We start from the raw sequence: 54,656 nt of genomic DNA, 5'->3' as shown, positions 1-54,656 counted from the left end.
GGTGCTCGCCACCGCGGCCACCGACTCCCTGGAGGAGACGCTGGCGCTGGAGGGACGGCTGCAGAACCAGGTGGGCCAGTCCGCCGACCACCGCGAGGCGGTCGAGGCGTTCCTCGCCAAGCGCGCGCCGCGGTTCACCGGCCGCTGAGGCGGCCGGCCCGCGGGAGTGTGCACCTGCCGCCGGGGGTCGGGTCCGGGCCGGCGGCAGGGCGTCAGGGGGTCGCCGTCACCGGCGACGGGTTCACCGCGCGAGGGCGGCGCAGGCCGGGCAGACGTCGGAGGCCTGCAGCGGCCACGGCTGCTCGGTCGTGACCCGGGCCAGGGAGCCGCAGACGGTGAGCTCGCAGGCGCTGTCCACCTCGGCCGGCGGCCGGTGCAGCTCCACGGCGTGCCACAGCGCGGCGGTCGGGCCGTGGGCGCGGCTGCGGGCGGCGGCGAACGCGGTGGTCTGCAGCATCATGCGGAGGACGTCGGCAGAGCGGCGGCCCCAGGTGACAGCGTGCGGGCGGCTGCTCACCCCGAGGGGTGAGCCCCGGGAGCGGGGTGCAGGATCGGGGCATGGAGCTCACCAAGCACGGGCACGCCTGCGTGGTCCTCTCCGAGGGCGAGCGCCGGCTGGTCATCGACCCCGGCGCGTTCACCGATCCGGTGGCGCTCGACGGCGCGACGGCGGTGCTGGTCACCCACGAGCATGCCGACCACTTCGTCGCCGACCGGCTGCGGGCGGCGCTGGAGGCCACCCCTTCGCTGGAGGTGTGGACCAACCGCTCGGTGGCGGCGGCGCTCGAGGGGGCCGGGAGCCGGGTGCGCGTGGTCGGGGCCGGCGACGCGGTGACGATCACCGGGTTCGAGGTGCAGGTGCACGGCGAGCTGCACGCGGAGATCCACCCCGAGCTGCCCCGGGTGGCCAACATCGGCTTCCTCGTCGACGAGCAGGTGTTCCACCCCGGCGACGCCTTCACCGTGCCCGGCACGCCCGTCCCGACGCTGCTGCTGCCGCTGCACGCGCCGTGGTCGCGCGCGGCCGACGTCATCGACTACGTGCGGGAGGTGCACGCCGACCAGGCGTTCGCCGTGCACGACGGGCTGCTCAACGACACCGGGCTCGGGGTGCTGAGCGGGTTGCTCGGGGAGCGCGGCCCGGGGACACCGACGCCGTACGCGCGGCTGGCACCCGGGGAGTCCGTCGAGCTCTGAGCCCGACGGCGCCCCGGGGCGCGGTCAGCGGACGGCGCCGCGCTTCGACCGGCCGGAGATCCCTTCCGCGACGCCCACCAGCAGGACGGCCGCCACGACGGCGACGACGAAGCCGATCACGTTCAGCTCGAAGATGGTCCCGCTGCCGATCAGGCTGGCGATGATCCCGCCGATCAGCGCGCCGACGACACCCAGGGCGATCGTGCCCAGGAAGCCGAGGTGCTGCTTGCCCGGCGTGATCAGCCGAGCCAGCACACCGATGACGAGCCCGATGACGATCAGTCCGAGAAGGTCCCAGATCACAGTTGCTCTCCTTCGTCCGTCCGGTGCCGCAGCGACCCCGGTCCGGGCCGGGTGCGCACACCGGCGCTCGGCGTGACCACTACCCCTGCACTTTGCAGTGATGCGTCATTTCCCGGATCGAGGTGGCGATCACGGCCCGCCAGGAGGTAGCGGCGCCGGGCGTGGCCGGGCCCCGTCACCGGCTGCGCGCCCACGGCCCGCTGGACCGGGCGCGGCACCGCCGGTCAGCCGCGCCCGGCCGCCTGCGCCACGTGGTCGGGCACCTTGGCGAGCTCCGCGTCGACGGTGCGCTGCACCAACCGGCGCACGGCGTTCCGCGTCAGCCGGCGGACCACCCGGCTCCCACCGGTGGGCTCGTGCCCGATGGTGATCGACACGCGCGTGCCGCCGTCGGCGGTGTCGGTGAGCTCGATCTCCGTCGTCCACGTCTCGGGCGTGAGCTCCAGGCGGGTGCCGACCCGCGACCGCGGCTCCCAGGTCACGATCTCGCCGCGGGGTGCGCCGGCCCGGGGAGCGGTACCCGCGAGCTCCCCGGGGGCGCAGACGAAGGTGGTGCCGACGCCGGGGCTGCCATCGCGGTCCAGCACGTAGGAGACGTCGCACACCGCGCAGTAGGGCTCGAGCACCGCCAGCGCGCGCCAGACCTCCGCACGGCGCTGCGGCACCTCGCGGGCACCGGTCGCGGTGGTGCGCACGTCAGCGCCCACCCACGGAGACCTCGAACTCCACCTGGCTGACGTCCGGCCGCAGCCGGGAGAAGCTGTGCACCTGCGGCCGGCCGCCGCTGTCGCGCACCGTCGTCCGGACGACGAGCAGCGGCGAGCCGGCCACCACGCCGAGCGCGTCGGCCTCGTCGGGGGCGGCGGTGCCGACGTCCACCACGATGCGGGCGTGGGCGAGATCCGCGGAGTACTCCCGGCGCAGGTAGTCGTAGAGCGAGCCCTGGCTGAAGTCCGCGTCCACGGCCCCGGGATAGGCGTCGGCCGGCAGGAAGCTGTGCGCGACGTGGTTGGGGGTGCCGTCGACGCTGCGCAGCCGCACCAGCTCCACGACGTCGGACGCCGGCTCCAGCTGCAGCTCGGTGGCCACGGGCGCCGGCACCGGCACGACGCGCTGGGTGAGCACCGCCGTGCCGACCTGGGCTCCCTGCTCGGTCATCACCGAGTTGAAGCCCGCGATGCGGTGCACGAAGCTCTCGCGGTACTCGTGCCGGATGGCGGGGCGGGTCACGTAGGTCCCCCGGCCCTGCTCGCGCACGAGGTGCCCGTCGGCGACCAGCCCGTCCACGGCCCGGCGCAGGGTGATGCGGCTGACCCCGTACTCGGCGCAGAGGACCGGTTCGGGCGGGAGCAGCGTGAGCTCGGGCAGTGCGGCGACCCGACGGCGCAGGTGCTCGCGGACCGACAGGTACTTCGGTCCCGCCCCGGCATTCACCACGGGGCCAAAGGTACTGCCCGAGGAGACGTCTGGTCGTCATGTCGTATGGGACGTCACATCCCGTGAGCGGCGGTGTGCATCATGCAACCAACGTGACGGCCCGCGGTGCGGCGGCTGGCAGGGACCCGGCCGGCGACCGATGATCACCCGGTGACCGACTCACCGGACTGGCGGAGGCGCAGGTGGGAGGCCACCCACGAGCGCATCTTCGAGGCCGCCGTGGGGCTCTTCGAGACCGAGGGCTTCGACCGGGTGAGCGTCAGCCGCCTCGCCACGGCGGCGGGGGTCTCGGTGCCCACCTTCTACGCGCACTACCCGAGCAAGGAGCACGTCGTGATGCGGCTCATGGCGCCGGCGCAGGTGGCCGCGCTCATCGCCGCGCAGCCGGCCCACCTGCCCCTCGCGCTGCGCATCCGCCGGGCGGCGGTCGAATCGCTCACCGGGATCGGGGCCGAGGTGCGTGACCAGCTGCACGCGCGCTGGCAGATCATCGCCGGGAGCAGCTCGCTGCGGCACCGTGCCGGAGAGTTCGACCGGATCACCGCGACGATGGTCGCCGAGGCGTGCGCGGACGGAGGGCGGCCGCGGCCGGCCGATCTCGTGGTGGCCAGCGCCTACCTGGCCGCCTACACGACGGGGCTGCTCACCTGGGCCGACGGCGACGGCGAGCGCACGCTCGAGGAGTGCATCGAGGCCGCCTTCGACGCACTCGCCCAGGCCTGAGCTGCGGAGCGGGCGCCCTCCGGGGTCCCCGCCCGCGACGGGGGTCGCCGTGCCGAGGCCTGCGGCGCCAACGGCACGGGGGTCCAGCCGCGTCACCGGATCTCCAGCCGCACCGTGACGCGGCTGGACGTCCGCTGGAGCGGCTGGACGTGCTGACGCCGGTCAGCGCCCGGGGGCCCGGAGCTCCACGACCGTGACCTCCGGGCGGGCCCCGACCCGCATCGGCGGGCCCCAGTACCCGGCCCCCGAGGTCACGTACAGCCGGGTGTCGCCGTGCCGCGACCAGCCCTCGACCGCGGGCTGGTCCAGCCGCACTGCGTAGTCGAAGGGCCACAGCTGCCCGCCGTGGGTGTGCCCCGAGAGCTGCAGGTCCACCCCGGCGGCCGCGGCCTGCTCCACCTGCACCGGCTGGTGGGCCAGCAGCACCACGGGCGTGTCGCCGTCCCGGCCGTCCAGCGCGGCATCCAGGTCCGCGCCGTGGCCGGGCAGCCCCGAGGCGGCCGCCGTCCGGTCGTCGATCCCGGCGAGGTCGAAGGACGCGCCGCCGCGGCGGATCGCCACCCGCTCGTTGCGGAGCACGTCCACGCCCAGGGTCGGCAGGTGCCGCATCCAGGCCCGGGTGTCGACGAAGTACTCGTGGTTGCCGGTGACGAAGTAGACGCCCTGCTCGCTGACCAGGTCCGCCAGCGGGGCGACGTCCTCCCGCAGCTCGTCGACCCCGCCGTCGACCAGGTCGCCGACGATGGCCACGACGTCGGGGCGCTGCTCGTTGACCAGCTCGACCACCCGCTCGAACCGCCGCCCGCCGTAGGTGGCCGACAGGTGGCCGTCGGAGAAGGTGACGATCCGCAGCCCGTCCAGCGCCGGGTCCAGCCCGCGCAGGGTCACCGGGACGCGCCGCACCACCGGCGCGGAGTTGGCGAAGTAGGCGCCCGTCCCGGCGGTGCCCAGCGCGACCGCGCCGGCGGTCACCGCCAGCCCCCGGGCCAGGAAGCGCCGCCGGTCGATGACATTGCCGTCCTCCCGGACGGCACCGCCACCAGGTGCCGTCCCCGACTCGAGCAGAGCCGCTGCGACGTCCCTGCGCGGAGGCCTCCGGCCCCCACTCGGGACGACCTCGGTCTGCACCTCGCCGTCCGCACCGCTCTGCACACCGCCGTCCTGCCGGACGGCACCGCGGCCAGGTGCCGTTCCCCCGTCGGGCGGAGCCGCTGCGTCCAGCCCTCGCGAAGGCCTCCGGCGCTCACTCGGCAGGACCGGAGTGCTCACCAGGCGCCCGATCAGGGCGTTCCCCAGCAGGCGGACCGGTTCCAGGACGACCAGCGCGAGCACGGCGTAGAGGGCGATCCCCAGCCAGCTGTAGCCGATCCAGCTCAGCGGGGCGGCGGCCTCGATCGGGAGCAGCCCGCGGGAGAGCAGCGCCGCCACCGGCAGCACGGCCAGGACCACGGTGAGCGCGGTCAGCCGGCGGCGCAGCGAGCCGGGCCCCGTGGTGCTCCGGACCAGCCGGAACCACAGGTAGGCGTGCAGCAGCGCCACGGCCAGCAGGACGACGGTCCCGAAGCCCAGCAGACCGATGAGGGACAGGGGGACCTCCGGCGGGGAAGGAGCGGCGGGGCGGGACCGATCGGTGCACGCCGGTGCAGAGGATGGACGACGGACGGCGGTGCGGCGTTCCCGGGCGGGATCAGCCGCTGCGCCCCAGCCGCGAGGACAGCGCGAACGCGAGCTTGGACGCCCGCGGCGACGGGCGGGCGCCGGCGGCCACCAGCACCTCCCCGACGGCGGCGAGCACCGCCTCGGGCCCGTCGACGAGCTCGACCTCCAGCTCCCGCCAGCTGCGCACCTCGGGTGCTCCTCCGGCGGTGCCGGCGGCCACCGTCGCCGTGACCGTGTCGTCGGCCAGCTCGGCCAGCACCCGGCCCGGCGCGTCACGCAGCGCCGTCACCACCCGCCGGGTGCGCATCGTCACGACCGGCGCGGGCACCTCCCCGGCCAGGAGACCGCCGATCACGTCGAGGAGCTCGGCCGGGGCGACGTCGGTGCCGTCGGTCAACGGCGCGTGCAGCTCGCGGCGGGCTGCGCCGGCGGGCAGCTTGAGGTGCCAGCCCTCGTCCGGTCCGCCGGTGCGGCGGCGCAGCGTGACCCGGGTGCGCACCAGCCGGAGGTCCGCGGTGTCGTGGTAGACCGCCGCCAGCTCGTGCACCACCGGCCCGGCGACGGCCGCGACGCCGGGGACCCCGTCGAGGGCGGGCACGGCGAACCCCTCGTCGACGTCGAACTTGCGCTCGATCTCGAGCTGCTCGGCGACCACGCGCCCGACCGTAGGGCACCCCGCCGGGCGGCAGCTCCCCGGTGCCCTGGTTAGCGTGGCGGGCATGGCACCGCCCTGCGACCACCGCCGGTGGGCCGTCGCGGCGGCCGTCCCGTGGGCGGTCTGGGCGGTGCTGCGCCGCACGGGGACCGAGCGGGGTTTCCCCCTGGTACCCGCGCTCGCCTTCACCCCGTACGCCGCCGGCACCGCCGTGCTGCCGCTGGCGGTGGCCGTGCGGGCCCGGTCGCGCTCCGCCACCCTGCTCGCCGCCGCATCGACTGCGGTGCTCGCCGCGGCGGTGCGCTCGCACCGGGGCCGGCCCGCGGTCGCACCCCCACCGGAGGGCCGGCGGCTGCGGATCGCCACGGTGAGCCTGCGGCGGGGGCTGGTCCCCGCCGAGGCGGTCGTCGAGCTGGCCCGCCGGCACGAGGTCGACGTCCTGTCGGTGCAGGAGCTCACCCCCGAGGCCGAGCAGCGGCTGCTCGCCGCCGGGCTGGCCGAGCTGCTGCCGCACGCCCACGTCGTCCCGGCGCGGCCGGGCAGCGAGCCGGCGGCCTCCGGAGCGGTCTGGAGCCGCATGCCCCTCGGCGCCCGGAGCGCGGTGCCGGGCGGGTTCGAGCAGCCTGCGGTGCGGCTCCCGGGTGGGCCCGGGCCGGAGGTGGAGGTGACCGCGGTGCACACCCGTCCCCCGGCGACGTCCCCGGCCGCCGTCCGAGGGTGGGCCGAGGACCTGGCCGCGCTCCCCGGCCCCGGGCCGGCCGTCCTGCGGGTCCTGGCGGGTGACTTCAACGCCACGCTCGACCACGCGGCGCTGCGCGCGGTCCTGCGCCGGGGGTACCTGGACGCCGCGCGCGCCGTCGGCCGCGGGCACGTGCGGACCTGGAGCCCGCTGCGCTCCCCGGTGCCGCGGCTGGGTCTGGACCACGTGCTCGTGGACCCGCGGCTCGCCGTCGCCGGCTGCCGGTTCGTCCCCGTGGCGGGCAGCGACCACCGGTCGGTCGTGGTGGACCTGGTGCTGCCCGGCGGCTGAGCGCCCGGCCGCCGATGTTCACCGAGCCCGCCCGCTGGGCAGCCCCGACGTGGTGGCGCGCGACGAGGCGCGCCCCACGGAGGGAGCCGGGCCATGTTGAGCGAGCACGAGGTCACCGCCGCGATCGGCAGCACCGCGTACGGCGACGGCGGCGACAAGCTGGGCACCGTCGAGCACTTCTTCGTCGACGACCGGACCGGGGAGCCGACCTGGGTGGCGGTGACCACCGGGCTGTTCGGCACCCGCCACTCGATCGTCCCGGCCCGGGAAGCGTCCTGGGAGGACGGCCGGTTGCGCCTGCCGGTGACCGCGGACGCGGTGACGAGCGCCCCGGCCGTGGAGGGCGCCCACCTCGACCCGGGTGACGAGGCCGAGCTGCGCCGCCACTACGGCCTGGGCGGGGAGCAGGCGGCGACGGCGCCGGCCGGCCGCCACCGCGAACGCGAGGACGCCGGGACGCGCGACGCCGGGACCGCGCAGCACACCCCCGGCGCCATGACCCGGAGCGAGGAGCGGCTGCGGGTCGGCACCGAGCAGGTCACCGCCCGGCGGGTCCGCCTGGTCAAGTACGTCGTCACCGAGGAGGTGCAGGTGACGGTGCCGGTCCGGCGCGAGGAGATCCGGCTGGAGGAGGTGCCGCTGGAGGGCACCGGGACGGCGGGTACCGGGACGGCGGGCGATGCCGGAGTCGAGGAGTCGCTGGTGCCCGAGGGCACGCCCACCACCGGGCTGCCGGACGAGATCGTGCTGCACGCCGAGCGGCCGGTGTTCAGCGTCGAGGTGGTGCCCGTCGAGCGGGTGCGGCTGCGCACCGAGGTGGTCGAGGGCCGGGAGACGGTGACCGAGCAGGTGCTGCGGGAGCAGATCACCGTCGACCGGGACGACGCACCCCGCTCCTGACCGGCCGGGCGGTTCAGCCGCGCCGGTCGGCGAGGAACCGCAGCCGGTCGCGGGTGGCCGCCACCTCCGCGGCGTCGACGTCGGCGAGCACGAGCGTCTCGGTGCCGGCGGCGGTCGCCAGGAGCTCGCCCATCGGGCTGACGATGCGACTGTCCCCGGTGTGCTCGGTGCCGTCCCCGGCGGTGCCGACGCGGTTCACCCCGACCACGTAGGCCTGGTTCTCGATGGCCCGGGCCTGCAGCAGGGTCTGCCAGTGGTGCCGCCGGGCGGCCGGCCAGTTGGCCACCACGACGTAGAGGTCGGTCTCCAGGGCGGCGTGCCAGAAGACGTCGGCGAAGCGCAGGTCGTAGCAGATGAACGGGGTGATCCGCAGGCCCCCGATGGTGACCGTGACCGGCCCGTCGCCGGCGCGGAACCGCTCGTGCTCGCCGCCGTGGGAGAACGGGTGCAGCTTGCGGTACCGGTGCGCCGTGCCGTCCGGACCGGCCAGGACGAAGGAGTTGTAGGGCAGCTCCTCCCCCGGCGCGATCTCCGGGCAGCTGCCGCCCAGCCACACGCCGTGCTCCGCCGCCTGCGCGGCGAGGAAGGCCGCCGAGGGTCCGTCCTCGGGCTCCCCGATGCCCGGCGTCATGGAGAAGCCGGTCGAGAACGTCTCGGTGAGCAGCACCAGTTCGGCGCCGGCCGCGGCGGCCCGGGCCACCTGGCGGGCCAGCCGCGCGAAGTTGGCCTCGCGGTCCTCCCAGACGATGTCGTGCTGCACCGCAGCCACCCTCATGCCAGCCTCCTCAGCCGCTCGACCGCCTCGGCGAGGACGGCGTCGCTCTTGCAGAACGCGAACCGGACCAGGTGCCGCCCCAGGTGAGCGTGCTCCGGGGTGTAGAAGACCACGGTCGGGATCGCGACGACGCCTGCCCGCTCCGGCAGCGCCCGGCAGAAGGCCAGCCCGTCGCCGTCCGGCTGCACCCCGCGCACGTCCACGGTGGCGAAGTAGGTCGCCTGCGGGCTGATCACCGGCAGCCCGGCGTCCCGGAGCCCGGCGACCAGGACGTCCCGCCGGTACTCCAGGTCGCGGGCGATGCCGGTGAAGTACGCCTCGGGCAGCCGCAGCCCGGCGGCCACCGCCGGCTGGAACGGCCCGGCGTTGACGTAGGTGAGGAACTGCTTGGCGGTGCGGACGGCGGCCACCAGCGCCGCCGGGCCGCACACCCAGCCCACCTTCCAGCCGGTGACGTTGAACGTCTTGCCCGCGGAGGAGACGACGAGCGTCCGCTCCCGCATGCCGGGCAGCGTGGCCAGGGAGACGTGCCGGGCGCCGTCGAAGACCAGGTGCTCGTAGACCTCGTCGGTGACGACCACGAGGTCGTGGGTCGTGGCCAGCTCGGCCAGCACGGCGAGCTCCTCGCCGGTGAGCACCGTGCCGGTGGGGTTGTGCGGGGAGTTGACCAGCAGCAGCCGGGTGCGCGGGGTGATCGCGGCGCGCAGCTCGGCCTCGTCGAAGGTCCACGGCCCCGGCCCGCCCTCCGGTGGGTGCAGCGGCACCGGGCGGATGACACCGCCGGCCATCGCGACGGACGCGCTGTAGCTGTCGTAGATCGGCTCGAAGAGCACGACCTCGTCACCGGGCTCCAGCAGCGCGAGCATCGCGGCGGCCAGCGCCTCGGTGGCGCCGGCGGTGACCAGCACCTCGGTGTCGGGGTCGTACCGGGTGCCGGTGGAGCGCTCCCGGTGCCCGGTGACGGCGGCCCGCAGCTCGGGGATGCCGGGGCCGGGCGGGTACTGGTCGGCGTCGGTACCGATGGCGGCCCGGGCGACGTCGAGCACCTCCGGCGGGCCCGGGTAGTCGGGAAAGCCCTGCCCGAGGTTGATCGACCCGGTCGTGACGGCGAGCGCGCTCATCTCGGCGAAGATCGTCGTCCCGAAGCCGCGCAGCCGGGACGCCAGCGGTGCGGTCATGCGGCTCCCTCCCCGGGCGGTTCCTCGCGGCCCCCTGCAGGGTCCCGCGGCGAGCCTGCGAGTCGCGGGGCAGGGGGTCCTTCTTCAGCGGATGCGGACGTCCTCGTGCCCCTCGATCGCGACGACGTCGCCGGAGCGCAGCTGCCGGCCGCGCCGGTCCTCGGGCTCGCCGTTGACCGTCACCGCGCCCGAGAGCAGCACGTCCTTCACCTGGGCCCCGGTGGGAACGGCGTCGACGAGCTTGAGCAGCTGGCCCAGCCGGATGCTCTCCTCGCCCGGGCGGAGGTCGACGGTCTGCACGGGCTCAGTCTGCCGCGCGGTGCAGCTCGTTCCCGACCCGGACCCGGCCGGGGGTGAGGACGGCGGCGCGCACGGCGAGCAGACCGTCCCGCTCGCGGTGCACCGTCTTGAGCACCGAGGTGTCGCGCGCGATCCCGCCCGGCTGCGGCCGGGTGGTCATCACGCAGCGGGGGATGCCGGTGCCGAAGCGCAGCCGCGCCCCGCCCAGGTCGGCCTCCGTGCCGCGCAGCGCGTCCTCGCCCGCGCCGTCGAGGACGACGTTGGCCCGGAAGCGACGGCGGTCCCACGTGCCGAGCGTGCCGGTGGAGACCAGCGAGAGCCGGATCCGCGGGCTGTCGTGGAACGGGCCCGGCGCACCCTCCCACTGCAGCCACTCCGCGGGGTCGGGCTCTTCGTCGTCCACCGCGGACTCGTAGGTGGGGACGTCGGCGTCGTCCTCCGGCGCCGCCCGCAGCTCCACCCGGCGGCCCAGCCAGCGCGACAGGATCGCCTCGTCGGCGGTGACGGTGCCGTCGGGGAGGACGACCTCCACCCCGCCGTCGGGGCGCAGCCGGGCCGCGCCGAAGAGCAGCTCGGGCACCCGGCGGGCGGTCAGCCCGAAGCCGGTGTCGCGGTCGAAGAGCGCCCAGCGCCGGTCGCCCTCGAGGCCGAGCGCGCCCACCTCGGCCTCGGTCAGCCGCTCACCCTGCAGCGACTTCACCGGGTAGCGCCACAGCTCGCGCACCCGCATCTCAGGCCGCCGGGGTCCAGGCCAGCGACCAGGTGCCGGCCCACTCCGCGCCCGGCTCGAGCACCTGCAGGTCGACGCCGTCGGCGAGCGCGTTCGGCGGGCAGGTCATCGGCTCGACGGCGAGGCTGCGCCGCCGCTGGCCCGCGGGCAGCGTGTCGCCGGTGTAGACCTGCAGCCAGGGCCAGGCGGCGTCCGCGGAGACGGTGAGCTCGCCGGCGCTCCCCCGCAGCCGCACGTGCCACCAGCCGTCGGCGTCGCGCTCGAGGTCGGTGAGCGGCGTGTCCAGCGCGCGGTCGCCGATACGGCCGACGGCGCCGTCGAACGGCCGCCGCTCCCCCGTCGGCAGGCCGCCGTCAAGCACCAGCTCGGTGCGCGCCGGCAGCGCGAGCTCGGCCTCGCCGATCCCGCCGTCGTCCACCGCCCCGACCGAGAGGTAGGGGTGGAACCCGGCCCCGAAGGGCGCCGGCCGGTCGCCGGCGTTGCGGACCCGCAGCGTGCTGGTGAGCCCGCCGGCGGCGAGGGTGTGCTGCACCACGACGGCGAGCCGGAACGGGTAACCGGGCTGCGGCTCGACCGTCGTCCCGACCGTGACGGACCCGTCCGCCTCCGCGAGCACCCGCCACGGCTGCCAGGTGACCAGCCCGTGGATGGCGTGCGGCTCCTCGGGCGAGCGGACGTCGAGCTGCAGTTCGGTCCCCTGCCAGCTCCAGCGGCCGTGGCGGAGCCGGTTGGGCCAGGGCACCAGGGTGGCGCCGCGCCAGCCGGGCAGGACCTCCCCGGCCGGGTAGCCGTCGAGCACCTCCCACGCGCCGACGGCGAGCCGGCGCAGCGTCCCGCCGCGCAGGTCGACGGCGAGGACGGCGTCGCCGGCGGTCAGCTCCACCTCGGTGCGGTCGGGATCGGGCATGCCGCCACCTCACCACACCGGGCGACGGGGCCGCTCCCTGCGCCGAGACGCGCGAGATCGGGGTGCCCGGCACCCGGACACCCCGACCTGGCGCATCTCGCCGCGTCAGGGGTGGTAGGTCACCTGCTCGGCGAACTCCAGCACCTGCTCCTGGGTGAACGCGTCGGGCACCTGCAGGGTGAACGTCGTCCCGTCCTGGAACTGGGCCTGGAGGAACCAGCCGCGGTCTCTCGGCCCGTTGTCGACCCGAACCAGCGCGGCCGGCCGGCCCTGCACCGTCACGTCGAGCTGCGGCCCGACGGGCCCCATGAGACTTTCCCGCACCTGCTCCAGCGGGGGGACGTCCTCGGGCAGGGGCACGTGCACGGTGATCGTCTGCTGCTCGTAGGAGTCGTTGACCAGCGTGAGGACGCGGCCCATCTTGTAGAACTGCACCGACCAGCCGGCCGGGGCGAGCTCGGCGGCGAGCGTGGCCCGCTGCGGGCGGTCGACCAGCGACTCGGCGACCGCGACCAGCTCCGGCGGCCGGCCGTACCGGCCCTCGCCGGACAGCAGCACCCACTGGTCGTGTCGGCGCTCCCAGAGGATCTCGGCGAACCCTTCCCGCGCGCAGACCGTCAGGCCGTCCTCGCAGTAGACGTTCCTCGTGCCACGGACCAGGTCGGCCGCCACGCCGTCGACCACGATCTCCCGGCGATCGGTGACGTCGGCGGACGCGTAGCCGTCCTCCAGCCAGTCGGGCTCGTCCTCGTGGACGCCCACCGTGAACCGGTCGGCCCCGTCCGCGGAGTCGTACTCGGCGAAGCCGGCGGACTCGCCGTCCCCGGTGAACGCCGGCCTCATGCCGACGGGCTCGGGGGCCAGCGAGAGCGGGAAGGTCGGCATCTCGAAGTCGACGAGGGTGACGCTGGTGGCCGGCGTCCCGGGACCCTCCGGGGCGGCGATGACCACCGCGGCGGTCCAGGCGGCGGCCACCGCGACGGCCGCCACCCCGGTGCGGACGACGAGCCTCCTGCGCGGCCGTCGCCGGGGAGCCGGGCCCTCGATCTCGGCGAGCAGCGCGGCGCGGGCGGCCGAGCGGGCGGCGGGGGACAGCGGCGGCGCCTCGGGGCCCGCCTCGCGGAGCAGCGTGAGGTCGTTCATCGGTCCTCCTCCTCGGAGGTCGGCGCGAAGGGGGAGACGTCGCCGAGGGCGGCGCGGGTCTGGCGGCGGGCGCGGTGCAGCCGGGAGCGCACCGTGCCGACCGGGACGTCGAGGACGGCGGCGATCTCCTCGTAGCCGAGCTGGCCCCAGGCGAGCAGCAGCAGGGCGTCGCGGTCGCGGGGCTTCAGCCCGGCCAGCGCGGCGGCGAGCGGACCGCGCAGCGCCTGGGCGTCCAGCCGGTCCGCGGCGTCACCCGGGTCCTCGCCGTGCCGCTCGGGTTCGGCGGCGACCCGGGCCAGTGCGCGGTAGCGGCGTTGCTCGGTGCGCCGGTGGCCGTGCACGACGTTGGTGGCGATGCCCAGCAGCCACGGCCGGACCTCGACGTGCTCGGGACGGTAGGCCGCGCGGCGCCGGAACGCGACGAGGAAGGTCTCGCTGAGCAGGTCGTCGGCGAGCTCGCCCACGCGGCGGCCCAGGTAGCGGTGCACGGTCGCGGCGTGCCGGTCGAACAGCGGGGCGAACTCCGCCGGGTCGTCGACCGAGCGGGCGATCAACTCGGCGTCGCCGGGGAGGGCGTCGGGCAGCGCCCGCAGCCGCGGGGGCTCGGCGGGCGGGCCGGCGGACCGGTGCATCGCCGTCGGGGTCACGGCAGGTGATGATCCGGCCGCGATCGGTGAAGTCGTCACACCCGTTGATGTCCGGTGCGGCGGATCCGGTTCACGCCGCCCGTCGCGCGGCACCCCGCCGCCGGTGCGACACCCGGTGGGCAGAGATGTGGGGCGTCGGACCAGACGAGCGAAACCGGCCAGCGTGGGCGCTGACGCCCGGTTTCGAGGCCCGGGAGTCCGCGTCAGCGCACACGCCGGCCGGTGGGATCCGTGAGGGGCCGGCGTGTCAGGGCCTCGACTCCCGTCGTGATGTCCCACAGGACCGCCCACGTGACGCCGTGCTGGCCCCGCCGGGGGCGGCGGCCGTTCCCGGGACCCCGGTGCGTCGCGCTCAGGCGCAGTTCTCGTCGCCGTAGCCGGTGACGGTCCCGGCGGCGGAGAGGAACTCCTGGGCGTCGTCCTCGCTCAGCTCGCCGCTGGTCACCGCGCCCTCCAGGTCGCCGTCGGCCGGGAACATCTCGGCCATGAGGTCCGCGGCCTCCTGCACCTCGTCCCCGGCCTCGTCCGGGACGACGTCGGCCAGCTCCTCGAGCTCGGCCTTGGCCTGGTCGGTCTCGTCCGACTGGATCTGGTCGATCGCCTCGTACTGCGCGCAGAAGTCCTCGACGCTCGCGCCGCCGCAGGCGGAGAGGGAGAGCGGCAGGGCGGCCGCGACGGCGGCCACGGCGAGCGGGCGGATGCGCATGGGGATCCCTTCGGCGGTCGGTCGGACAACGGTGCCCGACGGCGTCGGCACACCCTCACACACCCGATCGCGGTCCCTGGTCAGCGCGGAGCAGGGACGCCCGGCCCGGCGACCGCCCGCTCGAAGAACAGCGAGCCGGCCGCGTCGGGGTCGCCCACGTAGTCCCCGAAGGCCGCGATCGGCCGGTAGCCGGCGCCCGAGTAGAGGCCGATCGCCTCCGGCTGCAGCGGGCCGGTCTCCAGCCGCAGCGTCGTCCAGCCGCGGGCACGGGCGGCGTCCTCCAGCGCGGTGAGCAGCCCCTTGGACACCCCGCGACCGCGCGCGGCCGGCACCACGTACATGCGCTTGACCTCGGCCTCGCCGTCCCCGAGTTCACGGAGGGCACCGCAGCCCACCGCCGTCCCGTCGTCGTCGCGGGCCAGCAGCACCACGGCGACGTCGGCCGCGGAGGGGTGGCTGCCCGGCTCGTCCTTGCCGCCGTAGCGGGCGCGCACCTCGGTCTGCTGGTCGGTGGTGAGCCGCCGCACGTCGGGGTGGTCCCAGGCAGCCGCCTCGATGATCACGGACGCCGATCCTGCCAACGGCCCGCGACCGCTCCCGGAGGTACCGTCCGCTGGACGCCCCCTCGAGAAGGAGCACCGTGCCGGTCGACCGCGAACTGCCCACGCCCGAGGCCGAGGACCTGCTGGCCCTCACCCGGGAGATCGCCGACGCCGAACTGGCCCCCCAGGCGGCGTCCCACGAGCGCGAGGAGCGCTTCCCCCGCGAGGTCTTCCGCCTCCTCGGGGAGGCCGGGCTCATGGGGCTGCCGTTCCCCGAGGAGGTCGGCGGCGGCGGGCAGCCCTACGCCGTCTACCTGCAGGTGCTCGAGGAGCTGGCCGCGCGCTGGGCGACCGTGGCCCTGGGCATCAGCGTGCACACGCTCGCCTGCTCCCCCATCGCGAACTTCGGCTCCGAGGCGCAGCGCCGCGACCTGCTGCCCGAGATGGTGGGCGGCACCCTGATCGGCGCCTACTCGCTGTCGGAGGCGCACGCCGGCTCCGACGTCGCCGCGATGCGTGCCGCCGCCACCCCCACCGACGACGGCTGGCTCGCCCGCGGGGAGAAGGCCTGGGTGACCCACGGCGGCCACGCCGACTTCTACTCCACGTTCCTCCGCACCCCGGCCGACGGCGAACGCGCGATCTCCTGCTTCCACCTGACCCCCGACCTGCCCGGCTTCAGTGCGGCGAAGCCCGAGGAGAAGATGGGGCTGATGGGCTCCACGACCGCGGCGATCCGGCTCGACGACGCCCCGATCCCCGCCGACCGACTGGTGGGCGAGCCCGGCCGCGGCATGGCCATCGCCCTGGGCGCGCTGGACTCCGGTCGGCTGGGCATCAGCGCCGTCGCCGTGGGGTTGGCCCAGTCGGCCCTCGACGTCGCCGTCGCCTACGCCGTGGAGCGGGAGGCCTTCGGCCGCCCGATCGCCGAGCACCAGGGCGTGCAGTTCCTGCTGGCCGACATGGCCGCCGCCGTCGAGTCCGCCCGCGCCACCTACCTCGTGGCCGCCCGCCGCAAGGACGCAGGCAAGCCGTTCTCCCGGCAGGCCAGCATCGCCAAGCTCGTGGCCACCGACGCCGCGATGAAGGTGACGACCGACGCCGTCCAGGTGCTCGGCGGCGCCGGCTACACCCGCGACCACCCGGCCGAGCGGTACATGCGCGAGGCGAAGGTCATGCAGATCTTCGAGGGCACCAACCAGATCCAGCGGATGGTCATCGGCCGGCACCTGACCGCGGGGGCGGTGCCGCCCGCGGGCTGACGGGTTCCACGTGGAACCGGTGACAGCTGTCAGTGGTCCCGGCCGGGCTCCGCGGACCAGACTGGTGTCCCCGAACGAGGAGAGCACCGTGGCCGAGCCGCACCTCCGCGCCGCCGATTCCGACCGCGCCGCCGTCGCCGCCACCCTCGGGCGCGCGATGTCGGAAGGCCGGCTGACCGTCGCCGAGTACGACGAGCGGCTGGGCCGGGCCTACGCCGCCCGCACCTTCGGTGAGCTCGCCGAGCTCACCACCGACCTGCCGGCGCCGGCTCCGCGCCCCGCGCCGGCGCGGTCGGCGCACCCGGTGCCGGCCTGCGGCAGCCGGGGGTTCGGGGGGACCCACCAGGCCGTCCACCAGGCCGCCTGGGTCTCGTGGTCGAGCACCGCGGTCATCGTGCTGCTCGTCTGGGGCATCACGTCGCTGGCGTCGGGCGAGTTCCTCTACTTCTGGCCGTTCTGGGTGATCGTGCCGTGGGGCGCCGTCCTGCTGATGGGCCGGCTCGGCGAGCGGGCGCAGCGCCGCATCTCCGGCTGACGCCACCGCTGCCCGCACGTGTGACGCGCGCGCCGGCCGCCGAGGGGACCGGGACCCGCGCCGGACCAACCGCCGGGAACGAGGGCCGGGCCGGCGGGGGACGGGTGGGCCGGGCACGACGGGGTAGGGCGCGACGGTGGGGCGAGGCCCGCTCCGCGGCGGCCCCCGCCGCACCGACGTCCCAGGAGGAACCGTGCACTCGATGACCGAGCGATTCACCGCCGCGCTGCACACGCTCGACAGCGACCGCGACGTCGGGCCGATGCTCGAGATCACCGGGGACGACGCCCAGCTGGTCAAGCTCGACGAGCACCACGAGACCTCGGGCAAGGACGGCGCGAAGGTCTTCTGGGAGGACTACCGCGACGTCTTCGGCGACCTGGAGACGACGTTCACCCACTCCGTGGTCGGGGAGACCAGCGCGGCCCTGGAGTGGACCTCGACCGGCACCCTGCGCAGCGGCAAGCCGTTCACCTACCGGGGCGTCACGGTCATCGAGGGGGACGAGGACCGGCTCAGCGGCGTCCGCACCTACTACGACTCGGCGGCGTTCGTGCAGGGGGCAGGCGGATCGGCCTGACCGCCACGTGCGACGAGCGCCGACCCCCGAGGGGACCGGCGCTCGTCGTCTGCCTGGTGGGCAAGGGGGGAGTTGACGGTGCGTCACTGGGCGATTCCCCAGCGGAGCCCTCGCGGCTCACATCCGACGCCCTGGTGATCATGGCCGGAAGGGTACGTCCGCCTACGGACAGTGCCGCCCCGCGATCACCGCGCCCGGATCCCGGGCTGGTGGCTGCGGCCGGCGCCGCACCCACCCGTGCTGGTGCGGGGCGTCACCACGCTCATGTGCACACCGACCTGCGCTGACTACGGCCTGTTAGACTCGTCACACCACAGAGCCGCCCGTCTTGTGCGGATGCGGTCCCCCGGACGTCCGCTCTGGCCGACGCGGGTGATGCGGCGCCGGCGCCCCTGCTTCCGGGTGGGTCTGTAGCTCTACGCCATGTACGGGGGAGGTTGTGTGAACGCGCTCTTCTGGTGGGAGCCGACGCCGGGCGTGAGGCTCGGGCCGACGCTGGGCACCGACGACGTCCAGGCGGCCTTCGGCGCGACGACAGCGTCCTTCCTCGGTCGCGGTGCCTTCGGCGAAACCTGGCGGATCGTGGACCCGGATGGAGCCGTTCGTGCGGTCAAGGTCGTCCTCGACGAGAACTACCCCGAGGCCTACCTGAAACGGGAGGTCGGGGGTCTGCGACGGGTCGACGATCCGCGCGTCGTCGCGCTCCAGGACGTCCTCACCGTCGGTCTTCCGATGGGCTCACGCCCGGTCCTCGTGTTCGAGTTCGTGGACGGCGGCGACGTCGCAGGACGGATCGAGTCCCAGTCGTTGCCGACCTTCGAGGAGACCCAGGCCTTCCTGCGGGAGCTCCTCGGCGCCGTCACCGAACTGCACGCGGTGGAGACAGTCCATCGCGACATCAAGCCGGAGAACGTCGCCCTCCGCGGCGCATCCTGGGCTGCCCCAGTCCTGCTCGATCTGGGGCTGGCCAAGCTGCTCAACGCCGAGTCGTTCACGCAGTACCCCGCGCTCATGGGCACGTTGCCCTTCATGGCCCCCGAGCAGGTCCAGCAGCAGGAGGCGCGGAAGGCGGCGGACGTCTGGGCGGTCGGCGTCGTCGCGCACATCCTGCTCGCGCGGGAGCACCCGTTCTTCGACGACCGGGGTCGCGCCGTGCTCGCCGATGAGGCACTCGAGCGCATGCGCAAGGGCCCGCGCCCGTTGCCGGATGGCGTACCCGAGGCGACGGCAGCGGTGGTGCGACGACTGCTGTCGTTCGAGCCGCACGAACGTGGTTCCGCCGCGCGGGCGTACCGCGACCTGGGCGGGGGCACGCGGTGATGGCTGAGCCGGACGACGAGCTCCCGGGCGATCTCGACCAGGCGGGGGACGATGTCGAGGAGGAACAGGGCGATGTCGAGGACGTCGACTCCCCCGATCTGGACCTCGTCCAGCTGGACGAGGCCGCCGCAGCCGGTGATCTGAGCACCGCCGAGGACGACGCCGAGGACCTGCCGACGGGATCGCTCGCCCCGGACGTGTCCGCGTTCACGGTCGACGTCTCGACCGGGGAGGTCCGCGATCGTCCGCGCGTCACGACCCCGGTGCAGTCGGCGCTCGAGGTGCAGCTGTCAGGCACCATGCCCCTGCTCCTGCTAGCCAAGAGCTACCAGCAGTCGAGCCAGATGCCGTCGGTGGCGAGGGTCGCGACCCGCGTGACGCGAGGCAGGGTGGGGATCGGCGTCGTCGTGCGACTCCCGGCGCACACGCCAGCGGCCGCGGAGACGTTTCTCGACCGGTTCCCCGGCTCACCCATCCGCATCGCCGACCCGGATCTGTACACGGCGCCGGCGTACGGCGGCCCGGACGCGAACGTCAGCGATCAGAAGGCCGGCCGTCATCCGTGGCTCGTCAACGCGGTGCCGGCCTCGGCCCCCACCAACCCGGCCTGGGTCCGCGAGGTGCTCGAGCGCCAGACGGACGTCGGCGCCACCGTCTTGCTGTCCGCAACGGGATGGGTGAGCGCGGCCAACGGCGCGCGGGAGTTCGCCCACGCGCTCCGCTGGGTGGCCGAAAGTCGGCGGGCGGCCGGCACGACCCCCATGTTCGTCAACCTCACCCTGGACGGCAGCTGGCTGACCGACCCGGTCCTGCGAGGGGTCCTGCTCCACGAGATCGTCGAGTCGGGCGAGCGGCTGTGGTACCTCCGCTTCCGCTGGCCGGTCGTGCAGCCCCGGTACGGCCAGCTCCGGCAGCGCTCCCTGCTCGAGGGCTACCGGCAGCTCGCCGTCACCGCTGCGCTCGAGGACAAGGTCCTCGTCCTGCCCAACAGCGGTCTCACCGGGTGGGTTGCCACGGCGCTCGGCGCGACGGGCTTCTCCACAGGACCGTCGTGGGGGGAGCAGGCCTACGCGGCACCGCAGATCGTCGCCAACCGGCCCGGGCAGCGCAGACCACCACCGACGCTGCGGCTGTTCGAGCGGACCGTCCTGCACACCGTCGACCACGCCTCGCACGTCGCGATGCTGGGGGAGACCGACTACCAACTCTGCCAGTGCCGGTACTGCACGGCGCTGGGGGCTGCAACGCCGAGCACGGCGCGGTGGGACAAGGAGACGGCGTCGATGCACTACCTGCTGCGGTGCGCGAGGTTGACCGCGCTGCTCGCGTCGCCGAACCGCCGGATGGAGGCGCTCCGTGAGGTGCGCCGCGCCCAGGCGTTCCTGCGGGCAACGGCCGGCACGCCCGCTGCGCCTACGGGGAACAACGCACCCGCTCACCTCGCCGAGTGGGAGAACCTGCTGATCTGAGCGGTCGGGTCGGTCAAACCGCGGTGAGGTCTCGTCCGAAGACGGGGAACGTCGGACCGGTCGTCTGACCGGACAGCACGAGCTGCCAGGACCGCTCCGCAAGGAGCGTCCTCATCGCGGGATCGTGGGGACGACGGCGTGGACGCGCGATGACCGTCACACGACACGTCACCGGGTCGACGGTGAGCAGCCCCACGCCCAGCCGGCGGATGGCGGCCCGCTGTGCGATCGCCGGGGCTGCGCGGATGGCGTCCAGCGCGACGTAGCAGGCGTCGGTGCTCGGGGCGTGGCGCATCGCCTGGTTGACGGCGCGCTGCCATGCGGCCTTCTTCGCCTCGATGGTGACCAAGTCGGCCGCCACCGGACGGAGCAGATGGCGAGGAGTGACGACCGCCGAAGAACCACGGCCCGTTGTCGGTTCCAGCCAGCCGGCGTCGACGAGTGCAGGCAGGACGCTGCCTCGCAGGTAGGCCCGGGTGACCTGGGCCGCAGCGGCGAGCTGCGCGACGGTTCGGCCGCCGTCGGCCGCGGCGACCAACGCCCGCACCTGCGTGAGGTCCCCGATGGGTCCGAGTCCCGCAGCGAGCCGCTCGGAGGTCATCCGCTCGTCGAAGCGCACGGCCACGAGGTCCGGAACGCCGGACGCCGAAGCGACCTCGGTCAGAACATGCACTGGTCCCCGTCCCTGGTGTGGGACGACGTCATCGACAACCGCCATGAGCGGCGGAAGCATGTCGCGCTCCCACCGAAACGCCAGAACGCGAGACTCGGGCACCGCCACCGCCTCATCGCCAGCGGCAAGGCGATCGAGCATCACGGACACCTCTCCACCGTAGACACACCGAAGGACTTTCCGGCGGCGAGTCCCGCTGTCCGCGCCTCGCCACATCTGCCAACGATCGACTGCCGGTGAGTGCTAGGTCTGCGCGGCCTCGACGTTCGCGCCGCGTGCCCGCCCTCGTTCACGCCGCATCGGCGGGGTCGATGGCGTACGGCACCGGTGCGGGCACCGCGACGGTGACGGGCGCCTGGCGGAAGGCGACCTTCTCGGTGCGGCTCCAGGTGCCGAGGTAGACGGGCGGGAAGGCGATCCAGGCCCACGTGTCGTCCTTGCGGGGGGCGCGGCGGCAGGCCGGGCACAGCACACCGAACCCGCTGCGCGCGACCTCCGCGAGCATCACCACGTGGCTGGCGCGGCCTCCGCACCGCCGGTGCGGACACGGGATCAGCTCGACCCGTTGCTTGTTGCTGCCCGGGACGTACTGCAGGTACTGCGGGCGCTTGAACCCGCCGGACGACGGGGGCACCGGTACGACCCAGCTGCGCACCTCGTCCTCGGAGACGCCGAGCAGCAGGGAGGCCTCAGAGACCAGCAGGCCGTGCTCGCGCGGCCCCGGCTGGTCCAGGGTGGCTGCCAGCCGCATCACCGGCCGGACGTCGTCGGGGACGGCGGCGTCGCCCCACGGCAGGTCGGGGTCGGTGTAGGTCGAGACGACGAGGTTCGAGACGGCCTCCGGCCAGCGAGCGGCGACGCCGTTGTCCGTGCCGGTGACCGCCGCGTACACGATGCGCCGCACCGCGGGGAGCGGGTGGTCGAGCAGGGAGCTCTTGGCGCCACGGGCCTTCACCCGGTTGGCGACCAGCCAGGGCATGAGGATCTTGACGAAGAGGGTCCGGCGAGTGGCAGCGAGGATGGTGGCCACCTCCTTGATGTCGCGACCCTCGTCGAGGACGTAGCGGGCGACGACGTCGGCCGAGGCGAGGCCCTTGCCGGGCCGGGTCCGGACGTTGCGGATGCAGCTGGCCAACGGCAGGCGCAGCTTGCCGCCGTCGCGGAGGGGCAGCTCCGCGACGCAGCCCCAGTGCAGGTCCTCGTCGTCGGCCCGGAAGGTCCAGTGCGTGAACGTCTTGTCGGCCAGCTTGCCGAGCACCGCCGAGCCGCGGCCGCCGGTGTAGACGGCACGACGCAGGCCAGCGACCAGCCAGGCGCCGACGGAGACGTCCACCTCTGCCTCGCGGCTGCGGGTGGCCGCCCTCAGCGCATCTTCGAGCGCCGCGAGCTCCTGGCGCACGCGCTCGTGGTCCTGGTCCTTCGCCACCGCCTCGGCGGTCTTCCGTGTGGCGAGCTGGTCGTAGCGGTCCGCGCCCTCGAGATCACCCGCATCCACCTTGCGCCCGGCCATCAGACGCTGGTTGTCGGCGTCGCGGCGCAGCGCCGCGGCCTCCTCGGTCAGTCGGCCGAGCTGTGATTCGAGGGAGACGCGTCGCCGGTGGAGGTCCTCGCCAGCCGGCGCGGTCCCGTCGAACGTGGCCAGCTCCGTGCTGCCGGCGAGCGCGGTGAGCGCGTCGTCGAGCGCCGCGGCGACCGAGCCGGTGAGGTCGTCCAGGCTGCCGGTCGCGGCGATGTGCTCGGGCTTCCTCTCCTTCGGGCCGAGCCAGGACAGGCCACGACGGTCACCGTTGGGCTTGCCGCCGACGCTGTACCGGCGGAACAGGACGACGAAGTTGTCCTTGCCGCTGTTGTTCTGGCGCGCCTCGATGCCGTACTCGGTGGGCTCGTCGTCGTACTGGGCGCCGGGCTTCCCCGGCTTCACGGTCCAGAGGTTGAAGTTCTGCAGCACTCGGCGCACCAGCCGCGAGTGGTGGACTCGGCCGCCGGACTCCGCCGGCGGCTGCCGCAGCTCCCGCAGCAGGCGGGCGCCGACCTTGCGGCAGGTCTCGTCGGAGATGCCGAACCGGGCCAGCGGCTCTCCGCTGACCGGGTCGACCGGCCACGCCCACGGCTCGCTGAGCACGTCGAACCAGCCGAACTCGTCGTCCTCGTCCTGGTAGGTGGCGGCCAGGCCGTGGAGGACGACGTTGCGGCCGCGGATGTCGTTGGTGAGCCGGCGGAAGTACCGGCCGGTGCGCACGAGCTCGACCTTGCCGAGGAACAGCCGGATCTCGGGGCTGAACAGCACGGCGGGGTCGCCGCCGCCCTCGTAGTCGGCGATCGCAGCCTCGGTGGGCGCGACCTTCGGGCGGCCGTTGCCCCGCACGAAGACGCCCTTCGCAGCGCCGTACCGGGCCTGGGGGTCCCCGTCGACGTCGGCGTAGGTCCTGCCGATGCTGGCGTGGGCCCGACGCGTGATGTTGCCCTTCGCCTCCCAGTCGATCAGCTGGTCGGCGATGCGCGTCCACGTCTCACCGGCGGCGACGCGCCGGTACAGGTCCTGGAGGGCAGCAGCGGTCGCGAACTCGCCCTCCGGGATGTAGCCGCGCATGCCCTCCCACCGGGCCCGGCCGTGGTCGTCGCGAGCGAAGCGCCAGCCGTGGGGCATCTGGTCCTCGGCGATGGCGGCGCCCCCGGACATGTACTTGAGCAGGCGCTTGCCGGTGAGGGCCTTGCGCCGCTTGTCGTCGTCCTGGGTGGCCGGGATGCCCAGCGCCTTCAGCGCCAGCTCGTCGCCCTGGTCGTGGAGGTCGTAGGACCGGCCAGCGAGCACGATGCGGATTCCGCGGTCCTTGCACTTGCGCTTGATCGAAGACCAGCCGAAGTCGTCCCGAGCGGCCCGGGTGACATCCTCGACCCACCGCAGCGCCCGCAGGGAGCGGTAGTGGTTCATCAGCGCCATCAGCAGGACCAGGTACGCGTTCTCGTCCTCGCCGTCCTCACGGGCGATGTGCCGCTTCGTCGTGGACAGCGTGGCGCCGACCAGCAGCTGGTCGCCGACGAGAACAACGCAGATGAGCGGGTCCTCCCCCTCGGCGAGGTGGTGCAGATCCGCCAGCCGCAGCCACTGGACGCCGTACTGCGCACCGAGCGCCGCGTGTTCGGGGTTCCACACCTCCTCCGGCCAGCTCTGCATGGTCTGCAGCGCGGGGCTGCCCGGCGCGTAGGCCTCGAACAGCGCGGCGATCTGTGCCGCCAGTCCCGGCCAGTGCTTCTCCTCGGAGAAGCGCGGCAGGTTCACGCACGTCGGGGCACCAGGGGGCAGCAGCGGAGCCAGCAGGCGGTAGACCTTCTGCGGCGTGTACATCGACATGGGGGTGGTCCTCTCGGCGGGGCGCGAACGGTTCGCACCGTGCCGAGGGCACCGTCGGCGGCAATCGCAGCGATACAAGGCCCCCGAACCAGCGAAATGGACCTGGGGTTCTACACCTCGGGAACAACCCCGCTGGTGACGATGAGGGGCACCCAGACGCCCTCGTCACCTGCGGTGTCACCGCCGGGCGGCGCGAGCAGGTCGAACGCCTCGTCGGTCAGGGCCGACGGGTCGCTGAGGCGAGCGACCAGCTCGCGGTAGCGGCGCAGCGCGGCGGGCTCGTGGTCGGGGTGGGCGGGCAGGTCGGTGTCCATGCCGGTGACCTGTCGGCGCGAGTGCCCCTCGGCGCAATGAGCCCGGCCGAGGCGAATGCAGCGGCTCGGACTCGCAGCACGGTCCGGCCGCGGTCGCCTTCCGGCGCCGTCCCCGCCGGCGGGGCGCCGGCCGAGCCCTCCGGGAGCTCCCTCATGTTGTTCTTGCCCATCGACCGCGGCGCCAGCGTCATGCTGTGCAACGAGGTGTGCCTCGCGGCGGTCACCGTCACCAACCGCCTGCCTGCTGTCGACCCCGTCGAGTACGACGCCAGCGAGACCTGCACGACCTGCTTCAACTGTGAGCTGACGGTCCCGGGGCACCGCTGCTGGTGCGAGGAGCACGACCTCAGCTGCAGTCGCCTGAGCTGGCTGCTCAGCGGGGAAGCACCCGCTGCGGTCGACGTCATCGTCCAGGTCTGCGGGCCGACGCTGCTCAGCGACAGCGACTGGGACTACCTCCAGGAGCAGGGGGAGGTGGTCCACATCGGCGGCCTGGTCGGCCTGCTGTGGACCCGGGAGCGCCATCGGAACGAGCGGCGGTGATCCGCACCTTGTCCCCGGCCGCGCCGCCCCGATGGTGTCCGGCGGTGGACGAACGCCACCCCCGTGGTGCGGGGGACGTCCGTCCCCCGCACCACGGCGCCCAGCAACCCGAAGGGCCCACCGTGTCCCAATCCATCCGTCCCCTCCCGGTCTCCGGACCGGCGTCCCCCGCGGCCGAGGCCGCACACCGTGACCGGGATCTCCGCCGGCTCCTCTCGAGCTGGCTGGCCGCGTCGGCCCGGCTGATCTCGGCCCAGGCCCACGGCGGCGCCGACGAGCAGGAGCTGCTCGACGCCGTCGTGGCGATCGAGGAGGCACTGCGCAGGCGGCACCCGGACGACTTCCGGGTGATCGAGACCGGCCTGCACCTCCTCCTGCTCCAAGCCGAGCACACCGGCGACCCGCTGACCCGGGCCGCGGACTGCCTGACCTGCCGCCGCCTCGGCGACGGGCCACCGGTCACGGTCGCGCAGCTGCTCCAGGCGGAGCTGCCGCGATGACCGCCCTCCCGGCCCAGCGAGGCCGCAGCGGGAACGTCACCGTCTCCGGTGACGCCCTGGAGATCCGCCACCTGCGGGTGACGCACCGTGAGGTGGTCGCGATCGCCCAGCGGGAACTGGCCGCACACGGCCCGGCCTCCCTCGAGGAGACCGTGGCCCGTGCCGTCGCGGTCGGCCTGATGGCCGGCGAGCTGCAGCGCGGCACCGACGTCGAGGCGGTCGTCCAGCGAGCCCTGAGTGGCTTCGAGGATGCCCTCGCGACCCGGGCGACGGCCACCGTCGCGCAGCTGGACGAGCTCACCGCTCGCCTCGCCGACACCGAGCAGGCCACCCGCCAGGCCGCCGCCACTGCGCTGGCCGATCTACCGGCACGGCTCTCGGCCGTGCTCGGCGGCGAAGCCGCGAACGTCCAGGAGGCGGTCCGGCAGGCCGCGACCACCGTCCAGGCGGAGGCACTGAGCCAGCTGGCCCGGGTCGTGTCGTCCCACACGGAGCAGGTGCGGAGCACCCTCTCGACGGACAATCCGATGTCACCGCTGTCGGCCGCCAAGAGGGAGATCACCGCCAGCGTCGACGGCGCACGTCGGGAACTGGCCGAGGGGATAGCCGCCGTGCGCGGCATGATCCAGGCTCAGCAGGCCGGGCAGGCAGCCGGCCGCCGCAACCCCAACGTGGCCGGCACCGCCTGGGAGACCCTGGTCGCCGACCACCTCGCGTCCTTCGCGGCGGCAACCGGCGATGTGGTCGAGCACGTGGGCTCGACGCCGGCGCCGGGCAGCAACAGCCGCAAGGCGGGGGACGTGGTCCTGTGCGTCCTCAGCAGCGGGGCGCGTCCCACCATCGCAGTGGAGTGCAAGAACCGCTCCAGGGCGCTCAGCGTCCGCGAAGCTCAGCAAGCGCTCTCCGACGCCAGGCGTGTTCGCCGCGCCACGGTGGGCCTGCTCGTGGTTCCGGACGAGACCCACGTCCCGGGTCCGAGCCGGTTCTGCCGGGTCGGTGCTGTCGACTTCGTCGTCGCGGCGGACGATCCGACTGCGTTCACCCTCGTGCTGTCGGTGCTCAGGGAGCTGAGTCTGGTCATCGCCGCCGGGCAGCAGCCGGGCGCGTCCGTCGACGTCGGTCAAGCGCAGACTGCAGTGGGTCACGCCCTGGAGCTCCTCCCCCGATGGGACGAACTGACTCGTCACATCTCCAGCGGGGAGAAGTCGCTGGCGAGCATTCGCACGTCAGCTGAGACCCTGCGCCGGGTCCTGACCGGACACCTGCAGGAGGCAGCACGCGCGCTCCGACCCGGATCGCACGCCGGCTAGTACGTCGACGCGGCGAAGCATGAACGGCAGCAGGGGCCCACCGAACCGGTGGGCCCCTGCTGAACGTGGTCGACCCGATCAGGGGGCGATCGGCCGCACCAGGTGGCGCAGCCAGGCGTGGCCGCCGCCGTGGAGGGCCCACGATGGCTGCGGCCCGTGGTCGAGTGACCGTCCGGATCAGCGCCCGTGCCCGGCGGGTCACTTCTCGCGCGTCCCGGCAGAGGCCGTGGCGGCCGACCACCCCGGCCTGCTCGGTGCGGTCGCCGAGCGCACCCGCGGTCGGTTCGTGTTCAGCTTCCCGCCGCGCAGCCCGGTCTCCCGCGCGGTCGTCCTCACCCAGAACACGATGTTCCGGCTGGCCCGGCGGGAGTTCCGCACCTTCGCCCACTCCCCGGCGGCAATGCTCGCCGTCCTGGCTGACCACGGGCTGCGGCCGGCCGTCGCCCACCGCGGCCCGGTATGGCAGGTGGCGACCGCGGACCGCTGACCGCCACGCGAACCGGCGGGACCTGTGCAGCCGGTGGCCGTCAGCCGCGATCGCCGAACAGGGCGGCGTACCGGTCGAGGTACAGCGGCCAGCCCTGGTCGTGGCCGACGCCCTCTGCCACGGACTGCCAACCGGGGCCGTGCCGGTCGAGGTTGCGGTGCTCCAGCTCCACCCGGGTGCGCCCGGGGTCCTCGGCGACGAACCAGACCTCCACCTCGCTGGTGTTGTGCGGCTCGATCTCCACTTGTGCGGCCGGTCGATGAGCCGGGGCCCGCGCCGGGCGGCCTCAGCCCTCGTCGGGCGCCGGCGCCTGGGACAGGGCGATCAGCTGGCGCAGGCAGTGCTCGCGCAGTGGCTCGGGGAAGCCGTCGGCGAGGCGGTAGTACACGACGCGCCCTTGCTTGCGCTTGACCACCAGCCCCGCGGTACGCAGCAGCCGCAGCGCGTACCCGACGGCGTCCTCATTGACCTCCAGCGCCAGTGCCAGGTCGCCGACGCACAGCTCCTCCACCATGTCCAGGGCGAACAACACGCGGGCACGCGTGGGGTCCGCCATCAGGCTCAGCACGCTGGTCAGCTGGGCCGCTTCATCGCGGCTGGGCAGCCGGCTGCGGGCGTGGGCGACCCGTTCGGGATCGACCGGATGGGCGTGGGTGGGTTCGGACATCGAGAAACACCTCCGGTGCGCTCATACCCGTACGGATCTACGGGTAGCACGGATCCGCCGGCGACAGCCCCGGACGGCACCCGAGCCCTCCGGCGCCGGAGATCCGAGGAGGTAGCCATGACCGTGGCCGCGCAGATGCTCGACACCTACCCCAAGGACCTCGGCGGGGTGGACAAGGACAAGCTCCGCGAGTGCGTAGAGGCGTGCTTCGAATGTGCCCAGGCCTGCACCGCCTGCGCCGACGCGTGCCTGTCCGAGGACACCGTCGCCGATCTCACCAAGTGCATCCGCACCAACCTCGACTGCGCCGACGTGTGCGACAGCACCGGCCGGGTGCTGTCCCGGCACACCGGCTACGACGCCAACCTGACCCGGGCGGTGCTCGAGGCCTGCGCTGCGGCGTGCAAGGCATGCGGTGACGAGTGCGCCGAGCACGCCGAGATGCACGAGCACTGCCGCGTCTGCGCCGAGGCATGCCGGCGCTGCGAGCAGGCGTGCCGCGACCTCATCAGCTCGCTGGGCTGACCGACCCGGCCCGAACCAGCAGGCGTCCCAGCGCACCAGGCCCCTACCAGGCGCCGGGACGTCGGCAGGGCACGACCACCCACGCCCGGCCCCCGGAGACCGGTCGGCGAGAGAACGGAACACCAACCCATGGCGACCAAGAGCAGCAACGAGGACCACTCGCGCGGGCACGGCGGCGAGGAGTCCGGCCACCACGACGCCTCCGACGACGGTGGGATGCAGAAGAAGATGCAGCGGAAGATGTACCTGCGCTTCGCGGCGATGATCGCCACGTCCATGGTGGTCATGTACTGGACGATGTTCGCCGGCACCTGGGAGTGGAGCCACGTCCAGTTCAGCCAGAGTCGCGTGTTCATGGCGATCACCATGGGCGGCACCATGGGGCTGGTCATGCTGGCCTGGATGCTCAACATGTACAAGAACATGAAGGGCAACATCGCCATCGTGGCCGTGAGCCTGCTGCTGCTGGGCGGAGGGATCGCGCTGGACCGCACCCAGGCCACAGTGCAGGACTCCGCCTGGATGAGCGCGATGATCCCGCACCACTCGCTGGCCATCACCCGCTCCGAGCGCGCCGACATCACCGACGTCCGCGTCTGCGAGCTCGCCGTCGAGATCATCCGCGCCCAGGAGCGCGAGATCGCCGAGATGGAGTGGCTGATCCAGGACATCGAGGAGAACGGGGAGGCCGAGACGCCCGAGGAGGCGCAGGCCCGACCCGTCCCCGAGTTCAAGGGCTCGGCGCTGCGCGACTGCCCGACCGGCTGACCAGCACCAGAGCCCACGGGGGCAGGTCGCGGCGTCGGCTCAGGTGCTCAACAGCGTGGTGAACGTGGCGCCGCCGTCGGTGGACTCCAGCAGGCCGTGGTCGGTCGCCACGAGGACGCGAAGCTCGCCGTCGGCGGTGGTCGCGGCCACCGCCTGCGGCGCCCCGTCCAGCTGCCCCCGCTGGGTCCAGCTGGCCGCGGCGTCGGTGCTGGTCCACACCGCCCCGTCCGGTGTGATGCCGACCGCGGCGGTGCCGTCGCCGGACCAGGTCACCACCTGCAGCAGCGGCACGTCGTCCACCGGCGCCCACGTAGCCCCGGCGTCGGTGGAGCGCAGCAGCCCGGCGCCGGTGGTGGCCAGCACGTGGCCGTCGGGGGTGGCGGTGAGGGTGTGCGGCTCGGCCGGGATGGCCAGCTGCTCCCAGGTGGTGCCGTCGGCGGTGCGGCGCAGCGCCCCGTCGTAGCCCAGCGCACCCCCGCCGGGCAGGGCGGTGAGGGCGTGGAAGTCGGACTCGCCGGCGCGGGACAGCGGCGCCCAGGTTTCCCCGCCGTCGGTGCTCTCGATGAGCCCGACCGGGTTGGGCAGGTCCGTGCGCAGCCCGGGGTGCCCCGACGCCAGGTAGTGGTCGGGCCCGGCGACGGTGAATCCCATGAGGTCGATGACCGGGCCGACGGCTGCCGGCCGGCCGTCGTCGGCGACGGTGATCAGCCCCTCGTGGGTGGCCAGCAGCAGCGCACCGTCACCGGGATCGACGGCGACGGCGTGCACGTGCGCGGCCGGCAGCGTGCCGGGGGTGTCGCCCGGCGCGGGTGTGGCGAACTCGTCGGTGGCCGCGCAACCGGTCAGCAGGGTGAGCAGGACGCCGCCGGCGACGGCGGCGCGAGCGGTGCGGTTCGTGGGCATGCGAATGCTCCAGGGCGGTGCGAGGGCGGACCGGGCCGGTGCGCGGCGGGGCGGGCCTGAGCGCCGGCCCCGCCGCGGCCGGGTCAGCCGCCCAGCTCGGTGAGCAGCTGCTGCATCTCGGCGATCTCGGCGTTCTGGTTGTCGCGGATGGACTGGGCCAGCGCGAGCGCCTCGGCGTTGCGGCCGTTCGCGGAGTGCTCGGCCGCCATCTCCACCGCGCCCTGGTGGTGCACGATCATCTGCTCGAGGAAGAGGCGGTCGAACTGCGGGCCGGTGGCGGACATCAACGCGTGCATGTCGCCCTCGGACATCATCCCGCCCTCGCCGTGATCCATGGCACCCATGCCGTCGTCCATGCCGTCCATGTGGCCGCCGTCGGCGTCCCAGTCCTGCAGCCAGCCGGACATCGTCTCGATCTCGGGGTCCTGCGCGGCCTGGATGCGGGCGGCCAGGTCGAGCACGCGCGGGTCGGCGGCGCGTCCTTCGGCGAGCTCGGCCATGACGATCGCCTGCCGGTGGTGCGGGATCATGCCTTGGGCGAAGGTGACGTCGGCGTCGTTGAACTCGGCCTGCTCGGCCGAGGAGCTGGCCGAGGAGCCGGTGTCGTTCATCATCGAGCCGTGCCCGGCGGCGTCGTTGTCGTCGTCGGCGCAGCCGGCGAGGACGAGTGCGCCGGCGAGCAGGGCAACGGTGAGGCTGGTCAGGCGTGCGGTGGTGCGGGTCATGGTGGATGTCTCCTGAAGCTGCAGAAGTTGGCCGGTGGACGTGCGCGTACACCGCCGCCGGGCCAGCACGGGCGCTGAGGCGGGGGCGGTGGAGGCGGTCGGCCTAGATCCGCAGCAGGCAGAGGGCGTGCAGGTCCGGCGGGCGCAGGGGCGCCAGGCCGGTGGAGGCGTGCGCGCGCAGCCGCGCCCACGCCGCCGGCAGCAGCGTCAGCAGGCGGGGCAGCAGCAGGGCGACCAGCACCGCCAGCCCGGCGGCGAGCACCGCCAGGCACAGCGTCCACAGGTGCCCGGCCGCTCCGGCCGGCGCCGTGCTGTCGTGGCCGGCGGTCAGCAGGCCGGCCAGAGGGGCGGCGGCAGCCATCGCGGCGGCGGCGTGCACGCTGCCGGGGTTCCTGTCGTGGACGGCACTGTGCGCGTCGGGGCCGGGGCTCACCGCCCCTGCGTGCAGACCACCCTCAAGCTGCTCGGCGGGGGCCACAGCGATCCCTGCAGTGCCGTGTCCGGCCGTGTGATCGGTGCCGACGGCGGTGCACTGCAGGCCGTGCATGGCGAAGACGGCGGCCAGCAGCAGCAGCGCTGCCCATCCTCGTGCCGCCATGCCCACCCCCCCTTTCCTCAGCGAGGCTACGACGCCCGCAGTCCCGGCCGCCGGGACGGTGCCCGGCGGCCGGAGCCGGTCAGCGCCGCCCGGCCGCGGTCGGCTCGGCGGCCGCCGCGGACCGCCGTTCCGGAGCCAGCCGGCCGGCGGTGACCTCGGCGACGCTGGCCTCCGGGCGCAGGTCCAGCCGCCGCAGCAGCTGGGCGTTGGACGCCACGACGACGGTGGACAGGCTCATCAGCAGCGCGCCGACCTCCATCGGCAGGACGAACCCGACCGGGGCCAGCACCCCGGCGGCCAGCGGCACCGCGACCAGGTTGTAGCCGGCGCCGGCCCACAGGTTCTGCTGCATCTTGCGGTAGCTGGCCCGCGACAGCCGGATCACCGACACCACCGCGCGCGGGTCGGAGGAGGCCAGGATGATCCCGGCGGAGCCGATCGCCACGTCGGTGCCGGCGCCGATCGCGATGCCCACATCGGCCTGGGCGAGGGCTGGTGCGTCGTTGACGCCATCGCCGGTGAAGGCCACGGCCCGGCCCTGGGACTGCAGGACGGCGACCTTCTCGGCCTTGTCCTCCGGACGGACCCCAGCGAACACCTGGTCGATGCCGAGCTCGGCGGCCACCGCGCGGGCGACCGGCTCGGCGTCGCCGGTGATCATGACGACGTCGACGCCGAAGGCGTGCAGGGCGTCGATCGCCTGCCGGGACTCCGGCCGGATCTCGTCGGCCAGGGCCAGCGCTCCGGCGACGTCCCCGTCCACGAGGACGTGCAGCACCGTCGCACCCTCGGCTGCCCACGGCCGGGTGTCGGCCAGTGGCGCCAGGCCGTGCTCGGTCAGCAGGTTCGGCCCGCCGACGGCGACGGTGTGCCCGTCGATGGTGGCGGTGACCCCGACCGCGGCCGACGCGCGGAACGCCGTGGCCGGCGATACGGGCAGGCCCTGCCGGTGGGCGGCGGCGACGATCGCGCGGGCCAGCGGGTGCTCGCTGTCGGCTTCCGCGGCGGCGGCCAGCGCGAGCACCTCGTCCTCGGTCCGGCCGACCCCGGTGACGTGGGTGACCGCCGGCTCCCCGCGGGTCAGCGTGCCGGTCTTGTCGAACAGCACGGTGTCGACAGTGCGCATCCGCTCCATCGCCCCGCGGTCCTTGACCAGCACACCGCCGCGCGCCGCCCGCTCGGTGGAGATCGACACCACCAGCGGGATCGCCAGCCCCAGGGCGTGCGGGCAGGCGATGACCAGCACCGTGATCACCCGGACCAGCGCGCTGTCCGGCGCGCCGTAGAGGCTCCACACGACGGCGGTGATCGCCGCGGCGGTCACGGCGAACCAGAACAGCCAGCCGGCGGCCCGGTCGGCGAGCAGTTGAGCCCGCGTGGTGGAGGACTGCGCCTCGGCAACCAGCCGCTGGATGCCGGCCAGCGCGGTGTCCTCCCCGACCGCGGCCACCCGCACCCGGATCGCGGTGTCGGTGGCCACGGTGCCGGCCACCACGGTGTCGCCGACTCCCCGGCGCACCGGCCTGGACTCGCCCGTGATCATCGACTCGTCCACGTCGGCGGTTCCGTCGACGACCTCGCCGTCGGCCGGCACCCGGCCGCCGGGGCGGACGATGACCACGTCGCCGAGGACGAGTTCGGCCGGGGGCACCGTGACCACCTGGTCGCCGACCACCTTCTCCGCCTCATCGGGCAGCAGCGCGGCCAGCGAGTCCAGCGCCGAGGAGGTCTGGGCCAGCGATCGCATCTCCAGCCAGTGGCCGAGCAGCATGATCACGATCAGCAGCGCGAGCTCCCACCAGAAGTCCAGCTCGTGGGAGAGCAGGCCCACTGTCGAGCCCCAGGAGGAGAGGAAGGCCACGGTGATGGCCATGCCGATGAGCAGCATCATCCCGGGCTTGCGGGCCCGGATCTCCCCGATCGCGCCGGTGAGGAACGGCCACCCACCCCAGACGTAGATCACCGTCCCCAGCACCGGGGACACCCACTCCAGGCCGGGGACGTCGGGCAGCGTGTAGCCGACGATGTCGGCGAACATGCCGCTGAGCAGCACCGTCGGCACCGCCAGCGTCAGCATCAGCCAGAACAGCCGACGGAACATCGCCACGTGATCACCGCCGTGGCCGGCGTGCCCGCCGTGCGCCGCGTGACCGCCGAGGTCTCCCTGGCCACCGTGGTCGTCGTGCCCGCCGTGCACCGCGTGGCCGTCGGGGGTGGAGCCGGCGGCGGCGCGCAGCGGGTCCTCCACGCCCACGCGGCCGTCGCCGGCGGCGACCGGCAGTCCCTGTCCGTGCGTCGGCCCGTGGCCGTGGTGGTGGCCGGGCACCGCCGCGTCCGGCTGCCCCGCGTGGCGGCCCGGGCCGTTCGTCGGATCTGACATGACCTTCCCCTCTGCCTCGCACTGCTCCACCGGCCGGCCGCCGGACCCGCCGGAGACGGGTGAGTGGCAGCGCCGGGGGACCTGCACCGACGCTAACCTTATACCCCCCTGGGGTATAAGCACAGCCCTGCTCGGCTTGCGGTTCAGCCGGTGACGCCGGCCGGCGAGCCGATCGCGCGCCGACGCGGCGGCGCCTGGAGGGCGAGGACGGGGCCCACCGAGACCTGCCCACCCGCCCGGGTGCAGCCGCCGACCGCCCTTGGGTGATGAGCACCCCGGGGTTCCACACGGCCGGACGGCGGTGCGGAGATCCCCGCCGAAACGCCGCAGGTGCCCCACCCGGCGGTGGGGCCCCTGCGGGCGGCGACGGCGTCAGTCGGTGCGCGGCCGCGGCTCGCGGTGCAGCCAGGGGTGGTCGCCGCCGTAGAGCGCGACGACGGCCGCGGCGACCTCCTTCGGCCGGGCCACCGTGTACCGGCCGTTGACGCCCTCGGGCTCGTGCCTGGCGAAGGCCACCGACACCGCGTGGCTGAACTCGCGCTCGACCACCGTGATGGCGTGGTGCCGCACGGTGTGGCCGGTGACCTGCTCCTTGTCCGCCCAGGGCAGGCGGGCCTGGATGCGGTCCTCGAAGAGGTAGTCGAAGCGGCGGCTGCCGATGGGGGCTCCGCGCCGGCGGCCGCCCGGGTGGTAGCGGAAGACGGCGTCGCCGGGCCGGGTTGCACCCCGGCCGACCGCGAAGGCGTGCAGCTTGGCGATGAACCAGTCGGGCACCGGCTGGTGGACGACCTTGCCGAACTTCTCGTCGAGCCGAATGGTGCACTCGACGTGGTCCAGCCCGCCGAGGGTCAGGTTGAGGATGCCCTCCTGGCGGGCCCCGGCGATGAGGATGGTCTCCAGGACGTGCTCGTCGAGCACGGGGTCGTCGCCGGTTCCGGTGGCCACGGCCCAGACGTCGTCGAGCTGGAACTGCTCGAAGGCCATGCGGGTGCCGTCGCGGCGCTTGGGCTTGCTGATTTCCTGGGAGGGATCGAAGGCCTTCGCGAGGTGGCGGTCCTTGACGGCGACCTTGAACATGCGCCGCCAGGCGCCCACTGCGTTGTACTTCGCGCCACCGGCGGTGCTGGTGCGGACCTCCCGCCCGGCGGCCTCACGGTTGGCCGCCCGAGTGGCGGCGCTGTCCAGCGCGCGGGACTCGATGTGGCGGAGGGCCTCTTCGAGGTGGCTGGGCAGGACCTCGTCGGCCCACTTCTCCCCCAGGCCCGGGTACACCTTCTCCTCCGGCGGCACGTCCAGCGGCCAGCCCTCGGCGAGGAAGCGGATGTAGGAGCGGTAGGTCCTCTTGGTGCCGCCCTTGAGCCCGTCGAGCGTCTTGGTGGCCAGGTCGGCGATGGTGATGCGCTCGCCGGGGACGAGGGTCGCGGCCGGACCTGCGGCGGCGACCGGGGACTGGAAGCCGAGGGCCTCGGGGGTGACGAGTCCGGCGTCGACGAGCTGCCGGACCTTCGCCATCGCCGCGGCGTACTCGGCGAGGGGGCCGGCCGGAGCGGCGGTGTCGGAGTTGGTCGCAGCGGTCGGCTCGGGGTGGGACATGGGTTCTCCTCGGTGCGGCCGGCGGCGCCGGCTCGGGTGTTGGCGAGCCGGACGGTGCGGGCGATCAGCCGCTGCGCAGTCACCTGGAGAACCGAGATCGGGCCGAGGGGATCGGCGCCGGTTTCCGCCGCGGCGCCAGACCGTGAGGTCATCGGACACCGGCTGCGAGGGGGCACTCGGCCTTGGCCCGGCGGGGCTCGGAACAGCAGAAGGCCCCCACCCGCTCGCGGGAGCAGATGGGGGCCTTCGTTGGAGCGCTGGTCAGAGCACCTGCCAGCCGTCAAGGCTGAAGACGCTCCTCTCGGTGCCGGGGACGGGCTCGCCGTGGTCGTCCAGCCCCACGAGGTCGAGGGAGACGACGCCGATGGCGCCGTGGAAGGTCAGGCCGACGACCCGGAAGAACGTGTCGTCCTGGTCGGCCACCATCCGCTGGAGGAGGTAGCCAGCCCCGGCCTTGCCGATGTTGGTGCCACGTGGGCGGCCCAGGATGTCCTCGCTGATGCGCAGGTACTCCCTCGCCATCGAGTGGGGGTCGGCGTGCCCGGTGGCGTTGAGCTCGCCATCGGCCTCACGGGAGATGACCGCGTAGAACCCCCGGCCGTCAGGAAGCACCTGGCTGCGCGTCTCGGCCCAGCGGTCAGCGCACCGAACCCGGTCGGGCCCGGCGGGCATGCTCATCACGGCCGCGATGTCTCTGTAGTCCTCGACGAGGACGAAGTCGCAGTCGTCGTCGCACTCCTCGGTGAGCGAGTCGAGGTACTGCTGCAGGATGGCGGTGTTGCGGGACATGGTTGTTGGCTCCGTTCAGTTGCCGTTGGGGACCACCGGCACGGTCCGCCCCTCGATGAGTTGGTCAATCAGTCCCCGGCGCGGCCGTCGCCACTGGTCCGAGCACTGCCTTCGGCGGCCCGCCAGCGGCCCTTGATGCGACTGCCGCCGGCGGCACGCAGCGCAGGCTCCGGCGAGCCCTCGGCCTGCGATCCGGCTGGCAGCACACCGGTCAGCAACTGCAGTGCGTCGGCGACCGCGAACAGGTGCAGCTCGGCGGTGTCGACGACGACGCCAGCCAGCACCTGGTCACCGGGGCGGACGTCGAGGGCGACGAGCACGGCCGGCGGCAGGGTCAGGCGGCGGTCGGCGTCGACGGGCACCCGGGTCAGCAGCGGGCTGTCGGCGGCGGCGCGGATGACGACGTGCCCGTTCTCCCGGGCTGCGACGAGCAGGGTCTCCGGGGTCCAGCCGAGTGCGCGCAACGCCTTGCCGAGGTTGACCCGGTTCTGCGCGTCGATGCGCGGCGCGTGCGCGTCCCGGACGGCGCCGTCGCGCGGCGGCCGCGGGGCGCGGTCGGAGATGTGCACGACCGGTGCCAGCACCTCGGCGGCGGCACGGCCACCGGCACTGCGCGGCGCGGCCTTCCGGCGGAGGGCGTCAGTGCCCGGGTGCGGCGCGCGGATGGCGGCGACGCGGGCTGCGGTGCGGTGAGCGGTGTCCAGTCCAGCGGGCATGGAGGGACTGGTGCCGGGGGATCCGGCGGTGTCAGTCGCCCCGGGGCTCAGATCTTCGCCCGCGGATGCTGGCCGGTCTCCGCGAGCTGCGGACGGTGGCCGGTGAGGCCTGCCGTCCGCAGCTCGGGACTGAGTCCCGGCCTTCTGCGAGGACTGGGGGATTCCCCAGTCCGGAGTGGGCAAGGGGGGAGTTGAACCCCCACGTCCTTTCGGACACACGGACCTGAACCGTGCGCGTCTGCCATTCCGCCACTTGCCCTGGCGAGGGACGACAGTAGCAGCCGCGAAGGCCTCCGCCGCCGAGGGGGTCCGGCCGCGGCGCGGGCGAGGACGACGTGCGGGGCGTCGCGCCTTCCTGGGCGGTCAGCCGCGCCCGGCCCGGCTACGATCACGGATGGCAGAGTGGGACGTCCGGCGAGCGCAGAGGAGCGACTGTGGGTGTGCTGCAGCGCTTCGAGCGCCGGCTCGAAGGCATGGTCGGGCTCGCCTTCGCCCGTCTCTTCAAGGGCAAGGTGCACCCCGCCGAGATCGCCAAGGCCCTCCAGCGCGAGGCCGACGAGCAGCGCTCGATCCTCGGCGAGGGCCGTGTCCTGGCACCCAACGTCTACGTGGTCCGCCTCGGCGAGACCGACTACGAGCACCTGGGCCAGTGGTCCGACCAGCTGGCCGGCGAGCTCGCCGACATGGTCACCGAGCACATCGAGGACGAGGGCTACCAGGTCTTCGACAAGGTCACCGTCGCCCTCGAACGGGACGACGAGCTGACCACCGGCATCTTCGAGGTCAGCTCCCAGGTCGCCGACCCGGCGCGTCCCCACGCGCGGGCCGAGGCGCCCCCGATGGCCTCCGCGCCGGTGCCTGGTCACCCGCCGCTGCCCCCGCTCCCGCCGCTGCGCGGCCGGATGGCCACCGACACGGGCAAGCAGGACCCCTCCGTCGTCGGCCGCGCGGGCTCCCGCACGACGATGACGCACGTGCTCGTCGTCGACGGCCCCGGCACGCGCCACGAGCTGTCCACCGGGCGCAACGTCATCGGCCGCGGCACCGAGGCCGACATCCGCATCCCCGACACGGGTGTCAGCCGCAAGCACGTCGACGTCGTCCTCGACGGGGACGTCGCCACCGTGGACGACCTGGGGTCCACCAACGGCACGCTCGTCAACGGCCGGCGCATCACCCGCCAGGCGCTCAGCGACGGCGACGTCATCCGCATCGGCCACTCGGTGCTCGTCTACCGGCAGGACGGGGCGTGACCGGGTCCGTGCGGACGCAGCCGGTCGGGATCCGGGAGCAGGCGCTCCGCCGCGATGCCGGGCAGGTGCAGGGCGGGGTGCGGCCGTGACCGAACTCGTCGTCCAGATCTTCCGCTTCGGCTTCCTCCTGCTGCTGTGGCTGTTCATCTTCGCCGCGTTCCGCGTGGTGCGGGCCGACCTGTTCGGGGGCCGCCCCGGGCGCGTCGCCACCGTGCCGCCCCGCGCCGCCGCGCCGAAGAAGCGCGGGCACCGCGGCCCCAAGTCCCTGGTGGTCACCGCCGGCCCGCTGACCGGCACCAAGATCACCCTCGGTGACCAGCCGATCCTCATCGGCCGGGCCGACGACTCGACGCTGGTGCTCACCGACGACTTCGCCAGCTCCCGGCACGCCCGCCTGACCAACCGGGGCGGCCAGTGGTACGTCGAGGACCTCGGCTCCACCAACGGCACCTACCTGGATCAGCAGCGCGTGCAGGGCCCGCTGCAGGTCACCCCCGGCCAGCCGATCCGCATCGGCCAGACCGCACTGGAGCTGCGTTCGTGACGTTGGTCCTCCGCTACGCCGCGCGCTCCGATCGCGGCCTCATCCGCGGCAACAACCAGGACTCGGTCTACGCCGGGCCCCGGTTGCTGGCCGTGGCCGACGGCATGGGCGGCCACGCCGCCGGTGACATCGCGAGCAAGGTGGTGATCGCCGCACTCGAGCACCTCGACGACGACACCCCCACCGGCGACATGCTGCAGTCGATGCGCGCCGCCGTCTTCGAGGGCAGCGAGCACCTGCGGGAGGTCATCCGCGAGTCGCCGCAGCTCGAGGGCATGGGCACCACGCTCACCGCGATCCTCTTCGCCGGCGGCCGGCTGGCGCTGTGCCACGTCGGCGACTCCCGCGCCTACCTGCTCCGCGACGGCGAGTTCAGCCAGATCACCCACGACGACACCTTCGTGCAGACGCTGATCGACGACGGCCGGATCACGCCGGAGGAGGCGAACCACCACCCGCAGCGCTCGCTGCTGCTGCGCGCCCTCAACGGGCAGGAGGTGGAGCCCGACCTCTCCATGCGCGAGGCGCGCGCCGGCGACCGCTACCTGCTCTGCTCCGACGGCCTCTCCGGCGTCGTCAGCGAGGAGACCCTCGCCGAGGCCCTGCAGAACCCCGACCCGGAGGCCACCGCCGACCGGCTGGTCGAGCTGGCGCTGCGCAGCGGCGGGCCGGACAACATCACCGTGATCGTCGCCGACGTCCTGGAGGACACCGGCAGCAACGGCCGCTTCGACCCGGTCGTGGACGGCGCTGCGGGGGACAACATCGGGCAGCGCGAGGTGGACCCGCGCTCCGCCGCCGGCCGGGCGGCCCTCGCCGACCAGGCCGCCGCCCCCCCGCCGACACCCACGCTGCCGACGGGCGGCGGCCCCTCCGCCCGCCGCCGCCCGATGCGCATCCTCCTGGTGGCGGGGGCCCTTCTCACCGTGCTGGTGGCGGGGGCGATCGGCATGTACGTGTGGGCGCTCAACAACTGGTTCGTGGGGGTGAGCGGCTCCGGCGACGACCAGCAGGTGGCCGTCTACCGCGGGCTCGACGTCTCCTTCCTGGGGATGGACCTCCACCGCCTGGACCGGGGCACCGACCTCGCGCTCGGCGACCTGACCCCGGCCGCGCGCAACCGCGTGCTCGGCAGCATCACCGCGGACGACTCCGCCGACGCCGAACGGATCGTCTCGGCGCTGGCCGACCAGCGGCTGCCCCTCTGCCGGCCGGCCACCGGGAGCGCCGCGACGCCCACGGCCACGCCGACGCCGCCGGCGGCCACCCCGACGACCGCCCAGGAGCCCGCCCCCGGCGACGCAGCCCTCCCGGGGGGGCCGGCCCCGGAGGAGACGCTGACCGTCCCGTCGTCGGCACGGACGACCTCGTCGTCCGTGCCGGGGGTGGACTGCCGGGAGGTCGACTAGTGAGCGCCGCAGGCCCGGGTTCCCCACCGGAGGTGTGTTGATGGCCGGGCCCGTGACCGACCCGCGCGCCGCGTCCGCCGAGACGCCCACCCGGCGGGGCACCGAGGCCCTGCTGCTGGCCTTCGCCGTGCTCATCACCGTCGTCGCCCAGATCATCGTCGACCTCACTGTGACCGGTGAGATGAGCCCGGAGATGGCCGGCTTCAGCGTGTGGATCACCGCCCTCTGGGTCGTCGCCCACCTCGTCGTCCGCAAGTGGGCCTCCTACGCCGACCCGCTGCTGCTGCCCTCGGTCGCCCTGCTCGTCGGGCTGGGGCTGGCCGTGATCCACCGGCTGGACCTGGCGGCCGAGCAGGTCGGCAGCACGGTCACCCGCGAGGACGCCCCGGTGCAGCTGGTGTGGGCCACCCTCGGCGTCGCCCTCTTCGTCACGGTGCTCGTCGTCGTCCGCGACCACCGCACGCTCTCCCGGTTCGCCTACACGCTGGCGCTGATCGGGCTGGTGCTGCTGGCCATCCCGGCCGTGCTGCCGGCGTCGATCTCCGAGGTCAACGGGGCCAAGATCTGGATCCGCGTCGCCGGCTTCTCCATCCAGCCGGGCGAGTTCGCCAAGATCTGCCTGGTCGTCTTCTTCGCCGCCTACCTGGTGGACAAGCGGGACGTGCTGGCGCTGGCGAGCAAGAAGGTGGCCGGCATCGAGCTGCCGCGCGGCCGCGACCTGGGCCCGGTGCTGCTCGCCTGGATCGTCTCGATCCTGGTGCTCGTCTTCGAGCGCGACCTGGGCAGCTCGCTGCTGCTGTTCGGCATCTTCGTGGTGATGCTCTACGTGGCCACCGAGCGCGCCGGCTGGCTGTTCATCGGTCTGGGCCTGTTCGCCGGCGGCGCCTTCATCGCCTACCAGATCTTCAGCCACGTGCAGGCCCGCGTGAACACCTGGCTGGACCCGTCGGCGTACTACGACGGCGCCGGGTACCAGCTGATGCAGTCGCTGTTCGGCCTCGGGACCGGCGGGCTGTTCGGCGCCGGTCTCGGCGGCGGGCGCCCCGACCAGGTGCCGGTGGCCAAGAGCGACTTCATCGCCGCCGCCGTCGGCGAGGAGCTCGGCCTGTTCGGGCTGGTCGCCGTGATCGTCGTCTACCTGATCCTGGTGGAGCGCGGGCTGCGCACCTCGCTGGTCGTCCGCGACGCCTTCGGCAAGCTGCTGGCCACCGGACTGGCGTTCGCCATCGCGTGGCAGGTGTTCGTGGTGCTCGGCGGGGTGACCGGGCTGCTCCCGCTGACCGGCCTCACCACGCCGTTCCTGGCCTACGGCGGGTCGTCGCTGGTGGCCAACTTCGTGCTCGTGGCGCTGCTGGTGCGGATCAGCGACGCCGCCCGCCGCCCGGCGGCACCGCACGCCGCGCCGGTGCGCCTGGGTGACGCCCCGACCGAGGTGGTGACGCCGTGAACGCCCCGCTGCGCCGGGTGGCGATCAGCGTGCTCGTGCTGTTCACGCTGCTGATCGTCAACGTCAACGTCATCCAGGTCGTCCGCTCGGATTCGCTGCGCTCCGACACCCGCAACACCCGCGTGATCGCCGAGTCCTACGACCGGGAACGCGGCTCCATCATCGTCGAGGGCACCGAGGTCGCCCTCTCCGTCCCCACCGACGGCCGCCTCGAGTACCTGCGCACCTATCCGCAGGGGCCGTTGTACGCGCCGGTCACCGGGTACCACTCGCTGGTGTACGGCAACCGGTACCTCGAGGACGTCATGAACGACGTGCTCTCCGGTGACGACGACCGGTTGTTCGTCCGCCGCATCGCCGACCTGTTCACCGGGCGCGACCCGGCCGGCGGCGACGTCGTCCTGACCCTCGACCCGGACGTCCAGGCCGCCGCCCTGGCCGGCCTGGACGGCGTGACCGGCGGCGTCGTCGCGCTGGACCCGCAGACCGGCGCGATCCTGGGCATGGCGAGCACGCCGACCTACGACCCGGGCCTGGTCTCCGGCCACGACCCCTCGGCCATCCGCGAGAACATGGAGCAGCTCACCGGGGCAGACCCCGACCCCCGGGTCAACCGCACCATCGGGGACAACTTCCCGCCCGGGTCGCTGTTCAAGGTCATCGTCGCGGCGGCCGCGCTCGAGGAGGGGCTGACCCCCGAGTCCGTCGTGCCGGCCCCCCGCGAGCTGCCGCTGCCGAACAGCAGCCGGGTGATCCCGAACTTCGGCGGCTCGGCGTGCAGCCCCAGCGGCGAGCAGTCGCTCACCGACGCCCTGACGATCTCCTGCAACACCGCCTTCGCCCAGCTCGGCCTCGACCTCGGCGAGGAGCAGGTGCGGGAGATGGCGGAGGCGTTCGGGCTGGACGACGGAGGCCTGGAGATCCCGCTGCAGGTCGCGCCGAGCACCGTCGGTGACATCGTCGACGACGCCGCCCTCGCCCAGACCTCGATCGGCCAGCGCGACGTCCGCATGACCGTGCTCCAGGCGGCCATGGTCGCCGCGGCCGTGGCCAACGACGGCGTGCAGATGAAGCCCTACCTCGTCGACGAGCTGCGCGCCCCCGACCTCACGGTCATCGACTCCGCCGACCCCGAGGTGCTCAACGAGCCCGTCTCCGCCGAGGTCGCCGACCAGCTCACCGAGATGATGGTCAGCGTCGTCGCCCGCGGTTCGGGGCGCGCCGCCCGTCTGCCCGGCATCGAGGTGGCCGGCAAGACCGGCACCGCGCAGGTGCGCGAGGGCGTCCCCGACCACAACTGGTTCATGGGCTTCGCCCCGGCAGACGACCCGCAGATCGCCGTCGCCGTGTTCGTGGCCAACGGCGGGGGTACCGGCGGCGACGTCTCGGCACCGATCGCGCGCGACGTCCTGGCGGCCTACTTCGACGGGCAGGGCTGATGGCACTGGGGATCGGCAGCATGCTGGCCGGGCGCTACGAGATCACCGCACCCATCGCCACCGGTGGCATGGGCGAGGTGTGGAAGGCGCGCGACCGGGTCCTGGACCGGATCGTCGCGGCGAAGGTGCTCAAGACCGAGTACACGAACGACCCGAGCTTCCTGGCCCGGTTCCGCAACGAGGCGCGGCACACCGCGGCGCTGTCCCACCCCAACATCGCCTCGGTCTACGACTACGGCGAGACGACGGACGACAGCGGCGTGCAGACCTTGGCGTTCCTCGTCATGGAGTTCGTCGAGGGCCAGCCCCTGGTGACGATCCTGCACGAGGAGGGGCGGCTGCCGGTCGACTGGACGCTGCACGTGCTCGGCCAGGCCGCCGACGGGCTGTCGGCCGCCCACCGGGCCGGCGTGGTGCACCGCGACATCAAGCCGGGCAACCTGATCGTCCGCCCCGACGGCGTGGTGAAGCTGACCGACTTCGGCATCGCCCAGGCCCGCGATGCCGCCCCCCTGACCCGCACCGGCATGGTGGTGGGTACCGCGCAGTACCTCTCCCCCGAGCAGGCCCAGGGGATGGAGGTCACCGCCGCCTCCGACGTCTACTCCCTCGGCGTGGTCGGTTTCGAGTGCCTCTCCGGCGCCCGCCCGTTCGACGGCGCCTCGCAGGTGGCCATCGCGCTCGCCCACATCAACCGGCCGCCGCCCCCGCTCCCCGGCGACGTCCCCGCGACCGTCCGGCTGCTGGTCGAGCGCGCCCTGGCCAAGGACCCCGCGGACCGGTTCACCGACGGCGGCGCCTTCGCCGACGCCGTCCGCCGCGTCGCCGCCGGTGACGGCCCGGCCGCCGCCGGCCCCGTGGTGGCACCGACGACCGCCCCCACCCAGGTCGTGGAGGTCGGGGACGGGCACACCCAGGTCTTCGCCACCCCGGCCGCGGGGATGCCCACGGTGTCACCCGCCACCGGTGGCCGCCCCATGCCGCCGCTCCAGGCGCCGCCGGACGACGACGACTGGGCCCGCGGCGACGAACCACCGGCGCGGCGCACCCCGCGCTGGCTCTGGCCGGCCGCGGCCCTGGTGCTCCTGCTCCTGGTCGCTGGCACCACGTACGTGCTGCTGAACAACCCCGGCGGCGACACCGGGCAGGACGCCTCTCCCACCACCACGGCGACGACGAGCAGCGCCGAGACCGGCGGCATCCTCCTCGACCCGGATCGGTACGTCGGCCGGGACGCCGACGAGGTGGAGGAGGAGCTGCGGGAGGCCGGGTTCACCTCGGTCTCGCAGGAGGAGGCCAGCGCAGGGCTGCTGACCGCCCTGGGCCAGACCCTGGACGAGGGCGATGTCGCGGGCATCGACCCGGCCGGCATCGAGGCGGCGCCGGACACCCCGATCACGCTGTTCTACTCGGCCGACGACTACGACCCCGCGCCCGTGGAGGACGACGAGGGCGAGGGTGACGGCGGGGAGGAGACGGCGACCCCGACCACGACCGCGCCGCCGACGCCCACGGCCCCGACCGGGACGACCGAGCCGTCGGGGGAGACGTCGACGACCACCACGGCGACCACGAGCACGTCCACCTCCGCGGGAGGCAGCCCCGCACCGACCACCAGGACTACGCCACCGCCGCCGCCACCGCCACCGCCGCCGCCACCGCCGGCCGAGCCGACGGATCCGGGGACCGACCCTGACGCCAATGCGGCGACGCCCCTGGATGACGGACAGTGAGCAGCTCGACACTCGGGTCCCGGGTCGCGGGCCGTTCTGCGGTTAGGCTCGCCGACGGCCAGCAGTCCGCGGCGCCGACCGTCGCGGGCAGCCTCCGCACCACCGGGCCGCGGAGGCTGCACGGAACCGGCCGAGAGGACCGTCGATGACCACGCCGCAGGTGCTCGGTGAGCGCTACGAGATCGGCGGAGTCCTGGGCCGCGGTGGCATGGCCGAGGTGCACCACGGACGCGATCTGCGCCTGGGCCGCGAGGTCGCGGTCAAGGTGCTGCGCCACGACCTGGCCCGCGACCCCTCCTTCCAGGTGCGCTTCCGCCGCGAGGCGCAGGCGTCGGCGTCGTTGAACCACCCGGCGATCGTCGCCGTCTACGACACCGGCGAGGACCGCACCCCCAGCGGCGCCACCCCGTACATCGTCATGGAGTACGTCGAGGGCGAGACGCTGCGCGACGTGCTGCGGCGCGAGGGCCGGCTGCCGATCGAGCGGGCGATGAGCCTGGCCGCCGACATCTGCGGCGCGCTGGACTTCAGCCACCGCAACGGCATCGTGCACCGGGACGTGAAGCCCGGGAACGTCATGATCACCCCGCAGGGCACGGTCAAGGTCATGGATTTCGGGATCGCGCGCGCGGTCTCGGACTCCGCGGCGACGATGACCTCCACCGCGGCGGTGATAGGGACCGCCCAGTACCTCTCCCCCGAGCAGGCCCGCGGTGAGGGCGTGGACGCCCGGTCCGACGTCTACTCGCTGGGCTGCCTGCTCTACGAGCTGGTCACCGGTGCCCCGCCCTTCACCGGCGACTCCCCGGTGTCGGTGGCCTACCAGCACGTGCGCGAGGACCCGCGGCTCCCGTCGTCGATCAACCCCGACGTCCCGCCGGAGCTGGACGCGATCCTGCTCAAGGCCATGAGCAAGAACCCGGCCAACCGGTACCAGTCGGCCGCGGACATGCGCAACGACCTGCTCCGGGCGCTCGCCGGGCAGCGGGTCGAGGCGACGCCGGTCATGGGCGACGCCGAGAAGACCGCGATCATCGGCGCCCCGGTCGGCGGCTACGCCAGCGGCTACGGCGACGAGGACTGGGAAGACGACGGCGACCGGCGCCGCAAGCGCCGCATCATCGCGATCGTGGCGGTCCTCGGCGTCCTGCTGCTCGGCGGCGCGATCGCCGCCGCGGTGGCGCTCACCCGGGGCGAGGACACGCCGACCGTGGCGCAGGTCAGCGTGCCGCCGCTGCTGAACCTCGACCAGGCCGCCGCGGAGCAGGCGATCACCGGCGCCGGTCTGGCCGTCGGCGAGGTGACCCAGGAGGCCAGCACCACCGTCCCCGAGGGCCAGGTGGTCGGCAGCACGCCGCCCAGCGGCAGCCGGGTGGACGAGGGCACCGACGTCGACCTGGTGATCAGCGCCGGCCCCGACACCGTGCAGGTGCCCAACGTGGTCGGCCTCACCGAGGACCAGGCACGCGCCAACCTGGAGCAGGCCGGCTTCACGAACGTCTCCAGCCGGCAGGTCGACTCGATCGAGTACGACGAGGGCCGGGTGGCCGCCGTCAGCCCCGCCGAGTCCAGCCAGGCGGATCCGGACACCGCGATCACGCTGAGCGTCTCCACCGGCACCATCGAGATGCCCGACGTCGTCAACCAGACCCAGGCGCAGGCGCGGGCGGCGCTGGAGGAAGCCGGCTTCGGCGCGGGGCAGATCACCGTCCAGGACGTCGAGCGCGACGACGTGGCGCCGGGCACCGTCGTCGAGACCGACCCCTCGGCCGGGCAGGACGTCGGCTCCGGCGAGACCATCACGCTCCTCGTCGCCATCCCCGTCCCGGCGGATGAGCCGGCGACGCCGACCACCACGAGCCCACCCAGCCCGCCCGCGGAGCCGGAGACGCCGCCCGCGGAGGACGAGGGCGGCGAGGGCTGAACCACCCAGGATGCGAGCGGGGCCCCTCCCGGACGGGAGGGGCCCTGCTGCCTACCAGGGCTCAGGCGATGGCCGAGGAGAGCCGCTGGGCGCTCGCGGTGGCGGCCGCGACCAGGTCCTCGTCGGGCGCCAGCCCGCAGGCGGCCAGCCAGGTGGCGAGCATGCGGTGGCCGCCCTCGGTGAGCACCGACTCGGGGTGGAACTGGACGCCCTCGATCGGGAGCTCGCGGTGCCGGAGCGCCATCACGAGACCCGACGGGGTGTGCCCGGTGACCTCCAGCTCGTCGGGCACCGTCTCGGCGTCGACGGCCAGCGAGTGGTAGCGGGTGGCGGTGAACGGCGACGGGAGACCGGCCAGCACGCCGTGGCCCTCGTGCACCACCTGGCTGGTCTTGCCGTGCAGCAGTTCGGGGGCACGCACGACCACCGCGCCGAACGCCTCGGCGATCGCCTGGTGGCCCAGGCACACGCCGAGGACGGGCGTGCCCTGCTCGGCGGCGGCGCGGACCATCGGCACGGTCACGCCGGCGTCCACCGGGGCTCCCGGGCCGGGCGAGAGGAGCACGCCGGCGACGTCGAGGTCGGCCAGCTCCTCGACGGTGACGGCGTCGTTGCGCCGCACCTCGCACCGGACGCCGAGCTGCCCCAGGTACTGCACGAGGTTGTAGACGAAGCTGTCGAAGTTGTCGACGACGAGGACCGGACGGTCGGCGGCGGTCATCGCGGTCGGGCTCCTCGCTGGGGTCGTCGTGCGGCACGGGCGGCCGCGGAACGCTCAGCCGGCGGTCGCGTGCTGCAGGGTGAGGCCGCCATCGTAGGCGGGCACCGTCACCTGGGGCCGCTCGCGTACCTCGAAGGTGAGACCCCAGGACTCCGCCGCCTGCTCGAAGACCGCCACCTGCGGCGAGGCGTCCAGCGCCGCCTCGACCTGGGAGGCGTCCACGACGGCGGTGATCACGAACGGCGGCGAGTAGGTGCGGCCCTGCAGCAGCAGGGTGTTGCCCACGCAGCGGACGGCGCTCGTGGAGATGAGGCGCTGGTCCATGACGGCCACCCCGTCGGCGCCGGCCGCCCACACGGCGTTGACGACCGCCTGGACGTCGCTCTGGTGGATGACGAGGTCGTCGGGGCGGGCGCCGCTCGGCAGGCTGCCGTCGGACCGCTGGGGCGCGTCGTCGAGGGTGATGACCAGCCCGGAACCCGTGACCGGCGTCAGCCCGGCGGCCGGCGCACCGGCCTCGCCGACGGCTTGCTCCTCTGCCACGGCGTCGTCGCGGGTCGCGACCTGGTCGGTGAGCCGCTGCACCTGGTCCTGGAGCTGGGCGAGCTGGCGTTCCTGGCGGGCCACCGCCGCGTCCCGCTCCTCCACGAGCTGGGAGAGCTGGGTGACCTCACCGGCACGCAGGTCGCTGCCCTGGGCGGTGCGGCCGGAGGTGGCGAACAGCAGGCCGGCGGCCAGGGCGACGACGGGGACGAGCGCCCCCCAGGCGGACGGGGAGCGTCCGGGCAGGGACCAGCGGACCACCGGGTACCTCCCTCGGAGCGGACGGGGGGTCGGCGCGTACGGGTGAGGTACCGGTGCCGACGTCCCCCGGAAGTTTAGTCTGGATGCCAGTTCCGGCCGGGGAGGACGAATCCGGCCGCCGGGAGGGAGTACGCACGTGCCCAAGTCGAAGGTGCGCAAGAAGTCGGTCTACACCCCGCCGGAGGACGCGGTCCGCTCGCGGAGCGCGCAGGCCAAGGCGCTGCAGCCCAGCCCGCGCTGGTACGCCCCGGTCATGGTGACCCTCATGCTGCTCGGCCTGCTGTGGATCGTCGTGTACTACGTCGCCGGCGACCGGATCCCGTTCATGGTGTCGCTGTCGGCGTGGAACTTCGCCATCGGGTTCGGCGCCATGGTCGCCGGGCTGATCATGTCGATGCGCTGGCGGTAGCCGCCGAACCACCGACGGCCGCCCGCTCCACCGTCGCCCGCTCCACCGTCGCCTGCCGAGCCGGGGCCCCACCGGGGGAAGTCCCCCGGCCGCTTCCCCTCTGGTCCGCATGGGGAGCAGAGGCAGAGCGTCGCCCGGGGCACCCGCCGGGATCACCGTGCCGGCCACCCGACGAGGCCCCCGTCCCCGCCCAGGGACGGGGGCCTCGCCCGTCCCGCGGCTGCGTGCGCGCCCGTGCCGGGGCCCCACCCCGGAGCCCGCGAGGGGTCGGGAGGACGGGATCCACCCTCTGTGCACAGCCGTCGCCGCCGTCCACAGGTCGACATGACGCCCCACCCCCAGGGTTGTCCACCGAGTGTGGAGGGACCGATCGGGTCCGGACCGCGCTGACCTGCGATTATCCGATCCATGGGGCTGGTGTGACGAGGTGTCCATCGGCGTAACTACAGCCGTGTGAGTCTGTCCCCAGCTGTGTACCCAGCTGTGGACGAGTCGACATGTCCGTGCGGCCGGGACGACGGCCGTGGACTTCCTTACCCATGCTGACCTGCGCATACACCGACCCGCGACGGCGCGGTGGACGGACCCGTCCGGGTCACCGAGCGCGCCCACGTGTGCACGGACAGGCAGTGCACCACCGCCGGTGGACGACGCCGGCCCGGAACGACATCAGCCCCCGGCCGCAGGGCCGGGGGCTGATGGACGACGCGGGGGACGGTCAGGCGTCCAGGAGCTCCAGGATCGTCGCGTTGGCCGTGCCGCCGCCCTCGCACATCGTCTGCAGCCCGTACCGGGTGCCGGTCGCCTGCATGTGGTGGACGAGGGTGGTCATGATCCGTGCACCCGATCCCCCCAGCGGGTGGCCCAGTGCGATGGCGCCGCCGAGCGGGTTGAGCCGGGCGGCGTCGCCGCCGGTGTCGGCCATCCACGCCATCGGGACCGGCGCAAAGGCCTCGTTGACCTCGAAGACGCCGATGTCCTCGATCGAGAGCCCCGAGCGCGCCAGCACCTTCTGCGTGGCGGGGATGGGCGCCGTCAGCATGATGACCGGGTCGTCGCCGGCCATGACCGTGGTGTGGATGCGCACGATGGGGCGGAGGCCCAGCTCGCGGGCCTTCTCGCTGGTGGTCACCAGCAGGGCGGCCGAGCCGTCGGAGATCTGGCTGGCGTTGCCTGCGCTGATCACGCCGCCCTCCTTGAACGGGGTCTTCAGGGAGGCGAGCTTCTCCAGGGTGCCGCCGGGGCGGATGCCCTCGTCGGCGCTGACCACCGTGCCGTCGGGCAGGGTGACCGGCGCGATCTCCTCGTCGAAGGCGCCGTCGGCCTGGGCCTTGGCCGCCTTCTCGTGCGAGGCGAGCGCGAACTCGTCGAGCTGGGTGCGGGAGAAGCCCCAGCGCTCCGCGATCATCTCGGCGCCGATGCCCTGGTTGGGGTAGACGCCGTCGTAGCGCTCGAGGAAGCGCGGGCCCAGCGGCTTGCCCGCGATGCCGTCGGCCCGGGCCGAGCCCATGGGCACCCGGCTCATGGACTCCACGCCACCGGCGACGACCACGTCGGCCTGGCCGCTGACGACCGTGGCGGCGGCGAAGGCGACGGCCTGCTGGGACGAGCCGCACTGGCGGTCGATCGTCGTGCCCGGGACCGACTCCGGCCAGCCCGCGGCCAGCGGCGCGTTGCGCCCGATGTTGAAGGTCTGCTCCCCGACCTGGCTCACGCAACCCCAGAAGACGTCCTCGACGACGGCGGGGTCGATGCCGGAGCGCTCGGCGAGGGCCTGCAGCACGTGGGCGGAGAGGTCCACCGCGTGCACCCCGGAGAGCCCACCCCCTCGCTTGCCCACCGGCGTACGGACGGCGGCACAGATGACGGCATCACGCATGGACCCACTCCTCGGGGACGACGGTCGGGTGCGCCGGCCGGCCACCCTGACCGCGATCGTATGTTCCGTGCCACACCTGGCACGCTGGAGGCGTGCAGTGGTCACCCCCGGCAGCGCTGCCGGCCGGTCTTGCCGCCGGTGCCGTCGCCCTCGGCACGGTCACCCTGCTGCTCGATCCGGCGGGCCGGATCCTGGTCGGCGGGGCCGCGGTGCTGCTGCTCGTGCTCGCCGCACGGGAGGTGTTGCTCCGGCCCCGCCTGACCGCCGGCCCCGACGGGGTGGCGGTGCGGACGCTCACCGGCACCCGGGTGCTGCCCTGGGGGCTGATGCGGGTGCACGTGCGCAGCGCGCGGCGCTGGGGGACGATGGTGCGCACGCTGGAGCTGGAGGGCCCCGCCGCCGGCGAGGACGACGGGCTGCTCCTGGTGCTCGGTCGCTGGGACCTCGGTGCCGACCCCGCGACCGTGGCCGGCGCGCTGGCGGAGCTGCGCCCCCGGGGCGGCCCGGCGCGGTGATGCCGTGGGCGGGCCGGGCCGTCAGACGGCGCCGACGTGGGAGACGCCGAGGGCGAGCACCAGCAGCAGCACCGCGAGCGCGCCGATGCCGACCGCCTGCACCACCGCCCGGCGGCGCATGCCGACCAGCAGGGCCGCGACCGCTGCACCGGTGACCAGCCCGCCGAGGTGGCCCAGCAGCGAGACGCCGGGCAGGAAGCTGATGAAGATGTTGATGCCCAGGAGGACCAGGATGCCGCGCACGTCCTGCTTGCGGAGCACCATCAGCACGCCCAGCGCACCGAGGAGCCCGTAGATGGCCGTGGAGGCGCCGGCGACGGGCCGGGCGAAGTCGCCGAACAGCTGGATCGCCGTGGATCCGCCCAGCGCCGAGACGACGTAGAGGGCCAGATACCGCAGCCGGCCCAGCTGACGTTCCAGTTCGGAGCCGAAGACCAGCAGCGCCAGCATGTTCAGCACGAGGTGCACCAGGCCGATGTGCAGGAACGCGGCCGTGAGCAGCCGCCACGGCTCACCCAGCTCGACGAGGAGCGGGTACTGGGCCAGGTCGACGAAGACCGGGGAGCGGTAGTTGTCGAGCGGGGCGTTGCCCACCAGCCCCGCCGAGACCGCCGTCACCAGGAACATCACGACGTTGATCGCGATCAGCGTGACCGTGACCCCGCCCCAGCGCGTGGCCGCGGCCTTCAGCCCCGAGGTGCGCTTGGGCGCCCGCACCGACGCCGCGCCCTGGCGGACGCACGCCGGGCACTGGAAGCCGACCGACGCGGGGATCATGCAGTCGGGGCAGACGGGCCGGCCGCACCGCGTGCACGAGATGCCCGTGGGCCGCTCGGGGTGGCGGTAGCAGGCCGGAGGCGGGGGCGGCGGCTGGTCGGCCGCGCCCCCGCCGTGCGGTTCCGTGCTCAGCTGCGCTGCACCTCGACGGACTCGATCACCACGTCCTCGACGGGGCGGTCGTTGCGGCCGGTGGAGACGGCGGCGATCCGGTCGACGACGTCGCGGCTCTCCTGGTCGGCCACCTCGCCGAAGATGGTGTGCTTGCGGTTCAGGTGCGGGGTCGGGCCCACGGTGATGAAGAACTGCGAGCCGTTGGTGCCCGGGCCGGCGTTGGCCATGGCCAGCAGGTAGGGCCGGTCGAAGGCGAGCTCGGGGTGGAACTCGTCGCCGAACTGGTAGCCCGGGCCGCCGATGCCCTGACCCAGCGGGTCGCCGCCCTGGATCATGAAGCCGGAGATGATCCGGTGGAAGATCGTGCCGTCGTAGAGCTTGTCCGTCGTCTTCTCACGGGTCGCGGGGTGCGTCCACTCGCGGGCGCCCTCGGCGAGGTCGGCGAAGTTCGCGACCGTCTTGGGGGCGTGGTCGGGGAACAGGTCCACGGTGATGTCGCCGTGGTTGGTGTGCAGGACCGCGCGGCGGGCGGGAGTCGATGAAGTCACCGCTCCACTCTCCCACCGTCCCGCCGACGGCGTGTCGCTGGGCCGGGGCGGGGAGGTTTCACGTGGCACCGAGCGCCGTGTGCGGCGCTTGTGGTGGAGACGAGGGGAGAGCGAGCCCCGCACCCCCGCCTCGGAGGACCGACCGAGGGGCGTCTCGGCGCAGCGGGCCGGGACCGGGAGCCAGTCCTGACCAGCACGCGGACCGCACCGTGGGGAGGCGCTGCCGGTCGCCGTGGGGGGGTGCGTGCCCGGGTCAGCCGCCGGCGTGGATCCGGACCGGACGGCCGCCCAGGAAACCGGCGAGCAGATCGGTCATGGCGGCGGGCTGCCAGCTGTGCTGGGAACCGGCCACCTCGGCACGGGTGGCGTCCGGGAGCGCGGCCGCGAGGGACGCGGCAGCGGCCGGCATCTCGTCGACGGTCTCCTCCCCGACGACGACGAGGGTGGGCACGTCCAGCGCACCGAGGAGTTCGCGGTGCGGCGCGGACATCGCCCACTCCAGCGCCTGCGCGTCGGCGCGCAGGCTCTCCGCGTGGGCGACGAACGGCTCCCACAGGGGCGAGTCCCGCAGGCCCTCGAGCATCTCGAGGGGGATGTCCTTCATGTAGTGCGAGACGGCGCCGGGCCGGTCGCCCGCGTCGAGCAACCGGTACAGCTCCGCGGTTCACTCCGGGACACCCCGTGCCGCGGGGTCGAGCGGCGCCTCGAACAGGACGAGGCGGTCGACCGGCAGGCCCTCGACGGCGGCCCGCAAGGCGATCGCGCAGCCGGACGAGTGGCCGCAGAGCGTCGCGCGCCCGCCGGCGACGTCGATCATCGCCCGCACGGCGGCGAGCTCGTCGGCGAGGTCCACCCTCCCCTCGGGGACGCTGTCCCCCCGGCCCACCCGATCGTGGACGACGGTCGTGAACCCGCGCTCCGCGAGCAGCTCCGCGGTCTCGGTCGTCTGCGGGTCGATGGCGCGGAACGGCCCGGCCCCGGCGACGAACACGACGGCCGGGCCCTCGCCGCGACGGTCGTACCCGACCGTGTCGCCGCGCGACGTGGTGACGTGCTGCGTGAGCGGTGCCGCTGCTCCGGGAGCCATCAGGCATCGCCTGCCCGGGCGGCGATGCCGTCCAGCCGCAGCACCGCGGACTCGTCGCGGTGCGAACCCGACGTCCCGACGTGCGCGTCGCTGATCACCGGGCCCTTGGTGATGACGTGGACGAGCGCCATGCCGTGACCCCGCCCGAGTGAGAAGTCGTCCTTCAACCAGGCGAGGATCGGGCCGGCCTTGGTGCCGGGGCCGAAGCCGCGGGCCGTGGCGAGGGCGACGAGCTCCTGCGGGGTCCTGCCCGTCTTCTGCTCGGCGGCGTCGAGGTAGGCCTGGAACGACATGTGCGCCTCCGGGGGCTGCGAGGGGTCCGTTGGATCCGTGCGCACGTTAGGACCGTGCCGCCCCGCCGAACTCATCGGTCGCGCTGCCGGTCGTCGGATGCCCAGCTACGCCGGCCCGCTCGACGACGACCTGGACGCCGTGACCGACCGGCCGGACGCGCTGCGGGCCGCATCCCGCGGACGAGCTGCGGACCTCTCGCGGACCGAGGCCCGTTCGGAGGGCTCACCGGAGTCCCGAGGGAGATGGATCAACGGGTCGCACTGGTGGAGACGAGGGGAATCGAACCCCTAACCCCCGCCTTGCAAAGGCGGTGCTCTGCCAATTGAGCTACGTCCCCGGGGGGCCCTGCGCGGGCCGGTGGTTCAGCGGGTGGGCGTGCTGACGGCGCCCGGGCCGCTCGTGGCCTCGCGCCAGAGGTCCGCCTCGGTGCGGTCGGTGGACCGCTTCCGGACGGCGACCAGTGCACCGGCCGCAGCGGCGACGAGCGCCAGCTTCTTCAGCACGCGGAGAACCTCCTCGGGCGCTTCGCTCGCCGCGGGGGCGACGTGCGGGGGAACGCGGAACCTCGAGGCTCCGGTACACGGGTGGGCCTGGGAGGACTTGAACCTCCGGCCTCATCCTTATCAGGGATGCGCTCTAACCGCCTGAGCTACAGGCCCGTGAACCTCGAACAGCATACGTGACCGCCGGACCGCGCCCGCAGGGGGCCCGGCACCCCCGCACGGTCGTCCCGAGTGGGCCGGAGGGTCCGCGCAGGGACGACGGACGCGCTCGACGCCACCGGGGGACGGCACCAGGCCGCGGTGTCGTCCGGAGGACGACGGAGTGCTCAGCCCGGAGGGTCCCGCGAAAGGACGACGGCCACGCTCCGCCCCCAGGGGGACGGCACGTGGCCGCGGTGTCGTCCCGAGTGGGGCC

The 54,656-nt window shown here is 74.1% G+C and carries 62 protein-coding genes and 3 tRNA genes (1 of these 65 cut by a window edge); 26 read left to right on the top strand and 39 right to left on the bottom strand.

Annotated elements, in window-relative coordinates; genetic code table 11:
• A protein-coding gene (locus tag BMW62_RS11235) for an enoyl-CoA hydratase-related protein (RefSeq protein ID WP_091930933.1) crosses the window boundary here: on the top strand, window positions 1–148 show its 3' end. 629 nt of this gene lie to the left of the window's left edge; the window shows 148 of its 777 coding nt (coding positions 630–777); its start codon lies off the left edge, out of view; it ends in the stop codon at window positions 146–148.
• Between the two features lie 93 nt (window positions 149–241).
• Here the strand turns inward: BMW62_RS11235 and BMW62_RS11230 are convergent, their stop codons facing one another.
• Window positions 242–460: a hypothetical protein gene (locus tag BMW62_RS11230; protein ID WP_091930932.1), complete on the bottom strand. Its 219-nt coding sequence runs from the start codon at window positions 458–460 to the stop codon at window positions 242–244.
• A 98-nt stretch (window positions 461–558) separates the two neighbouring features.
• Here BMW62_RS11230 and BMW62_RS11225 point away from each other — a divergent pair, with 98 nt between their 5' ends.
• A complete protein-coding gene (locus BMW62_RS11225; protein WP_091930931.1) occupies window positions 559–1,197 on the top strand; it encodes an MBL fold metallo-hydrolase in 639 nt (212 codons plus the stop codon).
• Window positions 1,198–1,221: 24 nt separating this feature from the next.
• Here BMW62_RS11225 and BMW62_RS11220 read toward each other — a convergent pair whose 3' ends face one another.
• From BMW62_RS11220 to BMW62_RS11210, 3 genes are all read right to left on the bottom strand, one after another.
• Window positions 1,222–1,500 carry a GlsB/YeaQ/YmgE family stress response membrane protein gene (locus BMW62_RS11220; protein ID WP_244523971.1) on the bottom strand — a complete coding sequence of 93 codons (279 nt, stop codon included), beginning with the start codon at window positions 1,498–1,500 and terminating at the stop codon, window positions 1,222–1,224.
• Window positions 1,501–1,724: 224 nt separating this feature from the next.
• Window positions 1,725–2,207, bottom strand: a complete 483-nt coding sequence (locus BMW62_RS11215) for an SRPBCC family protein (protein WP_244523970.1) — start codon at window positions 2,205–2,207, stop codon at window positions 1,725–1,727.
• Entirely contained in the window at window positions 2,197–2,937 is a 741-nt protein-coding gene (locus BMW62_RS11210) for a GntR family transcriptional regulator (RefSeq protein WP_091930930.1), read from the bottom strand. Before BMW62_RS11210 ends, BMW62_RS11215 begins: the two co-directional genes overlap by 11 nt.
• A 150-nt stretch (window positions 2,938–3,087) precedes the next feature.
• Here BMW62_RS11210 and BMW62_RS11205 point away from each other — a divergent pair, with 150 nt between their 5' ends.
• Window positions 3,088–3,660 carry a TetR/AcrR family transcriptional regulator gene (locus tag BMW62_RS11205; protein WP_170852335.1) on the top strand — a complete coding sequence of 191 codons (573 nt, stop codon included), beginning with the start codon at window positions 3,088–3,090 and terminating at the stop codon, window positions 3,658–3,660.
• 162 nt (window positions 3,661–3,822) lie between these two features.
• On the opposite strand, the gene BMW62_RS11200 is transcribed toward BMW62_RS11205, so the two are convergent.
• Window positions 3,823–5,199, bottom strand: coding sequence for a metallophosphoesterase (locus tag BMW62_RS11200; RefSeq protein WP_244523969.1), 1,377 nt, complete (start codon window positions 5,197–5,199; stop codon window positions 3,823–3,825).
• A gap of 148 nt (window positions 5,200–5,347) precedes the next feature.
• Entirely contained in the window at window positions 5,348–5,974 is a 627-nt protein-coding gene (locus tag BMW62_RS11195; protein WP_170852334.1) for a CYTH domain-containing protein, read from the bottom strand.
• A 64-nt stretch (window positions 5,975–6,038) separates the two neighbouring features.
• Between BMW62_RS11195 and BMW62_RS11190 the strand changes: the two genes are divergently transcribed.
• Both BMW62_RS11190 and BMW62_RS11185 read left to right on the top strand, forming a co-directional pair.
• Window positions 6,039–7,004 (top strand): endonuclease/exonuclease/phosphatase family protein, encoded by a 966-nt coding sequence (locus BMW62_RS11190; protein WP_091930964.1) that lies wholly within the window; start codon window positions 6,039–6,041, stop codon window positions 7,002–7,004.
• A gap of 93 nt (window positions 7,005–7,097) precedes the next feature.
• A complete protein-coding gene (locus tag BMW62_RS11185) occupies window positions 7,098–7,904 on the top strand; it encodes a DUF2382 domain-containing protein (protein ID WP_091930927.1) in 807 nt (268 codons plus the stop codon).
• A 13-nt stretch (window positions 7,905–7,917) separates the two neighbouring features.
• Here BMW62_RS11185 and BMW62_RS11180 read toward each other — a convergent pair whose 3' ends face one another.
• From BMW62_RS11180 to BMW62_RS11140, 9 genes are all read right to left on the bottom strand, one after another.
• Window positions 7,918–8,679: a nitrilase-related carbon-nitrogen hydrolase gene (locus BMW62_RS11180; protein ID WP_091930926.1), complete on the bottom strand. Its 762-nt coding sequence runs from the start codon at window positions 8,677–8,679 to the stop codon at window positions 7,918–7,920.
• Window positions 8,676–9,857, bottom strand: coding sequence for a pyridoxal phosphate-dependent aminotransferase (locus tag BMW62_RS11175; RefSeq protein ID WP_091930925.1), 1,182 nt, complete (start codon window positions 9,855–9,857; stop codon window positions 8,676–8,678). Before BMW62_RS11175 ends, BMW62_RS11180 begins: the two co-directional genes overlap by 4 nt.
• A gap of 84 nt (window positions 9,858–9,941) precedes the next feature.
• Window positions 9,942–10,157 (bottom strand): RNA-binding S4 domain-containing protein, encoded by a 216-nt coding sequence (locus tag BMW62_RS11170; RefSeq protein ID WP_091930924.1) that lies wholly within the window; start codon window positions 10,155–10,157, stop codon window positions 9,942–9,944.
• A gap of 4 nt (window positions 10,158–10,161) precedes the next feature.
• Window positions 10,162–10,887, bottom strand: a complete 726-nt coding sequence (locus BMW62_RS11165; RefSeq protein WP_091930923.1) for an MOSC domain-containing protein — start codon at window positions 10,885–10,887, stop codon at window positions 10,162–10,164.
• Window position 10,888: 1 nt separating this feature from the next.
• Entirely contained in the window at window positions 10,889–11,794 is a 906-nt protein-coding gene (locus BMW62_RS11160) for an aldose 1-epimerase family protein (RefSeq protein WP_091930922.1), read from the bottom strand.
• Window positions 11,795–11,899: 105 nt separating this feature from the next.
• Window positions 11,900–12,937: a hypothetical protein gene (locus tag BMW62_RS11155; protein WP_091930921.1), complete on the bottom strand. Its 1,038-nt coding sequence runs from the start codon at window positions 12,935–12,937 to the stop codon at window positions 11,900–11,902.
• The gene (locus BMW62_RS11150) at window positions 12,934–13,584 is read right to left on the bottom strand and encodes an RNA polymerase sigma factor (protein WP_244523968.1); all 651 of its coding nucleotides are present in this window, start codon (window positions 13,582–13,584) and stop codon (window positions 12,934–12,936) included. Before BMW62_RS11150 ends, BMW62_RS11155 begins: the two co-directional genes overlap by 4 nt.
• A gap of 352 nt (window positions 13,585–13,936) precedes the next feature.
• On the bottom strand, window positions 13,937–14,290 hold the full coding sequence (locus BMW62_RS11145; protein WP_091930920.1) for a hypothetical protein: 354 nt from the start codon (window positions 14,288–14,290) through the stop codon (window positions 13,937–13,939).
• 80 nt (window positions 14,291–14,370) lie between these two features.
• Window positions 14,371–14,853, bottom strand: coding sequence for a GNAT family N-acetyltransferase (locus tag BMW62_RS11140; RefSeq protein WP_091930919.1), 483 nt, complete (start codon window positions 14,851–14,853; stop codon window positions 14,371–14,373).
• Window positions 14,854–14,930: 77 nt separating this feature from the next.
• Here BMW62_RS11140 and BMW62_RS11135 point away from each other — a divergent pair, with 77 nt between their 5' ends.
• From BMW62_RS11135 to BMW62_RS11115, 5 genes are all read left to right on the top strand, one after another.
• Window positions 14,931–16,094, top strand: a complete 1,164-nt coding sequence (locus BMW62_RS11135) for an acyl-CoA dehydrogenase family protein (protein WP_091930918.1) — start codon at window positions 14,931–14,933, stop codon at window positions 16,092–16,094.
• An 88-nt stretch (window positions 16,095–16,182) separates the two neighbouring features.
• The gene (locus BMW62_RS11130) at window positions 16,183–16,629 is read left to right on the top strand and encodes a DUF1707 SHOCT-like domain-containing protein (RefSeq protein WP_091930962.1); all 447 of its coding nucleotides are present in this window, start codon (window positions 16,183–16,185) and stop codon (window positions 16,627–16,629) included.
• A 202-nt stretch (window positions 16,630–16,831) separates the two neighbouring features.
• Window positions 16,832–17,209 (top strand): nuclear transport factor 2 family protein, encoded by a 378-nt coding sequence (locus BMW62_RS11125; RefSeq protein ID WP_139206245.1) that lies wholly within the window; start codon window positions 16,832–16,834, stop codon window positions 17,207–17,209.
• A 441-nt stretch (window positions 17,210–17,650) separates the two neighbouring features.
• Entirely contained in the window at window positions 17,651–18,529 is an 879-nt protein-coding gene (locus tag BMW62_RS11120) for a serine/threonine-protein kinase (RefSeq protein WP_170852333.1), read from the top strand.
• Window positions 18,529–19,998, top strand: a complete 1,470-nt coding sequence (locus BMW62_RS11115; RefSeq protein WP_091930915.1) for a hypothetical protein — start codon at window positions 18,529–18,531, stop codon at window positions 19,996–19,998. The genes BMW62_RS11120 and BMW62_RS11115 overlap by 1 nt, the downstream gene beginning before the upstream one ends.
• Before the next feature lie 13 nt (window positions 19,999–20,011).
• On the opposite strand, the gene BMW62_RS11110 is transcribed toward BMW62_RS11115, so the two are convergent.
• The 3 genes from BMW62_RS11110 to BMW62_RS11100 form a co-directional block, all read right to left on the bottom strand.
• Entirely contained in the window at window positions 20,012–20,821 is an 810-nt protein-coding gene (locus tag BMW62_RS11110) for a hypothetical protein (protein WP_091930914.1), read from the bottom strand.
• A 139-nt stretch (window positions 20,822–20,960) separates the two neighbouring features.
• The gene (locus BMW62_RS11105) at window positions 20,961–24,023 is read right to left on the bottom strand and encodes a recombinase family protein (protein ID WP_091930913.1); all 3,063 of its coding nucleotides are present in this window, start codon (window positions 24,021–24,023) and stop codon (window positions 20,961–20,963) included.
• Window positions 24,024–24,133: 110 nt separating this feature from the next.
• Complete coding sequence (locus tag BMW62_RS11100) at window positions 24,134–24,337, bottom strand: hypothetical protein (RefSeq protein ID WP_091930912.1); 204 nt, start codon at window positions 24,335–24,337, stop codon at window positions 24,134–24,136.
• Window positions 24,338–24,490: 153 nt separating this feature from the next.
• Here BMW62_RS11100 and BMW62_RS11095 point away from each other — a divergent pair, with 153 nt between their 5' ends.
• The 4 genes from BMW62_RS11095 (at window position 24,491) to BMW62_RS11080 (ending at window position 27,177) form a co-directional block, all read left to right on the top strand.
• On the top strand, window positions 24,491–24,880 hold the full coding sequence (locus BMW62_RS11095; protein ID WP_091930911.1) for a hypothetical protein: 390 nt from the start codon (window positions 24,491–24,493) through the stop codon (window positions 24,878–24,880).
• Window positions 24,881–25,002: 122 nt separating this feature from the next.
• Window positions 25,003–25,380 (top strand): hypothetical protein, encoded by a 378-nt coding sequence (locus BMW62_RS11090; RefSeq protein WP_091930910.1) that lies wholly within the window; start codon window positions 25,003–25,005, stop codon window positions 25,378–25,380.
• A 92-nt stretch (window positions 25,381–25,472) separates the two neighbouring features.
• Window positions 25,473–26,690: a hypothetical protein gene (locus tag BMW62_RS11085; RefSeq protein WP_139206244.1), complete on the top strand. Its 1,218-nt coding sequence runs from the start codon at window positions 25,473–25,475 to the stop codon at window positions 26,688–26,690.
• Window positions 26,691–26,916: 226 nt separating this feature from the next.
• A complete protein-coding gene (locus BMW62_RS11080) occupies window positions 26,917–27,177 on the top strand; it encodes a hypothetical protein (protein WP_091930908.1) in 261 nt (86 codons plus the stop codon).
• Between the two features lie 40 nt (window positions 27,178–27,217).
• Here BMW62_RS11080 and BMW62_RS11075 read toward each other — a convergent pair whose 3' ends face one another.
• A complete protein-coding gene (locus BMW62_RS11075) occupies window positions 27,218–27,421 on the bottom strand; it encodes an SRPBCC family protein (protein ID WP_211435087.1) in 204 nt (67 codons plus the stop codon).
• A 42-nt stretch (window positions 27,422–27,463) separates the two neighbouring features.
• Window positions 27,464–27,844: an ArsR/SmtB family transcription factor gene (locus BMW62_RS11070; RefSeq protein WP_091930907.1), complete on the bottom strand. Its 381-nt coding sequence runs from the start codon at window positions 27,842–27,844 to the stop codon at window positions 27,464–27,466.
• A 117-nt stretch (window positions 27,845–27,961) separates the two neighbouring features.
• Here BMW62_RS11070 and BMW62_RS11065 point away from each other — a divergent pair, with 117 nt between their 5' ends.
• Both BMW62_RS11065 and BMW62_RS11060 read left to right on the top strand, forming a co-directional pair.
• On the top strand, window positions 27,962–28,369 hold the full coding sequence (locus tag BMW62_RS11065; RefSeq protein ID WP_091930906.1) for a four-helix bundle copper-binding protein: 408 nt from the start codon (window positions 27,962–27,964) through the stop codon (window positions 28,367–28,369).
• Between the two features lie 129 nt (window positions 28,370–28,498).
• Window positions 28,499–29,137: a DUF305 domain-containing protein gene (locus BMW62_RS11060; RefSeq protein ID WP_091930905.1), complete on the top strand. Its 639-nt coding sequence runs from the start codon at window positions 28,499–28,501 to the stop codon at window positions 29,135–29,137.
• A gap of 39 nt (window positions 29,138–29,176) precedes the next feature.
• On the opposite strand, the gene BMW62_RS11055 is transcribed toward BMW62_RS11060, so the two are convergent.
• The 4 genes from BMW62_RS11055 to BMW62_RS11040 form a co-directional block, all read right to left on the bottom strand.
• On the bottom strand, window positions 29,177–30,040 hold the full coding sequence (locus BMW62_RS11055) for a F510_1955 family glycosylhydrolase (RefSeq protein ID WP_091930904.1): 864 nt from the start codon (window positions 30,038–30,040) through the stop codon (window positions 29,177–29,179).
• 83 nt (window positions 30,041–30,123) lie between these two features.
• A complete protein-coding gene (locus BMW62_RS11050) occupies window positions 30,124–30,765 on the bottom strand; it encodes a DUF305 domain-containing protein (RefSeq protein ID WP_091930903.1) in 642 nt (213 codons plus the stop codon).
• A 103-nt stretch (window positions 30,766–30,868) separates the two neighbouring features.
• Window positions 30,869–31,363, bottom strand: a complete 495-nt coding sequence (locus BMW62_RS11045) for a hypothetical protein (RefSeq protein WP_139206243.1) — start codon at window positions 31,361–31,363, stop codon at window positions 30,869–30,871.
• Window positions 31,364–31,442: 79 nt separating this feature from the next.
• On the bottom strand, window positions 31,443–33,464 hold the full coding sequence (locus BMW62_RS11040) for a heavy metal translocating P-type ATPase (RefSeq protein WP_170852340.1): 2,022 nt from the start codon (window positions 33,462–33,464) through the stop codon (window positions 31,443–31,445).
• Window positions 33,465–33,470: 6 nt separating this feature from the next.
• On the opposite strand from BMW62_RS11040, the gene BMW62_RS22615 reads away from it, so the two are divergent.
• Window positions 33,471–33,740 carry a hypothetical protein gene (locus tag BMW62_RS22615; RefSeq protein ID WP_170852332.1) on the top strand — a complete coding sequence of 90 codons (270 nt, stop codon included), beginning with the start codon at window positions 33,471–33,473 and terminating at the stop codon, window positions 33,738–33,740.
• 375 nt (window positions 33,741–34,115) lie between these two features.
• Here BMW62_RS22615 and BMW62_RS11035 read toward each other — a convergent pair whose 3' ends face one another.
• The 4 genes from BMW62_RS11035 to BMW62_RS11020 form a co-directional block, all read right to left on the bottom strand.
• Window positions 34,116–35,336, bottom strand: coding sequence for a site-specific integrase (locus BMW62_RS11035; protein ID WP_091930901.1), 1,221 nt, complete (start codon window positions 35,334–35,336; stop codon window positions 34,116–34,118).
• Between the two features lie 261 nt (window positions 35,337–35,597).
• Window positions 35,598–36,125, bottom strand: coding sequence for a hypothetical protein (locus tag BMW62_RS22610; RefSeq protein WP_091930900.1), 528 nt, complete (start codon window positions 36,123–36,125; stop codon window positions 35,598–35,600).
• A gap of 68 nt (window positions 36,126–36,193) precedes the next feature.
• Window positions 36,194–36,841, bottom strand: coding sequence for a hypothetical protein (locus BMW62_RS11025; RefSeq protein WP_091930899.1), 648 nt, complete (start codon window positions 36,839–36,841; stop codon window positions 36,194–36,196).
• A 176-nt stretch (window positions 36,842–37,017) separates the two neighbouring features.
• Window positions 37,018–37,100, bottom strand: a tRNA-Leu gene (locus tag BMW62_RS11020).
• A 175-nt stretch (window positions 37,101–37,275) separates the two neighbouring features.
• On the opposite strand from BMW62_RS11020, the gene BMW62_RS11015 reads away from it, so the two are divergent.
• From BMW62_RS11015 to pknB, 7 genes are all read left to right on the top strand, one after another.
• Complete coding sequence (locus tag BMW62_RS11015) at window positions 37,276–38,094, top strand: FhaA domain-containing protein (protein WP_091930898.1); 819 nt, start codon at window positions 37,276–37,278, stop codon at window positions 38,092–38,094.
• Between the two features lie 85 nt (window positions 38,095–38,179).
• Window positions 38,180–38,638, top strand: coding sequence for an FHA domain-containing protein FhaB/FipA (locus BMW62_RS11010; RefSeq protein ID WP_091930897.1), 459 nt, complete (start codon window positions 38,180–38,182; stop codon window positions 38,636–38,638).
• The gene (locus BMW62_RS11005; protein WP_091930896.1) at window positions 38,635–40,047 is read left to right on the top strand and encodes a PP2C family protein-serine/threonine phosphatase; all 1,413 of its coding nucleotides are present in this window, start codon (window positions 38,635–38,637) and stop codon (window positions 40,045–40,047) included. Before BMW62_RS11010 ends, BMW62_RS11005 begins: the two co-directional genes overlap by 4 nt.
• Before the next feature lie 40 nt (window positions 40,048–40,087).
• Window positions 40,088–41,494, top strand: a complete 1,407-nt coding sequence (locus tag BMW62_RS11000) for an FtsW/RodA/SpoVE family cell cycle protein (protein WP_091930895.1) — start codon at window positions 40,088–40,090, stop codon at window positions 41,492–41,494.
• Entirely contained in the window at window positions 41,491–42,933 is a 1,443-nt protein-coding gene (locus BMW62_RS10995) for a peptidoglycan D,D-transpeptidase FtsI family protein (RefSeq protein ID WP_091930894.1), read from the top strand. The genes BMW62_RS11000 and BMW62_RS10995 overlap by 4 nt, the downstream gene beginning before the upstream one ends.
• Window positions 42,933–44,666 carry a protein kinase domain-containing protein gene (locus BMW62_RS10990; RefSeq protein WP_091930893.1) on the top strand — a complete coding sequence of 578 codons (1,734 nt, stop codon included), beginning with the start codon at window positions 42,933–42,935 and terminating at the stop codon, window positions 44,664–44,666. Before BMW62_RS10995 ends, BMW62_RS10990 begins: the two co-directional genes overlap by 1 nt.
• 145 nt (window positions 44,667–44,811) lie before the next feature.
• A complete protein-coding gene (gene pknB, locus BMW62_RS10985) occupies window positions 44,812–46,590 on the top strand; it encodes a Stk1 family PASTA domain-containing Ser/Thr kinase (protein ID WP_091930892.1) in 1,779 nt (592 codons plus the stop codon).
• Between the two features lie 61 nt (window positions 46,591–46,651).
• On the opposite strand, the gene BMW62_RS10980 is transcribed toward pknB, so the two are convergent.
• On the bottom strand, window positions 46,652–47,311 hold the full coding sequence (locus BMW62_RS10980) for an aminodeoxychorismate/anthranilate synthase component II (RefSeq protein ID WP_091930891.1): 660 nt from the start codon (window positions 47,309–47,311) through the stop codon (window positions 46,652–46,654).
• Between the two features lie 54 nt (window positions 47,312–47,365).
• Complete coding sequence (locus BMW62_RS10975; protein ID WP_091930890.1) at window positions 47,366–48,115, bottom strand: DUF881 domain-containing protein; 750 nt, start codon at window positions 48,113–48,115, stop codon at window positions 47,366–47,368.
• Between the two features lie 136 nt (window positions 48,116–48,251).
• Here BMW62_RS10975 and crgA point away from each other — a divergent pair, with 136 nt between their 5' ends.
• Window positions 48,252–48,524 (top strand): cell division protein CrgA, encoded by a 273-nt coding sequence (gene crgA, locus BMW62_RS10970; RefSeq protein ID WP_091930889.1) that lies wholly within the window; start codon window positions 48,252–48,254, stop codon window positions 48,522–48,524.
• A 718-nt stretch (window positions 48,525–49,242) separates the two neighbouring features.
• Here the strand turns inward: crgA and BMW62_RS10965 are convergent.
• Entirely contained in the window at window positions 49,243–50,403 is a 1,161-nt protein-coding gene (locus BMW62_RS10965) for a thiolase family protein (RefSeq protein ID WP_091930888.1), read from the bottom strand.
• Window positions 50,404–50,495: 92 nt separating this feature from the next.
• Between BMW62_RS10965 and BMW62_RS10960 the strand changes: the two genes are divergently transcribed.
• Window positions 50,496–50,918: a PH domain-containing protein gene (locus tag BMW62_RS10960; RefSeq protein WP_091930887.1), complete on the top strand. Its 423-nt coding sequence runs from the start codon at window positions 50,496–50,498 to the stop codon at window positions 50,916–50,918.
• A 21-nt stretch (window positions 50,919–50,939) separates the two neighbouring features.
• On the opposite strand, the gene BMW62_RS10955 is transcribed toward BMW62_RS10960, so the two are convergent.
• The 8 genes from BMW62_RS10955 to BMW62_RS10925 all read right to left on the bottom strand — a co-directional run bounded on the left by BMW62_RS10955 (window position 50,940) and on the right by BMW62_RS10925 (window position 54,397).
• The gene (locus BMW62_RS10955) at window positions 50,940–51,695 is read right to left on the bottom strand and encodes a rhomboid family intramembrane serine protease (RefSeq protein ID WP_091930886.1); all 756 of its coding nucleotides are present in this window, start codon (window positions 51,693–51,695) and stop codon (window positions 50,940–50,942) included.
• Between the two features lie 128 nt (window positions 51,696–51,823).
• Complete coding sequence (locus tag BMW62_RS10950; protein WP_091930885.1) at window positions 51,824–52,357, bottom strand: peptidylprolyl isomerase; 534 nt, start codon at window positions 52,355–52,357, stop codon at window positions 51,824–51,826.
• Between the two features lie 253 nt (window positions 52,358–52,610).
• Window positions 52,611–53,003 carry an alpha/beta fold hydrolase gene (locus tag BMW62_RS10945; RefSeq protein WP_091930884.1) on the bottom strand — a complete coding sequence of 131 codons (393 nt, stop codon included), beginning with the start codon at window positions 53,001–53,003 and terminating at the stop codon, window positions 52,611–52,613.
• An 18-nt stretch (window positions 53,004–53,021) separates the two neighbouring features.
• Window positions 53,022–53,444, bottom strand: a complete 423-nt coding sequence (locus BMW62_RS10940; RefSeq protein ID WP_091930883.1) for an alpha/beta fold hydrolase — start codon at window positions 53,442–53,444, stop codon at window positions 53,022–53,024.
• On the bottom strand, window positions 53,444–53,782 hold the full coding sequence (locus BMW62_RS10935; protein ID WP_211435086.1) for a DUF4287 domain-containing protein: 339 nt from the start codon (window positions 53,780–53,782) through the stop codon (window positions 53,444–53,446). The genes BMW62_RS10940 and BMW62_RS10935 overlap by 1 nt, the downstream gene beginning before the upstream one ends.
• Before the next feature lie 217 nt (window positions 53,783–53,999).
• Window positions 54,000–54,075 (bottom strand) — tRNA-Ala (locus tag BMW62_RS10930).
• Window positions 54,076–54,100: 25 nt separating this feature from the next.
• Window positions 54,101–54,241 carry a DLW-39 family protein gene (locus BMW62_RS22605; protein WP_170852331.1) on the bottom strand — a complete coding sequence of 47 codons (141 nt, stop codon included), beginning with the start codon at window positions 54,239–54,241 and terminating at the stop codon, window positions 54,101–54,103.
• 82 nt (window positions 54,242–54,323) lie between these two features.
• A tRNA-Ile gene (locus BMW62_RS10925) sits at window positions 54,324–54,397 on the bottom strand.
• Window positions 54,398–54,656 lie beyond the last annotated feature (259 nt).

Source organism: Blastococcus sp. DSM 46786 (genome assembly GCF_900109665.1).
GTDB lineage: Bacteria > Actinomycetota > Actinomycetes > Mycobacteriales > Geodermatophilaceae > Blastococcus > Blastococcus carthaginiensis.
This window is presented reverse-complemented; position numbering and strand designations above follow the sequence as displayed.

Coding starts and splice junctions, on each gene's coding strand:
- BMW62_RS11230 (WP_091930932.1), bottom strand. CDS start 460: ATGATGCTGCAGACCACCGCGTTCGCCGCCGCCCGCAGCCGCGCCCAC.
- BMW62_RS11225 (WP_091930931.1), top strand. CDS start 559: ATGGAGCTCACCAAGCACGGGCACGCCTGCGTGGTCCTCTCCGAGGGC.
- BMW62_RS11190 (WP_091930964.1), top strand. CDS start 6,039: ATGGCACCGCCCTGCGACCACCGCCGGTGGGCCGTCGCGGCGGCCGTC.
- BMW62_RS11185 (WP_091930927.1), top strand. CDS start 7,098: ATGTTGAGCGAGCACGAGGTCACCGCCGCGATCGGCAGCACCGCGTAC.
- BMW62_RS11180 (WP_091930926.1), bottom strand. CDS start 8,679: ATGAGGGTGGCTGCGGTGCAGCACGACATCGTCTGGGAGGACCGCGAG.
- BMW62_RS11175 (WP_091930925.1), bottom strand. CDS start 9,857: ATGACCGCACCGCTGGCGTCCCGGCTGCGCGGCTTCGGGACGACGATC.
- BMW62_RS11165 (WP_091930923.1), bottom strand. CDS start 10,887: ATGCGGGTGCGCGAGCTGTGGCGCTACCCGGTGAAGTCGCTGCAGGGT.
- BMW62_RS11160 (WP_091930922.1), bottom strand. CDS start 11,794: ATGCCCGATCCCGACCGCACCGAGGTGGAGCTGACCGCCGGCGACGCC.
- BMW62_RS11155 (WP_091930921.1), bottom strand. CDS start 12,937: ATGAACGACCTCACGCTGCTCCGCGAGGCGGGCCCCGAGGCGCCGCCG.
- BMW62_RS11145 (WP_091930920.1), bottom strand. CDS start 14,290: ATGCGCATCCGCCCGCTCGCCGTGGCCGCCGTCGCGGCCGCCCTGCCG.
- BMW62_RS11125 (WP_139206245.1), top strand. CDS start 16,832: ATGACCGAGCGATTCACCGCCGCGCTGCACACGCTCGACAGCGACCGC.
- BMW62_RS11115 (WP_091930915.1), top strand. CDS start 18,529: ATGGCTGAGCCGGACGACGAGCTCCCGGGCGATCTCGACCAGGCGGGG.
- BMW62_RS11105 (WP_091930913.1), bottom strand. CDS start 24,023: ATGTCGATGTACACGCCGCAGAAGGTCTACCGCCTGCTGGCTCCGCTG.
- BMW62_RS11100 (WP_091930912.1), bottom strand. CDS start 24,337: ATGGACACCGACCTGCCCGCCCACCCCGACCACGAGCCCGCCGCGCTG.
- BMW62_RS11095 (WP_091930911.1), top strand. CDS start 24,491: ATGTTGTTCTTGCCCATCGACCGCGGCGCCAGCGTCATGCTGTGCAAC.
- BMW62_RS11070 (WP_091930907.1), bottom strand. CDS start 27,844: ATGTCCGAACCCACCCACGCCCATCCGGTCGATCCCGAACGGGTCGCC.
- BMW62_RS11065 (WP_091930906.1), top strand. CDS start 27,962: ATGACCGTGGCCGCGCAGATGCTCGACACCTACCCCAAGGACCTCGGC.
- BMW62_RS11060 (WP_091930905.1), top strand. CDS start 28,499: ATGGCGACCAAGAGCAGCAACGAGGACCACTCGCGCGGGCACGGCGGC.
- BMW62_RS11055 (WP_091930904.1), bottom strand. CDS start 30,040: ATGCCCACGAACCGCACCGCTCGCGCCGCCGTCGCCGGCGGCGTCCTG.
- BMW62_RS11050 (WP_091930903.1), bottom strand. CDS start 30,765: ATGACCCGCACCACCGCACGCCTGACCAGCCTCACCGTTGCCCTGCTC.
- BMW62_RS11045 (WP_139206243.1), bottom strand. CDS start 31,363: ATGGCGGCACGAGGATGGGCAGCGCTGCTGCTGCTGGCCGCCGTCTTC.
- BMW62_RS11040 (WP_170852340.1), bottom strand. CDS start 33,464: ATGTTCCGTCGGCTGTTCTGGCTGATGCTGACGCTGGCGGTGCCGACG.
- BMW62_RS11035 (WP_091930901.1), bottom strand. CDS start 35,336: ATGTCCCACCCCGAGCCGACCGCTGCGACCAACTCCGACACCGCCGCT.
- BMW62_RS22610 (WP_091930900.1), bottom strand. CDS start 36,125: ATGTCCCGCAACACCGCCATCCTGCAGCAGTACCTCGACTCGCTCACC.
- BMW62_RS11025 (WP_091930899.1), bottom strand. CDS start 36,841: ATGCCCGCTGGACTGGACACCGCTCACCGCACCGCAGCCCGCGTCGCC.
- BMW62_RS11000 (WP_091930895.1), top strand. CDS start 40,088: ATGGCCGGGCCCGTGACCGACCCGCGCGCCGCGTCCGCCGAGACGCCC.
- BMW62_RS10990 (WP_091930893.1), top strand. CDS start 42,933: ATGGCACTGGGGATCGGCAGCATGCTGGCCGGGCGCTACGAGATCACC.
- pknB (WP_091930892.1), top strand. CDS start 44,812: ATGACCACGCCGCAGGTGCTCGGTGAGCGCTACGAGATCGGCGGAGTC.
- BMW62_RS10980 (WP_091930891.1), bottom strand. CDS start 47,311: ATGACCGCCGCCGACCGTCCGGTCCTCGTCGTCGACAACTTCGACAGC.
- BMW62_RS10965 (WP_091930888.1), bottom strand. CDS start 50,403: ATGCGTGATGCCGTCATCTGTGCCGCCGTCCGTACGCCGGTGGGCAAG.
- BMW62_RS10955 (WP_091930886.1), bottom strand. CDS start 51,695: ATGATCCCCGCGTCGGTCGGCTTCCAGTGCCCGGCGTGCGTCCGCCAG.
- BMW62_RS10940 (WP_091930883.1), bottom strand. CDS start 53,444: ATGGCTCCCGGAGCAGCGGCACCGCTCACGCAGCACGTCACCACGTCG.